The sequence below is a fragment of the Nocardioides sp. genome (assembly GCF_030150155.1).
GTDB lineage: Bacteria > Actinomycetota > Actinomycetes > Propionibacteriales > Nocardioidaceae > Nocardioides.
Map to the genome: position 1 here is coordinate 171783 of NZ_JASLGR010000034.1, position 57671 is coordinate 229453.

55 protein-coding genes (2 of these 55 cut by a window edge) are annotated in these 57671 nt (G+C 68.1%); 21 read left to right on the forward strand and 34 right to left on the reverse strand.

Annotated features, from left to right (window positions below):
* From Q1V88_RS10960 to Q1V88_RS10970, 3 genes are all read right to left on the reverse strand, one after another.
* A protein-coding gene (locus tag Q1V88_RS10960; RefSeq protein ID WP_300681227.1) for a hypothetical protein crosses the window boundary here: on the reverse strand, window positions 1–228 show its beginning. The gene continues 402 nt to the left of window position 1, outside the view; only the first 228 of its 630 coding nucleotides appear in the window; its start codon is at window positions 226–228; the stop codon falls past the left edge of the window.
* Window positions 225–1085, reverse strand: a complete 861-nt coding sequence (folP, locus tag Q1V88_RS10965; protein ID WP_300681228.1) for a dihydropteroate synthase — start codon at window positions 1083–1085, stop codon at window positions 225–227. Before folP ends, Q1V88_RS10960 begins: the two co-directional genes overlap by 4 nt.
* Window positions 1086–1211: 126 nt before the next feature.
* Window positions 1212–2156: a glucosyl-3-phosphoglycerate synthase gene (locus tag Q1V88_RS10970; RefSeq protein WP_300681229.1), complete on the reverse strand. Its 945-nt coding sequence runs from the start codon at window positions 2154–2156 to the stop codon at window positions 1212–1214.
* A 26-nt stretch (window positions 2157–2182) separates the two neighbouring features.
* On the opposite strand from Q1V88_RS10970, the gene galE reads away from it, so the two are divergent.
* Window positions 2183–3154, forward strand: coding sequence for a UDP-glucose 4-epimerase GalE (gene galE / locus Q1V88_RS10975; RefSeq protein ID WP_300681230.1), 972 nt, complete (start codon window positions 2183–2185; stop codon window positions 3152–3154).
* A gap of 423 nt (window positions 3155–3577) precedes the next feature.
* Window positions 3578–5035 (forward strand): sugar transferase, encoded by a 1458-nt coding sequence (locus tag Q1V88_RS10980; protein WP_300681231.1) that lies wholly within the window; start codon window positions 3578–3580, stop codon window positions 5033–5035.
* A gap of 44 nt (window positions 5036–5079) precedes the next feature.
* On the opposite strand, the gene Q1V88_RS10985 is transcribed toward Q1V88_RS10980, so the two are convergent.
* A complete protein-coding gene (locus Q1V88_RS10985; RefSeq protein WP_300681232.1) occupies window positions 5080–6477 on the reverse strand; it encodes a bifunctional dTDP-4-dehydrorhamnose 3,5-epimerase family protein/NAD(P)-dependent oxidoreductase in 1398 nt (465 codons plus the stop codon).
* A gap of 4 nt (window positions 6478–6481) precedes the next feature.
* On the reverse strand, window positions 6482–7492 hold the full coding sequence (gene rfbB, locus Q1V88_RS10990; RefSeq protein ID WP_300681233.1) for a dTDP-glucose 4,6-dehydratase: 1011 nt from the start codon (window positions 7490–7492) through the stop codon (window positions 6482–6484).
* Window positions 7493–7544: 52 nt separating this feature from the next.
* Between rfbB and rfbA the strand changes: the two genes are divergently transcribed.
* Complete coding sequence (gene rfbA / locus Q1V88_RS10995) at window positions 7545–8423, forward strand: glucose-1-phosphate thymidylyltransferase RfbA (protein ID WP_300681234.1); 879 nt, start codon at window positions 7545–7547, stop codon at window positions 8421–8423.
* A gap of 18 nt (window positions 8424–8441) precedes the next feature.
* Here rfbA and Q1V88_RS11000 read toward each other — a convergent pair whose 3' ends face one another.
* The 3 genes from Q1V88_RS11000 to Q1V88_RS11010 are packed head-to-tail and all read right to left on the reverse strand — an operon-like array spanning window position 8442 to window position 10064.
* Window positions 8442–8816 (reverse strand): phosphomannose isomerase type II C-terminal cupin domain, encoded by a 375-nt coding sequence (locus Q1V88_RS11000; protein WP_300681235.1) that lies wholly within the window; start codon window positions 8814–8816, stop codon window positions 8442–8444.
* A gap of 17 nt (window positions 8817–8833) precedes the next feature.
* Window positions 8834–9115 carry a DUF2516 family protein gene (locus tag Q1V88_RS11005; protein WP_300681236.1) on the reverse strand — a complete coding sequence of 94 codons (282 nt, stop codon included), beginning with the start codon at window positions 9113–9115 and terminating at the stop codon, window positions 8834–8836.
* 16 nt (window positions 9116–9131) lie between these two features.
* A complete protein-coding gene (locus Q1V88_RS11010; RefSeq protein WP_300681237.1) occupies window positions 9132–10064 on the reverse strand; it encodes an asparaginase in 933 nt (310 codons plus the stop codon).
* A 23-nt stretch (window positions 10065–10087) separates the two neighbouring features.
* Here Q1V88_RS11010 and cysC point away from each other — a divergent pair, with 23 nt between their 5' ends.
* The 4 genes from cysC (at window position 10088) to Q1V88_RS11030 (ending at window position 15518) form a co-directional block, all read left to right on the forward strand.
* On the forward strand, window positions 10088–11524 hold the full coding sequence (gene cysC, locus Q1V88_RS11015) for an adenylyl-sulfate kinase (RefSeq protein WP_300681238.1): 1437 nt from the start codon (window positions 10088–10090) through the stop codon (window positions 11522–11524).
* A gap of 475 nt (window positions 11525–11999) precedes the next feature.
* Complete coding sequence (locus tag Q1V88_RS11020) at window positions 12000–12770, forward strand: 3'(2'),5'-bisphosphate nucleotidase CysQ (protein WP_300681239.1); 771 nt, start codon at window positions 12000–12002, stop codon at window positions 12768–12770.
* A gap of 25 nt (window positions 12771–12795) precedes the next feature.
* Window positions 12796–13962, forward strand: coding sequence for a nucleotide sugar dehydrogenase (locus tag Q1V88_RS11025; RefSeq protein WP_300681240.1), 1167 nt, complete (start codon window positions 12796–12798; stop codon window positions 13960–13962).
* A gap of 146 nt (window positions 13963–14108) precedes the next feature.
* A complete protein-coding gene (locus tag Q1V88_RS11030) occupies window positions 14109–15518 on the forward strand; it encodes an ATP-binding protein (protein WP_300681241.1) in 1410 nt (469 codons plus the stop codon).
* 50 nt (window positions 15519–15568) lie between these two features.
* On the opposite strand, the gene Q1V88_RS11035 is transcribed toward Q1V88_RS11030, so the two are convergent.
* Window positions 15569–16201: a hypothetical protein gene (locus tag Q1V88_RS11035; protein WP_300681242.1), complete on the reverse strand. Its 633-nt coding sequence runs from the start codon at window positions 16199–16201 to the stop codon at window positions 15569–15571.
* 88 nt (window positions 16202–16289) lie between these two features.
* Between Q1V88_RS11035 and cysD the strand changes: the two genes are divergently transcribed.
* Window positions 16290–17204, forward strand: a complete 915-nt coding sequence (cysD, locus tag Q1V88_RS11040; RefSeq protein ID WP_300681243.1) for a sulfate adenylyltransferase subunit CysD — start codon at window positions 16290–16292, stop codon at window positions 17202–17204.
* Window positions 17204–18475, forward strand: coding sequence for a GTP-binding protein (locus Q1V88_RS11045; protein WP_300681244.1), 1272 nt, complete (start codon window positions 17204–17206; stop codon window positions 18473–18475). Before cysD ends, Q1V88_RS11045 begins: the two co-directional genes overlap by 1 nt.
* Window positions 18476–18567: 92 nt before the next feature.
* Here Q1V88_RS11045 and Q1V88_RS11050 read toward each other — a convergent pair whose 3' ends face one another.
* Both Q1V88_RS11050 and Q1V88_RS11055 read right to left on the reverse strand, forming a co-directional pair.
* On the reverse strand, window positions 18568–18969 hold the full coding sequence (locus Q1V88_RS11050) for a PIN domain-containing protein (protein WP_300681245.1): 402 nt from the start codon (window positions 18967–18969) through the stop codon (window positions 18568–18570).
* Window positions 18950–19228: a hypothetical protein gene (locus Q1V88_RS11055; RefSeq protein WP_300681246.1), complete on the reverse strand. Its 279-nt coding sequence runs from the start codon at window positions 19226–19228 to the stop codon at window positions 18950–18952. Before Q1V88_RS11055 ends, Q1V88_RS11050 begins: the two co-directional genes overlap by 20 nt.
* A gap of 310 nt (window positions 19229–19538) precedes the next feature.
* On the opposite strand from Q1V88_RS11055, the gene Q1V88_RS11060 reads away from it, so the two are divergent.
* Window positions 19539–20489, forward strand: coding sequence for a sulfite exporter TauE/SafE family protein (locus Q1V88_RS11060; RefSeq protein ID WP_300681247.1), 951 nt, complete (start codon window positions 19539–19541; stop codon window positions 20487–20489).
* 110 nt (window positions 20490–20599) lie between these two features.
* A complete protein-coding gene (locus Q1V88_RS11065) occupies window positions 20600–21109 on the forward strand; it encodes a hypothetical protein (RefSeq protein WP_300681248.1) in 510 nt (169 codons plus the stop codon).
* Window positions 21110–21357: 248 nt separating this feature from the next.
* Here Q1V88_RS11065 and Q1V88_RS11070 read toward each other — a convergent pair whose 3' ends face one another.
* The 17 genes from Q1V88_RS11070 to Q1V88_RS11150 all read right to left on the reverse strand — a co-directional run bounded on the left by Q1V88_RS11070 (window position 21358) and on the right by Q1V88_RS11150 (window position 39680).
* Window positions 21358–22563: a helix-turn-helix domain-containing protein gene (locus Q1V88_RS11070; RefSeq protein ID WP_300681249.1), complete on the reverse strand. Its 1206-nt coding sequence runs from the start codon at window positions 22561–22563 to the stop codon at window positions 21358–21360.
* Window positions 22564–22831: 268 nt separating this feature from the next.
* Window positions 22832–23146, reverse strand: a complete 315-nt coding sequence (locus Q1V88_RS11075) for a hypothetical protein (RefSeq protein WP_300681250.1) — start codon at window positions 23144–23146, stop codon at window positions 22832–22834.
* Between the two features lie 176 nt (window positions 23147–23322).
* Window positions 23323–24483, reverse strand: coding sequence for a Fic family protein (locus tag Q1V88_RS11080; protein WP_300681251.1), 1161 nt, complete (start codon window positions 24481–24483; stop codon window positions 23323–23325).
* A gap of 1337 nt (window positions 24484–25820) precedes the next feature.
* Window positions 25821–26849, reverse strand: a complete 1029-nt coding sequence (locus Q1V88_RS11085) for a hypothetical protein (RefSeq protein ID WP_300681252.1) — start codon at window positions 26847–26849, stop codon at window positions 25821–25823.
* 253 nt (window positions 26850–27102) lie between these two features.
* The gene (locus Q1V88_RS11090; protein ID WP_300681253.1) at window positions 27103–28236 is read right to left on the reverse strand and encodes a polysaccharide pyruvyl transferase family protein; all 1134 of its coding nucleotides are present in this window, start codon (window positions 28234–28236) and stop codon (window positions 27103–27105) included.
* Entirely contained in the window at window positions 28233–29282 is a 1050-nt protein-coding gene (locus tag Q1V88_RS11095; RefSeq protein WP_300681254.1) for an O-antigen ligase family protein, read from the reverse strand. The genes Q1V88_RS11090 and Q1V88_RS11095 overlap by 4 nt, the downstream gene beginning before the upstream one ends.
* Window positions 29283–29577: 295 nt before the next feature.
* Window positions 29578–30519, reverse strand: coding sequence for a glycosyltransferase family 2 protein (locus tag Q1V88_RS11100; protein ID WP_366914081.1), 942 nt, complete (start codon window positions 30517–30519; stop codon window positions 29578–29580).
* On the reverse strand, window positions 30510–31298 hold the full coding sequence (locus Q1V88_RS11105; RefSeq protein WP_300681256.1) for a glycosyltransferase family 2 protein: 789 nt from the start codon (window positions 31296–31298) through the stop codon (window positions 30510–30512). The genes Q1V88_RS11100 and Q1V88_RS11105 overlap by 10 nt, the downstream gene beginning before the upstream one ends.
* Window positions 31295–32380 carry a glycosyltransferase gene (locus tag Q1V88_RS11110; protein WP_300681257.1) on the reverse strand — a complete coding sequence of 362 codons (1086 nt, stop codon included), beginning with the start codon at window positions 32378–32380 and terminating at the stop codon, window positions 31295–31297. The genes Q1V88_RS11105 and Q1V88_RS11110 overlap by 4 nt, the downstream gene beginning before the upstream one ends.
* Window positions 32337–33701, reverse strand: coding sequence for a polysaccharide biosynthesis tyrosine autokinase (locus Q1V88_RS11115; protein ID WP_300681258.1), 1365 nt, complete (start codon window positions 33699–33701; stop codon window positions 32337–32339). The genes Q1V88_RS11110 and Q1V88_RS11115 overlap by 44 nt, the downstream gene beginning before the upstream one ends.
* Window positions 33702–33712: 11 nt before the next feature.
* On the reverse strand, window positions 33713–35470 hold the full coding sequence (locus tag Q1V88_RS11120; RefSeq protein WP_300681259.1) for a DUF4012 domain-containing protein: 1758 nt from the start codon (window positions 35468–35470) through the stop codon (window positions 33713–33715).
* Window positions 35471–35617: 147 nt separating this feature from the next.
* Complete coding sequence (locus Q1V88_RS11125) at window positions 35618–36058, reverse strand: hypothetical protein (protein ID WP_300681260.1); 441 nt, start codon at window positions 36056–36058, stop codon at window positions 35618–35620.
* Between the two features lie 405 nt (window positions 36059–36463).
* Window positions 36464–36763, reverse strand: a complete 300-nt coding sequence (locus Q1V88_RS11130; RefSeq protein WP_300681261.1) for a DUF1416 domain-containing protein — start codon at window positions 36761–36763, stop codon at window positions 36464–36466.
* A gap of 1 nt (window position 36764) precedes the next feature.
* Entirely contained in the window at window positions 36765–37613 is an 849-nt protein-coding gene (locus Q1V88_RS11135; protein ID WP_300681262.1) for a sulfurtransferase, read from the reverse strand.
* Window positions 37614–37656: 43 nt separating this feature from the next.
* The gene (locus Q1V88_RS11140) at window positions 37657–38127 is read right to left on the reverse strand and encodes a DUF4395 domain-containing protein (protein WP_300681263.1); all 471 of its coding nucleotides are present in this window, start codon (window positions 38125–38127) and stop codon (window positions 37657–37659) included.
* 268 nt (window positions 38128–38395) lie between these two features.
* Entirely contained in the window at window positions 38396–38866 is a 471-nt protein-coding gene (locus tag Q1V88_RS11145; protein WP_300681264.1) for a thioredoxin family protein, read from the reverse strand.
* Window positions 38867–38930: 64 nt separating this feature from the next.
* Window positions 38931–39680, reverse strand: coding sequence for a hypothetical protein (locus Q1V88_RS11150; protein WP_300681265.1), 750 nt, complete (start codon window positions 39678–39680; stop codon window positions 38931–38933).
* A gap of 290 nt (window positions 39681–39970) precedes the next feature.
* Here Q1V88_RS11150 and Q1V88_RS11155 point away from each other — a divergent pair, with 290 nt between their 5' ends.
* The 9 genes from Q1V88_RS11155 to Q1V88_RS11195 all read left to right on the forward strand — a co-directional run bounded on the left by Q1V88_RS11155 (window position 39971) and on the right by Q1V88_RS11195 (window position 50462).
* Window positions 39971–40714, forward strand: coding sequence for a response regulator transcription factor (locus tag Q1V88_RS11155; protein WP_300681266.1), 744 nt, complete (start codon window positions 39971–39973; stop codon window positions 40712–40714).
* A gap of 320 nt (window positions 40715–41034) precedes the next feature.
* Window positions 41035–41892: a mycothiol synthase gene (gene mshD / locus Q1V88_RS11160; protein WP_300681267.1), complete on the forward strand. Its 858-nt coding sequence runs from the start codon at window positions 41035–41037 to the stop codon at window positions 41890–41892.
* Between the two features lie 81 nt (window positions 41893–41973).
* Complete coding sequence (locus Q1V88_RS11165; protein ID WP_300681268.1) at window positions 41974–42327, forward strand: hypothetical protein; 354 nt, start codon at window positions 41974–41976, stop codon at window positions 42325–42327.
* A 55-nt stretch (window positions 42328–42382) separates the two neighbouring features.
* On the forward strand, window positions 42383–42895 hold the full coding sequence (locus Q1V88_RS11170; RefSeq protein WP_300681269.1) for an FABP family protein: 513 nt from the start codon (window positions 42383–42385) through the stop codon (window positions 42893–42895).
* Window position 42896: 1 nt separating this feature from the next.
* Window positions 42897–43346, forward strand: a complete 450-nt coding sequence (locus Q1V88_RS11175) for a Fur family transcriptional regulator (protein WP_300681270.1) — start codon at window positions 42897–42899, stop codon at window positions 43344–43346.
* Window positions 43327–44292 (forward strand): folate-binding protein, encoded by a 966-nt coding sequence (locus Q1V88_RS11180; protein ID WP_300681271.1) that lies wholly within the window; start codon window positions 43327–43329, stop codon window positions 44290–44292. The genes Q1V88_RS11175 and Q1V88_RS11180 overlap by 20 nt, the downstream gene beginning before the upstream one ends.
* A gap of 8 nt (window positions 44293–44300) precedes the next feature.
* Complete coding sequence (locus tag Q1V88_RS11185) at window positions 44301–44510, forward strand: hypothetical protein (RefSeq protein WP_300681272.1); 210 nt, start codon at window positions 44301–44303, stop codon at window positions 44508–44510.
* Between the two features lie 70 nt (window positions 44511–44580).
* Window positions 44581–48810 (forward strand): hypothetical protein, encoded by a 4230-nt coding sequence (locus tag Q1V88_RS11190; protein ID WP_300681273.1) that lies wholly within the window; start codon window positions 44581–44583, stop codon window positions 48808–48810.
* A 131-nt stretch (window positions 48811–48941) separates the two neighbouring features.
* A complete protein-coding gene (locus Q1V88_RS11195) occupies window positions 48942–50462 on the forward strand; it encodes an FAD-dependent oxidoreductase (protein WP_300681274.1) in 1521 nt (506 codons plus the stop codon).
* A gap of 24 nt (window positions 50463–50486) precedes the next feature.
* Here Q1V88_RS11195 and Q1V88_RS11200 read toward each other — a convergent pair whose 3' ends face one another.
* Window positions 50487–52634, reverse strand: coding sequence for an RNA degradosome polyphosphate kinase (locus Q1V88_RS11200; protein WP_300681275.1), 2148 nt, complete (start codon window positions 52632–52634; stop codon window positions 50487–50489).
* Window positions 52635–52721: 87 nt separating this feature from the next.
* Between Q1V88_RS11200 and Q1V88_RS11205 the strand changes: the two genes are divergently transcribed.
* Window positions 52722–53798 carry an alpha/beta hydrolase gene (locus tag Q1V88_RS11205; protein ID WP_300681276.1) on the forward strand — a complete coding sequence of 359 codons (1077 nt, stop codon included), beginning with the start codon at window positions 52722–52724 and terminating at the stop codon, window positions 53796–53798.
* 91 nt (window positions 53799–53889) lie between these two features.
* On the opposite strand, the gene Q1V88_RS11210 is transcribed toward Q1V88_RS11205, so the two are convergent.
* From Q1V88_RS11210 to pstC, 5 genes are all read right to left on the reverse strand, one after another.
* On the reverse strand, window positions 53890–54900 hold the full coding sequence (locus Q1V88_RS11210) for an inorganic phosphate transporter (RefSeq protein WP_300681277.1): 1011 nt from the start codon (window positions 54898–54900) through the stop codon (window positions 53890–53892).
* Window positions 54901–54911: 11 nt separating this feature from the next.
* Entirely contained in the window at window positions 54912–55529 is a 618-nt protein-coding gene (locus tag Q1V88_RS11215; protein ID WP_300681278.1) for a DUF47 family protein, read from the reverse strand.
* Window positions 55530–55679: 150 nt separating this feature from the next.
* Entirely contained in the window at window positions 55680–56459 is a 780-nt protein-coding gene (gene pstB, locus Q1V88_RS11220; protein WP_300681279.1) for a phosphate ABC transporter ATP-binding protein PstB, read from the reverse strand.
* Between the two features lie 36 nt (window positions 56460–56495).
* A complete protein-coding gene (gene pstA, locus Q1V88_RS11225; RefSeq protein WP_300681280.1) occupies window positions 56496–57572 on the reverse strand; it encodes a phosphate ABC transporter permease PstA in 1077 nt (358 codons plus the stop codon).
* Window positions 57569–57671, reverse strand: partial view of a phosphate ABC transporter permease subunit PstC gene (gene pstC / locus Q1V88_RS11230; protein WP_300681281.1) — the final stretch only. 845 nt of this gene lie beyond the right edge of the window; the window shows 103 of its 948 coding nt (coding positions 846–948); its start codon lies beyond the right edge, outside the window — the gene reads right to left on this strand; the stop codon is at window positions 57569–57571. Before pstC ends, pstA begins: the two co-directional genes overlap by 4 nt.

Here is a 57671-nt window from a genome sequence, read left to right on the forward strand (position 1 = left end):
ACGCCCCGGGGCAGCGGAGGCAGCATCGCCCTCCCCCGTCGAGCCCGCGGCACGCTCGGCGAGGAGGCCCGCGATCACCCCGTGGCCGTCACCGACGACCCGAGGATCGGGCCCGACCCAGTCGAGCGCCGCGGTGACCGCCGTACGGAGGTCGGCGACGGGGTCCTCGAGGGAGCCGTAGCGCGAGGAGAGCGCCAGCACACCTGGCACGAGTGCGATCCGTGTCACTGGAGCCCCCTGATCGCTCGGGCGGGACTGCGTCGTCCCGCGATCGTCCACACCATGTCGACAGTCTGCCTCGTCGGGGCTACCTGGTGGACGCGGTAGATCTGCGCACCGGCCAGCGCACACACCGCGGTCGCCGCGAGGGTGCCGGTGAGCCGCTCGCCGACCGGAGCGTCCAGGGTCTCGCCGACGAAGTCCTTGTTCGACAGCGACACCAGCACCGGGTAGCCGAGCCCGACCATCTCCCCCAGGCGCCGGGTCACCTCCAGGGAGTGGAAGGTGTTCTTGCCGAAATCGTGCGCCGGGTCGATCACGATCGACTCCGCGGCCACCCCGGCCGCCAAGGCCCGCTCCGCGTAGCCGAGGCAGTCGGCGACCACCGACGCCATCACGTCGTCGTACTCACGCCGGAACGGCCGCGTCCTGACCACCGCACCGCCGGTGTGGGTGCACACGATCGCGGCGTCGTGCTCGGCGGCGACGTCGACCAGCTCCGGATCGGCCCCACCCCACGCATCGTTGATCACGTCGGCACCGGCGGCACAGACCGCGTCGGCCACCGAGGCCCGCCAGGTGTCGACCGAGATCACCAGGTCGGGGAACTCCGCGCGGACCCCGGCGACGAAGTCGACGACCCGGGCCCGCTCCTCGGCCTCCCCGATCTCGACCCCGGGAGCAGCCTTGATCCCGCCGATGTCGACCATCTCGGCGCCCTCGGCGACCACGGCACGGACCCGCTCGTACGCCGCCGACTCGTCCCAGGTCGCGCCCTTGTCGAAGAACGAGTCAGGTGTGCGGTTGACGATCGCCATCATCAGGGTGGCGTCGTCGTCGAAGCGGTGCCGCCCGAGTCGCATCATGCCTCGACCCTACTGAGCCCGCGAACGGCGTCGTGCACGTCCTCGCCCTCCGGGCCGCCGCACCGCCCGCCGCACCGCCCCTGCCGGACGCCGACCCGTCACTGCGCCGATGTCACTCCGCCCGTGTCACTCCACCGGCGGGATCGCGAACGCCGGCGGGCGCTCCAGCGTCAGCACCTCCCGCTCGACCGGCTCGATCCGGCCCGAGGTCGCGCGGCCCCACTGGGTGAGCGTCACCGCCGACGTGGGTGCCGCCTCGTGCTCGGCGTACGACTGACGCCGCCGCACCGAGGAGAGCAGCTGGGTCGCCATCAGGCCGAGGTCGAGCAACGGCTGGTGCCGGTGCCCGCGTACGCCGAGGTCGACCTGGGCGATCGCGTCGATCCCACGCAGGGAGACGGTGTCGATCAGGGCCGCGATCTCGACCGCGTAGCCGACCGGCACCGCCAGGGTGGAGAAGAGCGAACGTCGGATCGCCCACTCCCCCGCCAGTGGCTGGATCACGCCGGAGAGCTCGGGCCAGCTCAGCGCCAGCACCGGGCGGGCGACCAGCTCGGTGACGCGACCGCCGTCGAGCGGTCCGGCCTCGCCGGGCCGCTCGTAGAACCCCTTGACCAGCTCGACCTCGGGGAAGGCCAGCAGCGGGCCGAGCAGACCCGGCACGAAGTGGGTGTCCCACTCGACCAGATCGGCGTCGATGAAGACGATCACGTCGCCGGTGGTGACGAAGAGCGACTTCCACATCGCCTCGCCCTTGCCCGGGTAGGAGCCCAGCTCGGGGCGGATCGATGCGGAGGCGAAGACCGAGGCACCTGCCGCAGCGGCGACGTCGGCGGTGGCATCGGTCGAGTCGGAGTCGATCACCACGATCTCGTCGACCAGCGCGACCGTCTCCATCAGCGCCGAGCGCAGCCGACTGACCACACCGCCGACAGTGGCAGCCTCGTTGCGCGCCGGCACCACCAGGGAGACCCGGGTCTCGCCCTTGAGGGCTACCAGCTCCTCCAGCGTCCACTCCAACCACCGGTGGGTCCGCACCCCCGAGCCGCCTGCCACTGCCTCACCCGCCATGACACTCAACCTATAGAGTCCTTGAAATGACCTGGCTTGTGACTGGCGGCGCTGGATACATCGGCTCTCATGTGGTGAAGGCCCTCGTCGAGGCGAGCGCGACCGACCCGACGCTCAGCCCGGTCGTGATCGACGACCTCAGCTCGGGCCTGGCCGAGTTCGTCCCCGACGGCGTGCCGTTCGTCGAGGGCAGCATCCTCAACCAGCCGCTGCTGGAGAACACGATGCTGCAGTACGGCGTCACCGGCGTGATCCACCTGGCCGGGTTCAAGTACGCCGGGGTCTCAGTCACCAAGCCGCTGCACACGTACACCCAGAACGTCCAGGGCACCTCGCTGCTGCTCAAGGCGATGCTGGCCACCGGCGTCGAGCAGCTGGTCTTCTCCAGCAGCGCCGCCACCTTCGGCACCCCCGATGTCGACCTGGTCACCGAGGAGACGCCGACGCAGCCCGAGTCGCCGTACGGCGAGTCCAAGCTGATCGGGGAATGGCTGATCCGCGACGTGGGCCGGGCCCACGATCTGCGTCACACCTCGCTGCGCTACTTCAACGTCGTGGGCTCCGGGGCCGACCACCTCTACGACTCCAGCCCGCACAACCTCTTCCCGCTGGTCTTCAAGGCGCTGGCCGAGGGCGCGACGCCGCGGATCAACGGCGACGACTACGACACCCCGGACGGCACCTGCGTGCGCGACTACGTCCACGTCGCCGACCTGGCGCACAGCCACGTCGTGGCGGCCCAGGCGCTGGCCGCGGGCAAGGAGCTGGAACGGGTCTACAACCTCGGCTCCGGCGACGGTGCCAGCGTCCGCCAGATCATGGACGCGGTCGCCGACGTGACCGGGATCGACTTCACCCCCGAGGTCGCCCCGCGTCGTGCGGGCGACCCGGCCCGGATCGTCGCCACCGGCGAGCTCGCCCGTCGCGACCTGGACTGGGAGATGCGGCACTCGCTGCGCGACATGGTCGCCTCGGCCTGGGCCTCGGCCCCGCGCTGAGCCCCGAGCGCTGAGCCCAGCGCCCACCACGTGGAGCCGACCCGATCGGCCACCGAACCCTAGGGGTCCTAGTGCGACAGTACTAGGACCCCTAGGTCGTCTATCCCATTTATCCGGGACCATCGCCAGGAAATGTCTAGTCATTCTCCGCGGCCTCGTCACCCTGTTTTGTCAAGATCGTTATAAGCCCTCGTGAGCGGGCGCGACGACTTCCTCGATAACGCTTCCGCGCACCGCAGGATATGGACATGATGGGCGCCGTACGCCCGTGTGGTAAGCGCAACGAGGCGCGGGAGATTTCTCGATTCCCCAGCACGGACGACGCGCGCTGTTTAGAGTAAAGAACCGCTTTCAGACCGCTCGTGGCGCGTAGGGAATGCGAACCCTTGCCCCCCCCTTTTTCCGGTCGTCCCTGGGAGAACTGTGACCACCCTGTCTGAGCGCGGGAGCCGACTGATCGTCGGCAGCCCGTCACGCGCGCTCCAGGCACTCCCTTACACGGCCTTCGTGATCGACACCGTCGCGATCGTGGTCGCCACCGTGGCCGCCGTCATCGGCCGCGCCCAGCTCGACTTCTTCCACGACTCCGCCGACGTCAGCTCGATGGCCAACGACGTCGCGCCCTACCTCGGCCTCGGCTGGATCGCGATGATCTTCCTGATGGGCGGCTACCGCTCGGCCGTCTTCGGCGAGGGGCCCGACGAGTACAAGCTGATCACCCGGGCGAGCTTCTACGCGATCGCGCTGGTCGGCGTCTCCTGCTTCCTGCTCAAGTTCCAGCTCTCCCGGGGCTTCTTCGTGCTGGTGGCGCTCATCGGGACCGTCCTCCTGCTGCTCGGCCGTTGGGGCCTGCGCCGGGCGCTGCACGCCGCTCGCAGTCGCGGGTCGCTGCTCCAGCGCGCCGTGATCGCCGGCGGCGAGGCCCAGATCGACGACATCGCCGCCGTGCTGCGGCGCGAGACGTGGCTCGGCTACCACCTGGTCGGCGCGCTCGCCCCCGGCGGCGTGGCCGGCACTGAGACCGCCTCAGGCATCCCGATCCTGGGCGACGCGAACAGCCACGTCGACCTGACCTCGCTCGAGGGCGTCGAGGTGCTCTTCTTCACCGGTGGCACCCAGCGCACCGCCGCCGACCTGCGCCGGGTGGTCTGGGACCTGGAGCGCCATGACATCCAGCTCGTGATGGCACCCGCGATGACTGGCTTCTCCGCCGAGCGCGTCCGCACCCGCCCGGTCGGCGGGCTGCCGCTGATCCACATGGAGTCGCCGCGCTACGAGTTCGCCGGACGCTGGCTGAAGCGGAGCTTCGACGTCGCCGGCTCCGCGCTGCTGATCCTGGCCTGCGCCCCGCTGCTGGCCCTGGCCGCGCTCCAGGTGAAGCTGCACGACCGCGGCCCGGTCTTCTTCCGCCAGACCCGGGTGGGCAAGGACGGCGCGGAGTTCGGCTGCTTCAAGTTCCGCACGATGGTGGTCGACGCCGAGGCGATGGTCGCCCAGCTCCAGGCCGAGCAGGGCGTGGACGCGCTGCTGTTCAAGATGAAGGACGACCCGCGGATCACCCGGCCCGGTCGCTGGCTGCGACGCTTCTCCGTCGACGAGCTGCCCCAGCTGTTCAACGTCCTCTTCGGCGACATGAGCCTGGTCGGGCCCCGGCCCCAGGTCCCCCGCGAGGTCGCGCTGTACGACGACGCGCTGCGCCGCCGGCTCCACGTCCGCCCCGGCATGACCGGGCTGTGGCAGGTCTCGGGCCGCAACGACCTCTCGGTCGAGGAGTCGGCGCGGCTGGACCTGTACTACATCGACAACTGGTCGATGACGCAGGACCTGACCATCCTGGGACGCACCCTGGGCGCCGTACTCGGTTCGCGCGGCGCCTACTAGGTACTAGGCGCCGCCGCCCTCCCCAACCGGCAGTCGGCCGACTCTCAGGCCAGGTACGCCCGCAACGCCTCGAGCTGGTCCCCCGGCACGAACCCGGCGGCCTCCAGCTTGTCCAGGCCCATCACGGAGTTCAGCGGGCGCGGGCTGATCGGCTTGCCCGACTCCAGCGCCCCGGCGAAGTACGCCTCCGTCGTCGTCCCGGCCACGTCCTCGCGCGTGCGACCCGACAGCGCGAAGACCTCCGCGGCGATCTGCTGCCACGACAGCGGGTCACCGGAGTTGGTCACGTTGTAGGTGCCGTACGCCGACCCGGAGCCGACCAGGTGCGCGATCGCCTCGGCCAGCGTGGCGGTGAAGGTCAGACGGCCGATCTGGTCGTCGACCACGGACGGCGAGACGCCCTTGGCCGCCAGCGAGGCCATCGTGCGGACGAAGTTGTTGCCCTCGCCGATCACCCAGGAGGTGCGCACGATGTAGTGCCGCGGGGCGCCAGCGACCGCGAGGTCACCGGCCGCCTTCGACTGGCCGTAGACGCCCAGCGGGGAGAACGCCTCGTCCTCGGTGTGCACCGTGGCGGTGCCGTCGAAGACGTAGTCGGAGGAGACGTGGACCAGGGTGAGCCGGTGCTCGGCGGCGACCCGGGCCAGCAGCGCTGGGGCGAGGGCGTTGGCGGCCCAGCAGGCCACCCGTCCCTCGGGCGTCTCGGCGAGGTCCACGGCGGTGTACGCGGCCGCGTTCAGCACGACGGCGTACTCGCTCCAGGGCCACGCCGCCACGGCGGCGGGCGAGGTGATGTCGAGCTCGTCGAGGTCCACCTGGTCGGCCTCGGGGAAGACCGCGGCCAGGGCGCGGCCGAGCTGGCCGCGGGCTCCGACGATGAGGGTCTTCTTGGGCTTCATCGCGACGACGTCGCCCAGTCGCGGGTTGCGCTGGTCCTTCTCGGAGATCTCCACCTCGGGCGAGTCCAGCGGGATCGGCCACGGAATCGCGGCCGTCTCGTCGCCCAGGTACAGCGCCGGGTAGGTCTTCCCGGCGACGAAGTGGTCGTTGACCAGGTAGGAGTAGACGGTGCCGTCCTCCAGCGCCTGATACGAGTTCCCGACACCGCGCGGCACGAAGACCGCCACGTCGGGGCCGATCTCGATCGAGAAGGTCGCGCCGAACGAGTCACCCTCACGCATGTCGACCCAGGCGGCGAAGACCCGCCCGGTCGCCACCGAGACGAACTTGTCCCACGGCTCGGTGTGGATGCCGCGGGTGGCGCCGCGGGCGGCGTTGAAGCTCATGTTGTTCTGCACCGGCCCGAAGTCGGGCAGGCCCAGCGCGGTCATCTTCTCGCGCTGCCAGTTCTCCTTGAACCAGCCGCGGGCATCGCCGTGCACCGGCAGGGTGACGACGAGGAGCCCGGGGATGTCGGTGCTCTGGACGCTCAGCTCGGTCATCGGCTCAGTGCCCCTGGGCCGCGTACTTGGCCTCGGTCTCGGCCTTGATCGGCTTCCACCAGTCCTCGTGCTCGCGGTACCAGGTGATCGTGTCGAGGATGCCCTTGTCGAAGTCCTGGTACGCCGGCGTCCAGCCGAGCTCGGTGCGCAGCTTGCCCGACTCGATCGCGTAGCGGCGGTCGTGGCCGGCGCGGTCGGTGACCCACTCGATGTCGTCCTCGTCGCGGCCGAAGGCGCGCAGGATGGCACGCACGACGTCGACGTTGGACTTCTCGCCGTCGGCCCCGATCAGGTAGGTCTCGCCGATCCGACCGCGCTCCAGGATCGCCAGGACGGCCGAGGAGTGGTCCTCGGTGTGGATCCAGTCACGGACGTTGAGTCCGTCGCCGTACAGCCGCGGCCGACGGCCGTCGATGATCTCGGTGATCTGGCGCGGGATGAACTTCTCGATGTGCTGCCATGGACCGTAGTTGTTGGAGCAGTTCGAGATCGTGGCGCGCACGCCGAAGGAGCGCACCCAGGCGCGGACGAGGTGGTCCGAGCCGGCCTTGGAGGCCGAGTACGGCGACGAGGGCTGGTACGGGGTGTCCTCGGTGAACCGCTTGGGGTCGTCGAGCTCCAGGTCGCCGTAGACCTCGTCGGTGGAGACGTGGTGGAACCGCACGTCGTGCTTGCGCACGGCCTCGAGCAGCACGAACGTGCCCATGATGTTGGTCTGGATGAACGGCGCCGGGTCGGACAGCGAGTTGTCGTTGTGCGACTCCGCGGCGTAGTGCACGACGGCGTCGTCGGGGCCGGTCAGCTCGGCCACCAGCGGGTCGACCACGGCGGCGTCGGCGATGTCGCCCACGACCAGCCGTACCCGGTCGGCGGGCAGCCCGGCGAGGGACGCCTCGGTGCTCGCGTAGGTGAGCTTGTCGAGCACGATCACCTGTGCGTCGGTGGTCCGCACGAGATGGTGGACGAAGTTGGAGCCGATGAACCCGGCGCCGCCGGTCACGAGAATCTTGCGCACGGTCGACCATCTTACGGGGGCCGTCCGCCACCCGGGCCTAAGATGGCCCGCTGTGAAGGGAATCATCCTCGCCGGTGGCACCGGCTCTCGACTGCACCCGATCACCCTCGCGGTGAGCAAGCAGCTGATGCCGGTCTACGACAAGCCGATGATCTACTACCCGCTGTCCACCCTGATGCTGGCCGGGATCCGCGACATCCTGATCATCACGACGCCCACCGACGCCGAGGCGTTCGAGCGGCTGCTCGGCGACGGCTCGCAGTTCGGGGTCCGGCTGACCTACGCCCAGCAGCCCTCCCCCGACGGCCTGGCGCAGGCGTTCACCATCGCCGCCGAGGTCGGCCACCTCACCGAGGGCAGCGACGAGCGCGTCGGTCTGGTGCTGGGCGACAACATCTTCTACGGCTCCGGGCTGGGCACCCAGCTGCGTCGGTTCGAGGACCTCGACGGCGCTGCCGTCTTCGGCTACCGGGTCTCGGACCCGACGGCGTACGGCGTGGTCGAGTTCGACGACGACTTCCGGGCCGTCTCCCTGGAGGAGAAGCCGGCCGTGCCGAAGTCGAACTACGCGGTGCCGGGGCTCTACTTCTACGACAACTCCGTGATCGAGCACGCCCGCAACCTGAAGCCCTCGGCGCGCGGCGAGCTGGAGATCACCGACCTCAACCGGATCTACCTGGAGGCCGGGACGCTCTCGGTCGAGGTGCTGCCGCGTGGCTCGGCCTGGCTCGACACCGGCACGGTCGAGGACCTCAACGAGGCGGCGAACTACCTGCGGGCGATCGAGCACCGCCAGGGCACCAAGGTCGGCGCGCCGGAGGAGATCGCCTGGCGGATGGGCTGGCTCACCGACGGCGAGCTCGAGGCCCTGGCCACGCCGCTGGTCAAGAGCGGCTACGGCACCTACCTGCTCGACCTGCTCAAGGACTGAGCGCTCGGGCGGGCTGCCTCAGCAGCAGTCGGCGTCGGCGCGACCGAAGTCGTCCTCGAGGCGGACGATGTCGTCCTCGCCGACGTAGGAGCCGCGCATCACCTCGACGATGATCAGCTCCTCGTCGTGGGCGTTGCCGATCCGATGCGGAATCCCGATCGGTACGTCGACACAGCCGCCGGTGCCGGCGACGACCGTCTCGCCGTCCACGACGCAGGTCGCGGTCCCGGCGGCGACCACCCAGTGCTCCCCGCGGAAGGCGTGGGTCTGGTACGACAGCCGCGAGTGCGGCTTCACCCGGATCTGCTTGACCTTGTAGCCCTCACCGATGGCAAGGACCTCCCAGCTGCCCCACGGGCGCTCGGCCGCGTCCCCGATCTCATCTCCCAGCACGGCGAAACCCTAAGGGATCAACGCCGCCGCAGGGACGCCATTGCCGGACGAACATCCGCCAAGTAGACGAACGCTGCGATGGTGAGCGCAAGATTGACGAGTCCGGGCACGACCGGGAAGACCTGGAGCAGGGCCGCGATGCCGGTCACGGCGACCCAGCCGCCCTTCGACCACTTGTCCGCAGCGCGGTAGTGCTCCTCGGACCACAGCAGCGAGTTGATGAAGGCGAACAGCTTCACCGCCAGCAGCACGAAGTAGACGACCAGCGCGACGTAGTGCGGCAGCCCCAGGAGATCCATAGCGGCGATCCTACGGTCAGATCGTGGCGCGGATCTCGCCTACCGGCACACCGCCGCCGGTGAGGACGTGGCGGCCGAGCTCGTCGACCGTCTCGTCGTCCACGCCGAGGGAGCGCAGCAGCGCCGACATCACGATCGGGCGGGCCCGGTCGGCGCCGTCGTCGATCTTGAGGGCGGCGGTCCGGCCGTCGGGCAGCGCCACCACGTAGACCGCTTCGGCGCCGAACTTCCCGATCGCTCCAGGCAGGGCGGTGAGCAACCGGAGCTCGTCGCGCCGGGTGCCCGAGACCAGCTCGGGATGGCGCCGGATGGCCTCACCGATTCGGGCGGCGTCGCCCTCGGTGGCCAGCGCGATCGTGCGGTAGGCCCGGGCCAGGGCGACCAGCGAGACCGAGAACAGCGGGGCGCCGCAGCCGTCGATGGTGACCTGGGCCTGCTCGCCGGTGAACGCCTCGAAGCCCCGCAGGAGGCCGAGCTGGAGCGGGTGGTCGGTCTCGAAGTAGCCCGACAGCTGCCAGTCCCGGGCGACGCAGGTCGCCAGCATCGCGGCGTGCTTGCCCGAGCAGTTCTGCGCGATCCGGCTGGGCTCGCGGCCCTCGCGCACCCACGCGTCACGCTCGGCCGGGTCGTAGGGCCAGTCGGTGATGTTGCCGAGCGCCTGCTCGGAGAGCCCGGCGCTGCCGAGGAGCTCGCGGACCCCGGCGAGGTGGATCTCCTCCCCCGAGTGCGAGGCGCACGCCAGGGCGAGCAGGTGCGGCGGCAGGTCGAGGCCGAGCCCGAGCATCGCCAGCGCCTGGAGCGGCTTGTTCGCCGAGCGCGGCAGGAACGGTGCCGTCGGGTCTCCGACGGAGCGCTCGACCTCGCCCGCAGCGTTCAACGTCACCGCCGAGCCGTAGTGGTGACCCTCGACGAACCCCGACCTGATGATCTCTGCGACAACCTCACTCACCGCTCCACCCTAAGATCTGGGGCGTGAATCAGATCCATCCGGACCAGGCCACCATCGATGACCTCACCCTGGCGGCCGCCGGACTGATCCCTGGACCGGTGCCCGGCACCGAGGGGGTCGAGCTGGTCGACGAGGAGGGCGCACCGCTGGTGCTCGACGTCCTCCCGGCCGCTCCCGCCCGGGTGGCGCTGGTCGGGCACCTGCGTGACCGCAAGGCGACGCTGGCCGCGCTGGCCGCGCTTGCCGACGGGACCACGGCGCTGCCGATCCGGGCCGACGACCCGCGTCTGGCGGCCGTGCTCGCTCAGCTGGGCTCGCCCGAGGTGGTGACCGCGTCGCCGAAGCCGAGCGGCGGCCTGGTGGTCTTCTTCACCGGCCTGTCCGGCTCGGGCAAGTCGACGATCGCCCGGTCCCTGATGGCCTCCTACGACGCCGAGGGGGCGCTCTACACCTCCCTGGACGGCGATGTCGTACGCCGCAACCTCTCCGCCGGGCTGACCTTCAGCCGCGAGGACCGGGAGACCAACATCCGCCGGATCGGCTGGGTCGCCGCCGAGATCGCCCGCAACGGCGGCACCGCGATCTGCTCCCCGATCGCACCGTTCGACGAGACCCGCCGCGACGTCCGCCGGATGGCCGAGGAGGCCGGTGCCCGCTTCGTGCTGGTCCACGTCGCCACCCCGCTGGCCGAGTGCGAGCGCCGCGACCGCAAGGGCCTGTACGCCAAGGCCCGCGCCGGGCAGATCCCCGAGTTCACCGGGATCTCCTCGCCCTACGAGGAGCCGACCGACGCCGACCTGGTGATCAACACGGTCGACGTCCCCGTCGACGACGCCGTCGCGCAGGTGCGGGCCCTGATCGCTGCCACGCCAGTGGTCGGTACGTCGGCCACGGAGGGCTCCGGGGCGGTGTCCGGCTCCACCGGGCCGCTGAAGGTGCTCTTCGTCTGCACCGCCAACATCTGCCGCAGCCCGTTCATGGAGCTGACCGCCCGAGCGATGGCGACCCGGGCCGCCGGGGCCTCTGAGGCCGCCCCGATCGTGTTCGACTCCGCCGGCACGCTCGGCTTCGAGGCCCACGAGATGGACCCCACGATGGCCGCCACCCTCGACGGCATCAGCGCCGGCGACTTCCGCAGCAAGCCGCTCACCCGCGCGCTGCTGGAGGAGGCCGACCTGGTGCTGACCGCCGAGGCCGGCCACCGCACCCGGATCCTCGACGACCACCCCACCCTGTTCCGCAAGGTGCTGAGCCTGGGTCAGGCTGCCGATGGCGTGGAGCGGCTCGAGCCGGGGCTGGGCCGTGACGACGTACTCGCACAGCTGGCGCGGCATCGGGGCGCGGCGGGCAGCGAGAACGACATCGCGGACCCGTATCGGCGCGGTCCGGAGGCGGCACGGGCGTGCGCCGCGGAGATCACCCGCCGGCTCGGCGTGGTGATCCCGGCGCTGCTGCGCTGAGCAACCTCCGCGCACCTCGACGCGCGCTCGCTGAGGCTGGGCGCAGCCCTAGCTGGGCCGGGGCGAGTGCCGCTCCAGGTGCGGGCAGGCAGTCCCGTACTTCCGTCGACAGTCGGCCTTGCGGCGCCACTTCCGATACCAACGCATGCGTCAGAGTCTGGGCGTCGAAAGTGACGCGTGGGTGTCGACTTGTATTCGACGCCTTTGCTGTTACTCGATTGTGGATTTGAGGGTCCTGGGACGCTGCTCCGCCACCAGCGTTCGGTCTAGCCCACCCCGGGGCTCTGGACCAGCCAACGTCCTGCCGCAGAGCAGTCCGATGACAGCAGCAGTGCAGCACCACAGTCCGAGCCCCACGAGGGCTACCGCGATGATCACCATGACGGCACCTTCGGCCCGACGTCGCGACAGGTGAGCCGATCACCGCAGATCACGCCACCGGTCTATGCCACCCGATGTCGGTAGGGTGACGCCCGTGCCTGACTCAGTGCCCGACTTCGCCTCCGACCACGACCTCGCCGCCTGGCTCGCCACGCAGGCCGGCGAGAGGCTGCTCTCCGTGCGTGCCGACTCCGGCCTGGAGGGCAAGGAGCTCAAGGACGCCGGCGACCAGGCCGCCCAGGTCGTCCTGGCCGACCTGCTGGCCGCGTTCGCACCCGAGGACGCCGTGCTCTCCGAGGAGGCCGCCGACTCCCCCGCCCGGCTCAGTGCCGAGCGGGTCTGGATCATCGACCCGGTCGACGGCACCCGCGAGTTCTCCGAGCCGCCGCGCGAGGACTGGGCGGTGCACGTCGCACTGTGGCAGTCCGGCGAGCTGGTCGCGGGCGCGGTGGCCCAGCCCGCCCTGGGCGAGGTCTTCACCACCGGCCCCGGCGCCCCGGTCGTCCCGGCCCGCACCGAGGGCCCGATCCGGATCGCCGTCTCCCGCTCGCGGCCGCCGGCCTTCGTCGCGCCGCTGGTCGAGGCACTCGGCGCCGAGGTGGTCCCGATGGGCTCGGCCGGGATCAAGGCCCTCTCCGTGGTCCGCGACGTCACCGACGTCTACGTGCACGCCGGCGGCCAGTACGAGTGGGACTCGGCCGCCCCGGTGGCCGTGGCTCGCGCCGCGGGGCTGCACACCAGCCGGGTGGACGGGTCGGAGCTGATCTACAACCAGTCCTCGCCGTACCTCCCCGACTTGCTGGTCTGCCGCCCGGAGTTCGCCGAGCGGGTCTTGGGCATCCTCGCCGGGCTCGACCTGCCCTGACGGCCCGGCGTCCTAGACTCCCAGCGTGAAGATCGCGATCGCCGGAACCGGCTACGTAGGCCTGAGCAACGCCGTCATCCTCGCCCAGCACCACGAGGTCTGGGCCCTGGACCTCTCCGCGGAGAAGGTGGCGACGATCAACGACCGGCGCTCGCCGATCGAGGACGCCGAGCTCGACGAGTACCTCGCCACCCGAGACCTCACCCTGACCGCGACCCTGGACAAGGAGGCGGCCTACACCGGCGCGTCGTTCGTCGTGATCGCGACGCCGACGGACTACGACGAGCGCACCAACTACTTCAACACCGCCTCGGTGGAGTCGGTGATCGCCGACGTCCTCACGATCGCCCCCGACGCGACGATGATCATCAAGTCCACCGTCCCGGTCGGCTTCACCGAGCGGATGCGCACCGAGCACCCGGACGCCTCGATCATCTTCAGCCCGGAGTTCCTGCGCGAGGGCCGGGCGCTCTACGACAACCTGCACCCGAGCCGGATCGTGGTCGGCTCGCTCAGCCCCGAGGGCAAGCAGTTCGCCGACCTGCTACTCGAGGGCGCGATCGACGACGACGTCCCGGTGCTGTTCACGAACCCCACCGAGGCCGAGGCGATCAAGCTGTTCGCCAACACCTACCTCGCACTCCGGGTCGCCTACTTCAACGAGCTCGACACGTACGCCGCCCTGCACGGGCTCGACAGTGCGCAGATCATCGAGGGCGTCGGCCTCGACCCCCGGATCGGGTCGCACTACAACAACCCGTCGTTCGGGTACGGCGGCTACTGCCTGCCCAAGGACACCAAGCAGCTCCAGGCGAACTACCGCAACGTGCCGCAGAACCTGATCAGCGCGATCGTGGAGGCGAACACCACCCGCAAGGACTTCATCGCCGAGGACATCCTGCGCCGCAAGCCCGCCGTGGTCGGGGTCTACCGGCTGATCATGAAGGCCGGCTCGGACAACTTCCGGATGAGCTCCATCCAGGGCGTGATGAAGCGGATCAAGGCCAAGGGCGTCGAGGTCGTGATCTACGAACCGGCGATGACCGAGGACACCTTCTTCCACTCCGAGGTGATCCGCGACCTCGACGAGTTCAAGGCCCGCGCCGACGTGATCATCGCCAACCGCCGCACCGACGTGCTCGACGACGTGGCCGAGAAGGTCTACACCCGGGACATCTACGGCCGCGACTGACCGACTTCCGGGTTCACCACGCGCGAGATCCGGGTTCACCACCGCCGACTTCCGGGTTCACCACGCGCGAGATCCGGGTTCCGCACCGTCGAGATCCCACGTCGCAACGTCCCCTGCTCGCTCTCTAAAAATGTTAGAGTAGTTCGATGTACGGCGCCGAGGTCGACCAACTGATCGCCAGCCACCCTGCCGATTTGATCAGCGCCTTGGCGGCACTCCCCGAGGGCCAATGGTTCGAGCGAAAGTCGGGACGGATCAAGCCTCGCGACCTCGCCAAGGTCGAGGTCGCGATGGCCAATGCCGAAGGCGGCTGCATCGTCATCGGAGTCCATGACGGAAGATTCGACCCTGCCACCGCACCTCAGATCAACGACCTGCGCCAAGCCGCCATCGAGTTCACACGACCGCCCGTCCGCGCCCGCCTCGAGCAGATCGACCTCGACCAGGAAGACGCTCACGGCAGCCTGCTCATCGTCCGAGTCGACCCCGGCGACCACGTTCACGAGTTGGATAATGGAGATGCGTTCCTGCGCGTCGGGGACGAATCGAAGCGCCTGGGGTTCACACTGCGCCAGGAACTCGAGTTCGATCGGGGCGCTGCGCCGTTTGACGGCACACCCGTGTCGGCGATTCTCGCCGATGTCGACACCGCCCCAGCGAGGGCGTACCAGGAGCAGCTCGGCTCGTCCTCCGTCCCCGACATGCTCGCCGCCCGCGGACTGACTGGACTCAACGGGGAGTTGACTGTAGCCGCGTATCTGCTTTTCGCGGATCATCCGCAGCGAAAGTACCCCCACGCCCTGGTCCGCGTGCTGCGATATCACGACATCGAACGAGGGTCCGGTCGCGGCCAGAACCTCGATGACGCCTCGGACATCCGGTGCGAAGGCTCTATCCCCCAACAGATCGAGCAAGCACGCGAGGTAATCGCCCGCCTCGTCCCCACGCGCCGCGCCCTCGGCGATCAAGGACGCTTCGCTGGTCACCCGATCATCCCCGAGGATGCCTGGCTGGAGGGCCTGGTCAACGCCGTCATCCACCGGTCCTACAGCGCCGCCGGTGATCACATCCGGGTTGAGATCTTTCCCAATCGGATCGAAATCTCGAGCCCGGGCCGGTTCCCAGGCTTGGGAAACCCAGATAGTCCACTCGAAATCCGGCGCTATGCCCGCAACCCCCGGATCGCCCGTGTCTGCGCGGATCTCGGCTTCGCTCAAGAGCTGGGCGAGGGAATCCGTCGCATCTTCGACGAGATGCAAAGCCGAGGGCTGGTCGACCCGATCTACACCCAGACCCAGACATCGGTGCGCCTCGTTCTCTCGGCTACCGATGCCATCCCCCAGGCCCTCCGCGACGAGCTGGCACCGGGGGCGTTACGTTTGCTGGACACCATTCGCCCCGTCGGCCGCCCCCTCGGAACAGGACAGATCGAGGAGTTGTCCGGGCTGACGCGGCCTACCGTGATCCGCCACCTCAATGCCTTACGAGAGGCCGGTCTCGTTCGATGGGAGGGCCAATCCTCCCGTGACCCGAGGGCAGTCTGGGAGGTCCTCTAACTACTCTCAATTACTCTAACACTAAAATTTTTAGAGTAGTTGAGAGTAGTTCAGTCCCACCCGAGCGGTGCCGACCCGACCTGCACCAGCCGAGCCAATGCCTCGATCTGATCGGGCCCGAGCCGGTCTCGATGGAAGCCTGCCGAGGCGAGCAGCGTCGAGGCCTTGTGCGCCTGCCCGACCGAGACCTCGGCGACCGCTGCGAGCGCCCGCAGTGAGCCGTCGCGCACCGACGGATCGGCGATCAACGCCTCGATCACCCGCGCATTGGCAGGGGTCAGCAAGCTGACCGACCGGACCGGCGGCCCCACCTGGGCGGGGGCGGCAGGACGAGGTCTGCCCGAGACCTCGAGGAGCACCATGCCGAAGCGGATCGCCATGTTCCCGACCGAGTCCGCCCAGGCAACGCCCGCCTCGGAGAGCCGGCGCCCCATCGTCGTACTGATCCAGGGCGCCACCACCATGCCGCCACGGTCCGCGCGCGCTGCCAGGACCCGCTCCATCCGCACCCGTTCCATGACGTGTACGGCGAACCGCTGGCGGGATCCTCCCCAGCGCAGGGCGATGGTGGCGTCGGCGTCGGCGGCCGAGAGCGGGGAGTTCTCCAGGCGGACCGAGCACTCCGGCCCGGCGCTCTCGATGTGTCGGCGGACGGCCTCCATCAGGTCGTTCACATCAACCATGTGTTCATAATATCTGAACAAATCAGACCCGTGAACAAAGTGGCCCCACACGTCGTCTGGCACAGGTCAGGCCGCTAGGGTCGGGCTCATGTCCGCGACCCACTCCGACTATCGGCTGAGCCAGCTCGACCAGCTCGAGGCCGAGTCGATCCACATCTTCCGCGAGGTGGCCGCCGAGTTCGAGCGGCCCGTCCTCATGTTCAGCGGCGGCAAGGACAGCATCGTGATGATGCGTCTGGCCGAGAAGGCGTTCTACCCCGCGAAGATCCCGTTCCCCGTCCTCCAGGTCGACACCGGCTACGACTTCGACGAGGTCCTCGCGACCCGTGACGCCTGGGTCGACCGCCTCGGCGCGAAGCTCATCGTCGCCAGCGTCGAGGAGGCGATCAAGAACGGCATCGTCGTCGACGACGGCAAGACGCCGCGCAACCGCCTCCAGATCGGCACGCTGCTCAACGCCCTGGAGGAGGGCCAGTTCACGGCCGCCTTCGGTGGCGGTCGCCGCGACGAGGAGAAGGCCCGCGCCAAGGAGCGGGTCTACTCCCACCGCGACGAGTTCGGCCAGTGGGACCCGAAGAACCAGCGCCCCGAGCTCTGGTCGCTCTACAACGGGCGGCTGCACGAGGGCGAGCACATGCGGATCTTCCCGATCAGCAACTGGACCGAGCTCGACATCTGGGACTACATCGGTCGCGAGGGCATCGAGATCCCGAGCATCTACTACTCCCACCAGCGCCGGGTGTTCGAGCGCGACGGGATGCTGCTCTCGGAGACGCCGTACAACCCCTGCCGCCCCGGCGAGGTCGTCGAGGAGCGCACCGTCCGCTTCCGCACCGTCGGCGACATCACCCTCACCGGCTGCGTCGAGAGCACCGCCGGCACCATCGACGAGATCATCGACGAGGTCGCCACCGCCCGGGTGACCGAGCGCGGCGCGACCCGCGGTGACGACAAGTTCAGCGAGGCGGCTATGGAAGACCGCAAGAAGGAGGGCTACTTCTGATGGCCACCACCATCGCGTCAGGCGGCATGGACCTGCTTCGCTTCGCCACCGCCGGCTCCGTCGACGACGGCAAGTCGACCCTGATCGGGCGCCTGCTGCTCGACTCCAAGGCGATCTTCGACGACCAGCTCGAGGCGGTCGAGCGCACCAGCGAGGCCAAGGGCCACGACTACACCGACCTGTCACTGCTGACCGACGGCCTGCGCTCCGAGCGCGAGCAGGGCATCACCATCGACGTCGCCTACCGCTACTTCGCGACACCGAAGCGCAAGTTCATCATCGCCGACACCCCCGGGCACGTGCAGTACACCCGGAACATGGTCACCGGTGCCTCCACCGCCGACCTCGGCCTCGTCCTGGTCGACGCCCGCCACGGGCTGACCGAGCAGTCCCGCCGGCACGCCGTGCTGCTCTCCCTGCTGCGGGTCCCCCACCTGGTGCTGTGCATCAACAAGATGGACCTGGTCGACTACGACCAGGAGGTCTACGACCGGATCCAGGCCGAGTTCACCGCCTTCACCACGAAGCTCAACGTCCCCGACCTCGAGGTCATTCCGATCTCGGCACTCCAGGGCGACAACGTGGTCGAGCGGTCGAAGAACATGGACTGGTACTCCGGTCCGACGCTGATGCACCACCTGGAGAACGTCCACGTCGCCTCCGACCGTGACCTGGTCGACGTACGGTTCCCGGTGCAGTACGTCGTGCGGCCCCACTCCGACGAGTTCCACGACTACCGCGGCTACGCCGGACAGGTGGCCGGCGGCGTGCTCAAGGCCGGCGACGAGGTGATCGTGCTGCCCAGCGGCATGACGTCGACGATCGAGGGCATCGACCTGTTCGACTCCGAGGTCGCCCAGGCGTTCCCGCCGATGAGCGTCACGATCCGCCTGACCGACGACGTGGACGTGAGCCGAGGCGACATGATCGCCCGGATCAAGAACGCCCCGGAGCCGACCCAGGATATCGACGCGATGGTCTGCTGGATGACCAACGCCCCGCTCAAGCCGCGCCAGAAGCTGGCGATCAAGCACACCACCCGCAGCGCCCGCGCGCTGATCAAGGACGTGCAGTACCGGCTCGACGTCAACACCCTGCACCGCGACCAGGACACCCACGAGCTCGGGCTCAACGAGATCGGCCGCGTCCAGCTGCGCACCACCGCGCCACTGCTGGCCGACCCCTACTCGAAGAACCGCACCACCGGCTCCTTCATCCTGATCGACGAGGCGACCGGCGTCACCGTCGGCGCCGGCATGATCAACGGCTGATCACCCTCCGGCGGCGCGCTGCCGCAGCGAGACCGACGAGAACGGCCCTTTTCCGCGAGGTGAAGGGCCGTTCTCGTCGTTCTCGAGACGGCTCAGATCGCCTCGACGATGACGTGGTCGATCTGGGCCGTGAGACGACGCAGGTCGTCAGGGTCACCGGTCAGCACCACCGAGGGACCCTCCGTCACGGCCACCGCTGCGACGGTCGCGGCGACGTGGTGCTCCGACCCCATCCCGGCCGCGGCCGCGAGGTGTCCGATCCGGCGCGCGAGGATGCGGTCGGTGTCGACGATGCGGATTCGGTCGGCTCTGCTCAGGTAGGAGTCGATCACCTGCTCTTGGTGACGGCCGCGATAGAGCTCGGCGAGCACTGCCGCAGGGACCATGACATCGACGCCCGAGTCGCACGCGGCGACGAGGTAGGCCTGAACATGGGCCGCCTTTCCGCGAGCGACCGACGACAGTGCCTCGGCGTCAAGGACGAGCGAGACCACGGAAGACTTCCTTCGCCCGCTCGACCTCCGCAGGGTCCGGCGGCCCGAACTTCTCCTCCAGCTCGTCGAGCCACTCACGCAGGGCCCGGCGCCGGTTCCGTCGCTCGACCTCTGCTCGCAGCACGTCATTCACGGCCGCCGACAGCGCTCGCGCGTCTCCCCCGAACGCCTCGACGACCTCGGGATCAAGCGTCAGTGTCTTGCGCACCTTCGACTCAGCCACACGGGAATCATACTCCAGTACTACTGCATCGCTCATGGCGCGGAGCGTGCCACATTTCCGTCGTACGTGCGCTGAGTTATCCACAGGCGCCCATCAGGCCCGCCGCGGCACCTCCCCGGTGCGCAGCTGGCATCCCATGCTGCACCTGACGCCGACCACCTCCCACCCGACCGGTCCGTCGTGGCCGGCGCGCTCGAGGGGGCGATCGTGGATGGTGAGGGTGCCGCCGCACCCCCGTGGACACGCAGCCGTGCGAACCTCGGTCGTCATTCCTGGAGCCTAGGTCGGTGTCCACGGACTCGCTAGAGCCACGCAGTAGTCCAGAAACCTGGGAGACTAGATCATTGTGGACAGCCTTTCAGTGCTCCTGATCAGCTTCGGCGTCGGCATCGTCGTGGGCTTGACCGGCATGGGCGGCGGCGCGTTGATGACGCCGGCACTGATCTTCGTCGGCGTGAACCCCGCCGCCGCGGTCGCCAACGACCTGGTCGCAGCGTCGATCAACAAGTCGGTCGGCGCTGCAGTGCACTGGAAGCAGGGCTCGCCGAACCTGCGGCTGGCCGGCTGGCTGATCGCCGGATCGGTGCCGTTCGCGTTCGTCGGCGGGTTCATCGTGAAGGCGTTCGACCCGGCACGCACCGACGACATCCTGATGACCGCGATCGGCGTAGCGCTGCTCTTCGCGGCGGCGTCGTACACCTTGCGGATCCTGCTCCAGCAACGCCTGCTGGCCTCCGGCAACGTGACCTCGAACGAGATCACCCTCCGGCCGGGGTGGACGTTCCTGGTCGGCGCGGTCGGCGGCCTCCTGGTCGGGATCACCAGCGTCGGCTCGGGCTCGCTCATCATGGTCGCGCTGCTGATGCTGTACCCGACCCTCAGCGCGGTGAAGCTGGTCGGCACCGACCTGGTGCAGGCGGTGCCGCTGGTGCTGGCCGCGGCAGTCGGTCACGTGCTCAACATGGGAGTGGACTGGTCCGTCCTGATCCCGCTGATCATCGGCGGTACTCCCGGCACCTACCTGGGCGCGCGGATCTCCTCGTGGATCAACCAGAGTGTGATCCGACGCGGCATCGTGATCGTGCTGACCCTGACCGGCCTCAAGATGCTCGGGGTCTCCCCCACCTGGATCGGCATCCTCGGCGCCGGCATGCTGCTGCTCGGCCCGCTGGCCTGGGGCGCGGTCCGGCACGTCGTCGGGCTGCCCGCGTTCGACGACAACCGCTCCGCCTGGCGCTCGGCCGACCAGTCGACGACGGCCGAGCAGCCGGACCGCGGCCGATCGCCCCTCACCTGAGAATCGCTCCGGCCTGCCTCGCCGCAAGGCGAGGCATCCACACGCCCACACAGCCACGCCACCTGCCGCAATGCTGCCCGCGTACGACGCTGTCGTGGCACAGTTCGGGCATGTCCACGAACCGGTTCCTCGGCGGCGCCCCTTCCCGACTGCTCCGTATCAGCTACGCCGTGTTCGGGGTGGCGACGCTCGCGTTCGTCGTGGAGATGGTGCCGGGAGACCCGATGCTGGCGGTCTCCCAGACGTGGGCGACCCGGGCCGACCTGGTCGGATCAGCAGTCGTCGGCGCCGTCGCTCTGGTGCAGGCCGTCGCGCCGCTGCGGTTCTTCTGGCCGGGGTGGATCCTCGCGGCGCACGTCGTCTTCAACATCTCGTTCGGCTCCCTCACGACGTTGTCCGTGCTCCCCCACCTGAGAGTCAACGGCCTCAGCCTGCTCAACCATCACGTCCTGCTCTACTGGGGCGCCCCGCTTCTCGCCACTCTCGGCCTCTTCGTCGCCTTCCTGGCCTGGGAGGTCCCGGTGAAGCAGCGCAGCAAGCCCACGCCGCCGACCGAGACCGCCAACGCCATGCCGGATCTGGGCGGCCCGATGGCCAACACCTGGACGACGTCGACCTGAGCCTCAGAGCTCCAGAGCACCGGAGCCCACCAGCACACACCAACGGCGGCCCCGAATTCACGTAGGGCCGCCGTCAGTGAATTGAAGTCGCGCCATCTCATGCGTCGCTATGCGTCGCTAGCACTCACTGATGCCGACGCTAACCCCACGGTGGCGCTTGTGACTAGTGACACAGGCGACGGGACCAGAGACTTGTCACCTCCGTGACAAAAGTCCCTGATGCCCGCCCGAGAGTCGCGCGGGGATCGTCAGCGCCCACGCCAGTGAGCGAGCTCCTCGTCCGCGCCGGCGTTCCACCGGGGCACGCTGGACTGGAGCACCATCCACAGCTGCATCAGGGTGCCGGGGTCCTGCATGTCGGCCCCGAACAGCTCGCTGATCCGTCGCCACCGGTAGCGCACCGTCTGCGGATGGATGCCGAGCCGCCGGGCAAGCTCGGGCGCCGACTCGCGGGTGACCAGCCAGGTGAGCAGGGTCTGGGTGAGGGCCGTCTGCGAGGCACGTCCTTCGGTGCTCAGCGGAGCAAGGCGTAGCCGAACGAGCTCGCGGCGCAGTACCGGCTCTCCTTGCAGCCACAGCTGGGTGGTCTCGACGTCGGCGTCGAGCACCGGCCGCTGGGGGATGACGCCGAGATCGGCGAGGTCGAAGAGCCGGGTGGCCCAGTGCCGGGCGTGACCGACGTCGAGGAGGGGTACGTCGAGCGAGCGCGCGATCTGGAGGGCGGGGTCGAGCCCGCGCAGCTCGGCGGCGAGGTCGTCAGCCTTGTCGGGTGCCACCAGGAAGATGGCGTGCTCGGCGGTGAGGTCGCAGGCGAAGGAGGAGAGCCCGCTGGCGGGCCAGGCGATGGACCCGCCGGGGCGAGCGAGCAGGACGACGGCGCGGTCGGGCAGGCTCCAGCCGTGGTGCTCGGCCTGTCGGGCGATCGCCTCCTCGTCCTCGGCGAACAGCGACCGGATCAGGGTCCGTTGCGAGCGGTCCGGCAGCGGCGAGGCGTAGTTGAGGTCGGCGCCGGTCTGGATCTCCTCGCGGAGGTAGCCGATGAACGCGGCGAGGTCATGGGCGATCAGCACCAGGCTGCCCCGCGGCAGGAGTCCGCGGTCGGCGGACTCGATCAGGTACTGGAGTGCGGCGACGTGGGCGAGGGTGATCGCCTCCTCGAGGTCGACCAGGCTCTTGCCCTCGTCGACCTCGCCCCAGGCCATCCGGCGGTAGAGGTCGCTGACCCCGGCGTTGCTCGGGTGCCCCTCGGCCTCGATGGTGTGCAGGAAGTGGCTCATCGCCGACTTCACCGCGAGGTGGATCAACCGGTGCCGAGCGCCCCCGTCAGGGCCGGCGTACGCCGAGATCCGCGCTTTGATCGAGTGGGTGGTGCGGTCGGCGAAGGCCGATAGCCCGTCGTGCAGGCGCTGCCGCTTCTCGGCCGTCAACTGCACCATCGCTTCCCCAGTCGTCACAGAGGGGTAGTCCAAGCGCAGTCTGGTACCCAAGCAAGCGTTTCGGTGGGGTACGTGTCACATCGGTTGAGTGTTGTCATGCGGATAACAAATTGCACTCACGGGCTCCACTGACAGCCAGTCACTCCACGTTCGATGTCGTCGTTCGGCAACAGGTCTAGCTTGTCGTCGTTCGACGACATTGAAGTTGTGTCGTCGTACGAATGGCGAGGTCCGCCACTGCGCCGGCATCCTGACCCGCTTGGGTTGAGCTCCGCCGGACCGAGCCTCAGGGCTCGAGCGGATCCTCGGGCGTCCGCCCCTGGAAGAACGCCTCCCAGAAGGCAGCCTCTCGCAGGTCCCGCTCGGCCTCGCTCAGGCCGGGGACGTCGTCGATCCAGGGAATGTCGAAGTTCTCGTACGCCAGCAGCGGCCGGCAGTCAGCGATCGCGAAGTACTCCGGTGGGGTACGGGCGAAGCGGTCGACGCGCAGCACATCATGGAGACCGTCGGCTTGGTTCGGGAAGAAGCACTTCCCCCGACCACGCTGCTCCGGGGGCACATGGGCGTACTCCCAGGTCTCATCACTCGGGACGGAATACATGCCAGGCCCCCTTCCAGGACTGAACCACAACGGCGTCTCCCCCATGCCTTCCACCTTGATCACAGGTTAGGGAGCGGGCAACCCCGGGAACCAGAGCGGCCAGCCAAGTTCCGCAGAACTTGTCACGCGCCTGATAACCAAGGCACCTGATGCGCGTCGCCGAGCGCTCGCCAGGCTCAGCGCGGTTCCAGCAGGTCGAGGATCTCCGTGGCTTGGTAGAGGTTCGACCGCTTCAGCTTGCCGCCGGCCGGGCGCACGATCTCGGCCTGGAGGAGGGCGTCCAACGTGGTGTGGGCCGCCATCTTCGTCACCCCCAGCTGCTCCTGGAGATAGGCCGCCGTCACGACCGGCTGCTCGACCAGCACCGCGAAGGCAGCCCGATGCACCGATGAGTCACTGCGCCGCCCCGACAGGGCGTCCCGCCAACGGGACTCGATCCGTTCGACGTCGTCGGCGAACTGCTCGGTGAGCACGATGCTCCGCTCGACGTACTCGACGAATCGGAGGGCGAAGCGTGACACTGCGGCGCGGCGAACGTCAGGATCGTCGCCGTCGTGGCGGTACGCCGTCAGTGCCTGCACATAGCCGGGCACGTCGTCCTTCAGCGCGACCGAGAGCGGCAGCACGCCGCCGGTGACGACATGCGCGCGGCTGAGGGCAGCATGGAACAAGGCCCGTCCGACGCGTCCGTTCCCGTCGGGAAACGGGTGCACCGTCTCGAACTGCGCGTGCACCAAGGCACCCAGGGCCAGCGGGTTGTCCCCGCTGGTGTTGGCGTAGCGAAGCAGGTCGTCCATCGAGGCGAGCACTGACGCCGCGGGCGGAGCGGCGTACTGCGCCGACAGCGGCGAGCGGCCCCCGATCCACACCTGCCCGGTGCGATACCCACGGTCGAGCCGAGGCACGAGCGCATGGTGCACGTCCCACAGATCGTCGTGCGACCAGGCTCGACCCAGCGTGCCGCCGACAGCAGTCCGCATGATCTCGACGTTGCGGGCGACCTCGCGAGCCGGTGGCGACACCTGATCGTCGCCAAGCCTCGCCGCCATGATGTTGCGCGGCGTCTCCCGCTCTCCCTCGATCCATGACGACGAGATCGCCTCCGACCGGACCAAGGTGGCATACAGGAGCGGCAACGGCCGCGCCCGTAGCCTCTCCCCCAACGCCCGAAGCGCCGCGTGTACGTCGTAGACGTACTCCAACGCCTCCAGCGTCAGGACCTCGCCAGCGCGGGCCATCGGATCCGGGTGGTAACGCTGATACGAGCCACCACGGCGCTCGGCACTGGTGACCCCGGTGAAGCTCGGGGCGACCGTCACACGTTCCCAGTGCGCCACGCGGACACCTCCGGACGAAAGTATAGGCTATCTTCCCACCCTATACTTAGGATGCAGTTCGGGCCGCGTGGACGGCTGGCGCGTCGGTCGCGGGCAGGCGGCGCGGTCGACCTCAGATGCCCTGACCTGACCAAGCCCACCCGCCTTGACGAACTCGGACTTGAGGTTGTCGGACAGCCCATTGACGAGCGCTCCACCGGGCTGAATTGCCGAATCGACGACAGACGCCTGATTCTGTCATTGCGGGGCCGAGCGCGTGCTTCGTGACCCGTTACCCGTCGACACGACCAGAACCTGCGGCCGCGCCGCCGAGCCTCGTACGACGTTGACCCACGGCGTTCTGCATCGGGCACTCGAATGCACCGCGGCAAGGTCGCGGGGAGAGTGCTGCGGCGTCCTGACCTCAGGCCGAGCCCGCCAAGCACCCGGGCCACGGCCCCCTTCGATATCGGTTCGGACAGCCAGGCCAAGACCAACCGGGGGAACCCAGTGACTTCGACATCGGAATGCGTGGGGCCGAGATGCTCCACAACGACGTTGCGGCGGGCCGCCTTGCGGGCGATCTAGCCGGCGGCGCCCGAGGCCGTCTTCACGTTCCCTATACCACCAGTAAGACCTAGCCACCTAGTGGCTCACTCGCCTACCTCGCAGACCGCTGACCTACAGCGATGTCGCGGTTGGCCCGAGAACCAGGCCCACCCTCTGAAAGACAGGCGACACCGCCGCGGACGCCGGCCTAGCGACCACGCCAGTCCGACCCCGGAATCTCGACATTCTCTCCCCCACGCGGCGGAACAAAATCCTGGCGCCAAGCCCTCAACTCGAAGCCGGCGAAGGACCCAACCGCGCCTCAGGCTGAGTCCTACACCCAATCCGACCGATACCACACCAAGCATCTGAAGACCGATCCGCGACCTCGGCCTCGAGTTGACCTCCCAGGCCGCTGGCTCGCTTCGACGCGCCAACCAACCCGGTCGTCATAGCTTCCAAAAGCCAGCGTTTCCAGGCCCCAAACTAGCCCGGAAACCTACTCCCTACGCGCGGCCTCGGTAATCGTCATCCTCCCCCCACCCCCCGCCGGCTCGACCCCTCTACCGGTCCCCCAGAGAACGGGGCCGCTAACCATAGATGAGATTCACCCTCAGGACCGACACAACGGCACCGAGCGAAGTCGAGTTGCAGACGGACAACCCCAAAAAGAGGCGTCCCATCGAAGCTCATTCCAACAAACTCACCGCTACCACTAAGGAGTATCCTCATATGCCCTACAGCCACCTGGTCAGCCGTTCAGGGAAAAACCAGGGCACGGACTCCTCAACCACGTCCATCTCCTAAGCTCAACGGGAAACGTGAACCGGTCGACCGAATAGCCAGCGGACCGCGATAACGACACCCGAAATCGTAGGAAAGAAGCAAGACCACGGCACCTTAGGAAGCGAACATACGGCAAAAACCGCCGTCACCAAATAGCCCAGGACACCCGCAATGGCGAAACCAAGAGCACCCATTCTCGGGCCAGAGAAGAAAATGCAAACTAGACTCACTACAAGACCGGACACCTGCGCGGACGTCATTCGCCAGGGGAGGCCTAAAGCAGTCAGCGCACCACACGCCACGTACGCGATCATCAAGAAAACTGCGCCCCCCAGACCCACCATCGCCGGAAATATTGCACCAGAGAATCCGGGGCCAAACAGCACTGGCACAACTAGTGGGCAAAGTAGTGCACCTACAAGCCCAACGAGAAATCCGATCGCCGTAGTCGCCCGAAAGAGGAGCGTCAGACGGAGCGATTGATCCCTCCCTGAAGACGAGAGTAGTCCCGCAAACGATCGCGAAAGAAGCGCTTGAGCAAATCCTAGGGGAACGAGCGCGATGGTGGCTGAAACCGAATAAAGACCAGCCTGGGTGGCACCTGCAAGCGAAACCGACAACGCCTGATCTAGGCGATACGATGCAGCCTCGGAGAGCTGACCTCCCACATATCGGGAGGAATCCGACAGAATGTCACCCAAAGGCAGGCCAGAACCACGAAATGAAACGCGAACAAGGACGGTCGATGTACACACACACAGAAAAGCAGTAAAGGTGTACAGATAAATATACGTCTCAAGCGAAAGCCAGTCGACACAGACAAGGAAAAGAAGAAAAACAAAATTCGACAAGGGCTGAACCAGATTCAACGTAGCAAACGCAAGGTGACGACCATTGGCCAACAGGACATTCGCATCGGTGACCCAACAAATACAGCATGAGACCGATACTGCGCCCGACAATAGGGCAACGAAAACCCCATGGGACAGTCCGCTAAACAAGAAACGATAAGACACCATGATAGCGGAAGCGGAAATCGCAACGAGAGGCACGCAGATACGCCTGACAGACCGAATGTACCGTGCCATCCGAACAGGATCAGCAACATGCCGGCGGACCCCAATAGGTGCGCCAAGGCCAAGAAGAACCGGAAGCAAGGACAGAAAGGCCACCATAGCGGCCGCCAAACCGCGATCGGATGGTCCGAGCGACCGCGCCAACAAAGGCGCACCAACTAACCCTAGGAGAACCGCTGAAAACCTCCCCAAAACAACGACCGCAGGAATGTCGAACCTGGTAGCGACCCTAATCAAGATGCGCCGCTATCGCGTCAAAGTTATTCATAGCCATTTGACCGAGTTCGCGCGAATGCGAATCAAGCAAAACGCGAGGAACGGACAAGACAGACCGGCACGCGCTAGTCAGATCACCCACGTCTCGCGGACGCCCAGAAGACGAAGCGCCCCAATCAGACATGTAAGCATCCAACTTCGCAATACCAGGAAGACAAACATTGGGCACGCCGTACGCCATCGCTGTAATGGCACCATGCAAGCTTGTGCCAATGAAAAGCCTGCTCGTCGCGATCTCACGCGCTATCTCCGACACGCATCTCGGCTCGGCTTGCGAACTCGGAACCGACTTCGGCAGTCCCCGCAAAACACGAGCATTTCCCTGCACATCCGAATGCCCACCCGCCAAGCCGATCGGGACAAACCGCACCGCAAGCCCAAACTCCGCTGAGATCCGAGCCAACGCAGGCGAAAGGCTTGACGCATGACGACGCGACCATGCATTCGATACTTGCACCGTGACGTGGTCATTTTGACCGTCCGGAAACTTCAATACAGTCGAAATCAATGCAGCGGAATCAGGGGACAAATGAACGTCCGTGACTCCGGACTCCTCCAGAAGGAGACGTCCCACTGAATCACGCGTACTCACGTATCTGAACTCTTTCAGGGAGGACACCGCAAATTCCCTTCCCGTGGCTCCGAGCTGTGCGAGTGAGCTCGCGCCAATAGCATTCGCGGCGGACGGAATGCGTGAGGAATACTCACGGCCGGGAAGATAAGGAAGATAAGAGATGCCGCCCAGGATACGTCGACCGATAGCGTCCAGAAGGCCATCGGGAAAGACCTTACCGGCCGCCAACAGAGGAAGGTCAGAGGGCGACCTTGCCAAATACGTCAGCGCCGGATACCACCGGGCGCCTATGACCTCCCCGCCACCAATGAGCAACCGCGACGCGCTACCAAGGAGGTCAGCAGAACGAACCACTCTATGACCGCCAACCTCGGACAGATCACGTGCTGTTGTGGCGCCGTGATGCCAACCGTTCCCGTCCTTGATCGGAAGGAACCGATCAATAAGATGCGGGAACAGCAGATCACCGTAGTTGAAACGATCGTAGGCACCGATCGACAGTGCACTCGTCATCTAGAAACCACCTCATCCACATGCGTGAACACACCTTTGGGACCAGAGAATGGCGCGCTTACGCCCGCGGACGCGTTGATCAGGTGCGACGGGGAGGTATTCAGCGCCGAACAAATAAATCCGAAGGCAATCCAAATAGAGGTTGACGTCCACATGGATTGGGAACCGACCACTAGTGCCATGAAAACGACGGCGCATACCAATCCAGCGTCATATCGAGCAACTGACTTGGCCAAGACTACCGCGATGAACCCTGCAAACAGGGCCAACGCGACATAGCCGTGTTCAGCCGCGACCTGGCCATAACCGTTTTCGACCGTTACAAGGGCTCTCGTTGGAATACTCGGATCGACCGAATAGAGGTCAATTCTGTTCGCAAAGCGGCCTGCGCCGACACCAAACGCAGGATGGTCATTCGCCAGCCCGAACGCGAGAGAAGTCTTCTGACTGCGAATATCCAGTGACTGACCCGCCCACGATATCTCACTCGAGATGAAACCAAGTTTTGCGAGCTGGTAGTTGAATAACTTCGCCAGGACAACGCTGCGGCTTGCCGCATACAGAGCCCCCCCACCGAAAATTCCGATGCCGATCCTTCCCAACGACCGTCGGGAAAAGATTAGAACGATAGCTAGCGATACGGCTAGTCCGACTAGGGCCGCTGTAGAGATCGAATATCCGACACAGAGTAGGCTACATCCGCCCAAGAAGCGCCGTCTTGCGCGAAGTAGCAGGATTCCGAGAGATCCGGCAACGAGCCCCAATTCCTGGCCGTTCGGGAACGTCCCGGCACGCCCAATTCGTCCAAATATTCCCGGGAGACCAATTCCTGCCGTACGGGTCGTAAATCCCAATGATTCAAGCACGCCCGATTGGCCCAAGATCATGAGCGTTGCCTGTATCAAGACACCCGAAATGAGGCAGACCGACGCGTACTGAAGCGCCTTTAGAAAATAGTCCTCCGGAAGCGATGAAAGAACTCGCCAAAATGTCAGGACGATCACGACACGCGCCGTGAACCAAAGCACGTCTAAGGTCGGGCTCACAAAGTATGGTCTAAAGAGCGTGGACCCATCCGTTCCAAACGAGGCCGCCATTCCACTCACCACGACGACCAGGAGGAGTGCGAAGACTATTCGCCCCCCAACGGGCTTTGTCCTGCTGGCCTTTGGACTCAAGAGATATGTAGCGAGCGACGCGATCATCAGAAGATCCGAAGGCAGCCGTACCGGAAAGGCACTCGGAAGCTGCAATGCTTGTTGAAAGGGAGAGACCGTGACGGAAAGGAATGCAAGGGCCATCCACGCCGGCGTGCGGGCTCCGACAGCTCCGGGCATTCCCCTACGCCCCCCTCGTCTTCACCGCGGACAGGCCTCCCCGAGCGATGGCCAGCGTGCGAGCCAATCGGCCCCGCCCTTCCTTCAGGATAGAATAGGCAAGCAGTCTTAAGAAGGCATTTGATCCGCGACCAAATATGAGCGAAAGACCGCGATCTCCCTCTTCTCGACATACCAAAATTCGATTCCGACTCATATAGAAGTACGCGCTCGCTCGGATCCCAGGGGTTCCTTTGGAGGCAGCTCCTTCCTGGTGCAACAGTTCGGCGCGGGTTACAACCCGTAGGGGAATCCCCAGGGCCTCAGCCCGGATTGACATATCGACGTCCTCCCAATAGAGGAATAGGCTCTCGTTAAATCCTCCCAAACGATCGAAGGTGGATCGTGTCATAAATGGCGCAGCGCCGGTGACGAAGCATGTGGGAATTACTGCGGATGTACCGATATCCTGACGGTCGTTGACCACCCCTCGTAGACGATCAATCGAGCCACCGCTAAACCAGAGCACTCGACCGTCGACTGTTGGCTTATAGATCACCGGCGAATAGATGGCCTCGCCATCGCGATCGGCCTCTTCTATCAGCCTATCAAGCGTCGAACCTTCGCAAACAGTGTCAGGATTAAGCAGCCAGATGTAGTCCGAGGGGTCCGCATCCGAACAGCGGTTAATCAGATTGTGGCCGCCTCCGAAACCTAGGTTGACCTCGGAACGAATTAGGGAAACCCTATCTATGTCATGGGTAATCCGTCGGAGGTCATCCATCTGGCTAGGTTCGGATCCGTTGTCTAAGATCTCGATATGCATCCCGCGGCGTCGCGGTAGAGAATTGAGCAACTGCTCAACCTCCGCGGCAGTACGAAAGTTGACGATTCTGACGTATAGCCCGTTTCGGGCATTTACTGACTTCTGCATGTGAGATTGTGGTTCCGATCGCGTCACACACATAATTCTCCTACTTCCTTGAATCTGCGCGGGGCGATTCTTGGATGAAGGAGTAGCGGGGGGTATCGGCCGTAGAACTTCAATGCGGAGGAGACCTCACGCCGCCAAGCGGCGAGATTCAGGGATCGTCGCGTCTCTCTTTTCCAGCCATGGTGCCACCTCACATCACCCACGAGGTAGGTTGGGATTCCCATGCGTGATGCCCGCAGGCAGATATCTGAGTCTTCGTAGTAAAGGAAGAACCGATCGTCCCACCCGCCAATCTTGCGGAATAGATCTGCCGGGATCGCGATGGCGGCGCCGATAGCCCAGGTCGCCGGGACGATCTCGCCTAAGCCCGCAAAGACCTCATACTGGGTCCGGCTACCCTTCATGTTGAAAAAGTGAAGGATTTTTCGATACAAATATGGCATTCGCCTGCCGTTTTCCTGCATAGATCCGTCGTGGTTTAGCAACTGGGGAGCGGCGATGCACTGGCGATGGACCGCCTCCTCCGCTAAGCGTTGAAGCCCATCGGCATCTAGGGTGATGTCAGGATTCACGAAAACGAGACAATCGGCATCTGAGGCGACTGTCGCTCCGATATTGTTGGCGCCGGAGAATCCTATATTTTCGGACAATTCTACTACTTCTGCACCAAGACTCCGCGCGGTCTGTGCGGTTCCGTCGCGCGACGCGTTATCGATGACTATCCACGAAAATTTTGGATTAGTACACGGTTTCCAATGTCTAGTCAGCGTATCCGCACTATTGAATGTCACCGTTATTGCCGCGATCTTCATCCGATCTCCGTCATGATGCGTTCGATCCACGCTTGCCACGTCCATGATCTAATTTCCAGCGCGCCCGCGATCCGTCGTTCTGGACTCATGGTGACAGCCTTCTCAATTGCTTCCACATCATCCGTCCAGTGCTTTCCTTGCGCGACAGTCGCTCGCCTGCGCGCCGTTTCGCTAAGGACTGGAAGAGCACTTATAACGGTCGGGACTCCCATTGCTATTGCCTCCGCGACCGGTAACCCGTAACCTTCATAGGTCGAAAGCATGCAAAAGACGTCAGCCTTGCAGTACTCGTCCGAAAGCTCTTGGTCCGAAATGCCGGCCAGGAGGTGAACCCGGTCCGTGATCCCGTGACTTTCGGCCGCTGCCTTCCAGGTTTTTTCCCAGACATGCTCGGGCGCGACTAGTTTCAGTGTCCATCCCGGACGGTGTGATAACACTTCAAAAAGCCGGTCGACGCCCTTATTTGTTGCGTGCCCAAAGGACAGCAACGTCAGGGCCTCTATTCCAACGCTGAAACTTACGGACTTGATCTCAGCGCGAGCGAATTCACTGACCGGCAGTGGAAGGACTTGGACTGACTTGGATGCCCGAGGCATCAACCGGTATATTTCTCGCGCGGTTTGCGTGCTATTCGCGACAATTAAGTCAACGCGGCGCAGGCTCCATGCGTGCAGCAGCCTGCGGTAGGCGACCTGCCGTCTTGAGATGCCATGGATATCGGGGTGAAGGAAGTTGAGGTCGTGAACGACGACAACCCTCTTTCGTGCCTTGGTTCGCAGGCGGAACGCGGGCGCAGAGTCAATCCGAATTCCTACCTGAAGACGCCTTCTCGCGCTCCAGGCGTCACTAAGAAACGACCGGAGTCTGGATTCTGACTGTCTTGAGAGGATGACTGAGTTGGGGACGTCCCACTGGTCACGTGGCGCACTTGCGACGAAGAGCTGGCCATGTGCCGCGAGTCCGCTGCAGATCTCGTTATGGACCCGGACGATGCCCCCATGAACGGCTCCGAAGCCGTTCACCAGGAAGGTGGGCGGGTCACTGAACGTCGGGGGCATATCCGTATCCGTACCCATAGCCATACCCGTAGCCCCGCCCCTTCATCGGGACCATGTTCATCACCACACCGACGAGCTGAGCGTCGACGTGCTCCAGGCGGTCCTGGGAGAGCCGGGCCTGGTCCTTGGTGATCTTCCCGTGCCGGACGACGAGGATCGCGCCGTCGGCGTGGCGGGCCAGGAGGGCGGCGTCGGTGACGGGGAGGAGGGGCGGTGCGTCGATGAGGACGACGTCGTACTCGGTGCGGACCTTCTCCAGGAGGTCCTGCATCGCCTTGCTCTGGAGCAGCTCGGCGGGGTTCGGCGGGACCGGGCCCGAGGCGAGGAAGTCGAGGCCGGCCTCGGCGTCGCGCTGGAGGGCGTCGTCCAGGCTGACCTTGCCGACCAGGACGCTGGTCAGTCCGACAGCGCCGTCGAGGCCGAGCCGGATCGCGGCCCGCGGGCGGCGCAGGTCGGCCTCGATCAGGAGGGTGCGGATACCTGCCTGGGCCATGCTCAGCGCCAGGTTGATCGACGTCGAGGTCTTGCCCTCCTCCGGCACAGCCGAGCTGAGCACGAAGATCTTGTGCGAAGAGTCGACGTCGACGAACTGGAGGTTGGTCCGCAACACCCGGAACGCCTCGGCGCGCGGCGCGTGCGACGGAATCGCCGTGATCAGCGGGGTGCTCTTCGCATCGGGGTCCAGGCCGATCGTGCCCAGCACCGGCTTGTCGATCACCTCCGCAAGGTCGGCGGGGCTGTTGATCCGGGTGTCGAGCACCTGACGCAGCACCGCGATACCGAAGCCGAGCATCAGACCGAGGATCAGGCCAAGGGCGACGTTGCGGACCGGCCGCGGCGCCACCGGTACGTCGTCGTAGCTGGCCTGATCGACGACGGTGGCCTTCACCGGCGCCACGGTCTGGCCCGGCGGGGTCTCGAGCTGGCGGACCAGGTCGACCATGTTGGTCGCGTACGACTGCGCGATCTGCTGCGCCTGGTGAGCGTCCGGGTCGGTAGCGGTGATCGTCAGGTTGACCGTGTTCGTCGCGACCTTGGCCGAGACCTCCTGGCGCAGCTCATCCACCGTGAGATCGAGCTTGAGGTCGGCGATGACAGTGCTGGCCAGCTCGCGGCTGGAGATCAGGTCGGCGTACGACTGCACACGGGCGATCGAGAACTGGCCGCCCTGGTTGAGGCTGCTGGCGTCGTCGGTCGTCGTCGAGACGAAGAGGCGGGCACTGGAGGCGTACTTCTTCGTCTGGGTCAGCGTGAGGGCCAGCGCGGCCGCGGTACACAACACCGCGATCACGACGATCGACACCCACCGGCGTCGAACGATCTTCAGATAGTCGGACAGTTCCACGAGATCTCCCTCTAACACGCACTTCTGATCACGGCAGCGTCGCTGCCGGCGGCCACACCGGGGGTCGCCGCGAGCGCGGCAGCCCCCGTCTGGCCAGGACCGGACGTCATCGTCCAGGTCACGTCTTGGGTTTCGCCCGGCTTCAGGCTGAGCCAGAGCTGCTTGATCGGCCGACGCTCGTCGGTGATGTCGGCCGCGAACGCATCCGGTGCGTCAGCGACCCGCAGGCCCGTCACAGCACCGTCGATGGGCCCGTAGATCTGCACCACCGGCGCCGTGACCCCGGGCGCGTTGTCCTCGCCGGTGCCCTTCACATACGCGGGCAGACGCTTCACCTCGGCCGCGGTGGCGGTGTTCCGCACGGTCCGGTGAGCGGCGTACGTCTGCACTCCGCCGGCACACGACGTCGCCGTCACCCGCAGCTTCGTGCGCAGGTAGAACGACATCTTCGAGCTCGACCCCTCGTTGAGGTAGACGCCGATCTGGGGCTGGCGAGGCGCAGCAGCGTCCGTCTCCCCCAACCCGAGTACGTCGCCACTGATCGCCTGACCGGCGAGCTCGCGCTGCACTCCGGTGTCGAAGCTGTGCACCAGCACCCGGCGCTCGTCGACGCCGTGGCGCAGGGCGGGCAGCAGGGTGCGAGCCGAGGCGCCCTCGCCGGTGAACCGGGCGAAGATCGCTGCCGCGACCTTGCGGAAGTAGGCGTCCTGGTCGGCGGGGTCGGGCAGGTCGACGTACACGTCATGCAACAGGCGACGCACGACGTTCTCCGCGCTCAGCTGGGTGCCGTCGACGGTGACCGGGCCGGTCACCTTGAGGATGTAGGACAGGGCTACCGGGTCGAGGCTCAGGACGCCGTCGATCCGCTCATCGTAGACCTGCTTCCAGCGCGCGGCCATCAGCGCACTGGCGCGACCCCAGTCCGGCTGGAGGTTGGCGTCGGTGAAGAAGGTGCCGACCAGGTCGCCGTACGCGTTGACCTCGGCGTTGGTCAGCGGAAGGACCGGCGAGGAGGCGACACCCAGGTCGCCACCGGCGACCTGACGCACCATCGAGAGCCTGCCGTGGTCGGCGCGGATCACGCTGACGGCCCCGGGCAGTCCCCCGGTGGCGCGGATCTCGGCGTTGTTCTGCACCACGAGCAGGTAGTTCTGCGGTCGCGAGCCGCCCAGCATCGTCGGCATCACGTCGACGGCGCGGCTGGCCGCGGCGAGGCCGTCGGCGGCGCTGGTGATCTGGCGCTGGAGGTCGCGGTACTTGAGCTTGAGGGCGTCGACGAAGTGGCTCGGGTCCTCGGTGTCGAGCTCGGCCTTGGCCTCGCTCAGCTCGCGCGACGCCGCGCGGACCGGGTCCCGCAGGTCGGCGACGACGGACAGGTCGATGCCCCCGCCCTGGGGCGTGAGCGCGTCGAGCTCGTCGACCCGGCCCGCGATGTCGGTCAGCGCACCGGTGCCCAGCCCGGCAGCGACCCGGCTCACCACCCGGATCCCGTGCGCGTCGTCGCCCAGGACCGGCAGGTGGGTGAACAGGCCCCACATCGGGGAGTCGGTGCGGCGGCGAGCCAGATCGGCCTCCTCGGCGAACTCGTCGAGCCGACGGCTGACCGCGGTGGTGTTTCCGACATCGACGGCGAGGGTCAAGGCATGGGCGGCATCGGCGGCCGCCGACAGGTGCTTGTTGACCTGCCAGACCAGCCATCCGGCGTACGCACCGCAGAGCACCACGACAGCGGCGACGGCGCCGATGACCCAGCGCCAGGGGCGTTTCATCCGCACGGTCGAGCCTCGTCATTCAGGGGCGCCCGCGGTGCGCGCGGGCGGAAGGGAAGGTTCTCAGGGCTGGCAGGGGAAGAGGCCCCGTGAGCATCGCCACGGGGCCTCTTCACGCAACGTCCGGCGCGACTGTGCGCCGGCAGATCACGCGACCTTGATGTAGTACGTCAGGGTCTTGGCCGTGCCACCCTTGGGGGTGATCGTGACCGTGATCGTGTAGACGCCCTTCTTCTTCAGCTTGGGCGTCGTGTACTTGACCTTCGCGCCCGCCTTGACGTTCTTGTACGTCTTCGTGCTCGTGGCCTTCTTGCCCTTGAGGCCGACCTTCACCACGACCGTGGCCGTGGTGCCCTTCGGCGCCGAGTAGGCCAGGGTGACCGACTTGGCCTTGCCCTTCTTGACCTTGGTCGCGCTCTTGACGCTGGTGCCGACGCCCGCGGGCTTCGGCACCGAGATCGTCACGCACGCGTTGGGGTTGTACTTCGTCGCGGTGCAGGCGGCCTGGGCAGGGGCGCCGCCGGAGACGGTCATCAGACCTGCCGTCGCCACAAGGGCCGCGATGAGGCCAGCGATGATCTTCTTCATGGGGGTTTTCCTCCTGCGATCGGCCCACCCGCGGGCCAACCTCGTGCTCAGTGAGCCCCTATCTCACCAGATTTGGGGAGAGCGCGGGAGAGGAATGGCAAAATCCTGACCGTGGAAACCCAGAAGTGACGGACTGGTCTAGACGGATGCGGAATTTTACGAACCGGGCCAGGGTCCCAGGCGCGGTTTTGATACAGGTTGTCTCACATTTTGAGCAGCGTCTGCCATAAATTCATCGCCCCTTTCGGACCATTCCCGGGCCATTCCTGACGCCGTTCCCGGGCCATTCCCAGCGGCCCGGAAGGCCTCACGACGGCCGCGAAATGCAGTAGGACCCCGCCATCTCGGCGGGGTCCTACTGGGTTGGTCACAGAGGCTGCGAGGTCTGCGAGGACCTCACGCCACTCAGGCCAGGGCGATCTCGAGCTCGGCGATCTGGCCGGTCTGGGCGACGACCTGGCGGTCGGTCACCTCAGCCTTGGGGGCCAGGGTGCGCAGCGTCCACGAGCCGTCGCCGGCGAAGAACCGGAAGTGGCCGGTCGCGCTGGTGGGGACCTCAGCAGTGAACTCGCCGGACTTGTCGAGCAGTCGGACGTAGGCACCGCCGACGGGCTCGCCGCCGCGGGTCACCTGGCCCTGGATGATGGCTTCCTTGGCCACGTCGATGCCGGCCAGGGAGAGGCCGCCGGTGGTAGCGCCGCACATGTCAGGCCTCCCCGGGCTCGTCGCCCAGAGCGATCGGAACACCGACGAGGGAGCCGTACTCGGTCCACGAGCCGTCGTAGTTCTTCACGTTCTTCTTGCCGAGCAGCTCGCTCAGGACGAACCAGGTCAGCGACGAGCGCTCACCGATGCGGCACAGCGCGATGGTGTCCTTGTTCTCGTCGAAGCCGACCTCGTTGTAGAGCGCGGCCAGGTCGGCGTCGGACTTGAAGGTGCCGTCGTCGTTGGCGTTCTTGGACCACGGCACGTTGACCGAGGTCGGGATGTGGCCGGCACGCTGCGACTGCTCCTGCGGCAGGTGGGCCGGGGCGAGCAGGCGACCGGCGTACTCGTCGGGGCTGCGCACGTCGACGAGGTTCTGGGTGCCGATCGCGGCGACGACATCGTCACGGAAGGCGCGGATCGAGTGGTCCTGCTCCGTGGCGACGTACGTCGTCGCGGGGCGCTCGACCGGCTCGTCGGTCAGCTCGCGGGAGTCGAGCTCCCACTTCTTGCGGCCACCGTCGAGGAGCTTGACGTCGGTGTGGCCGTAGAGCTTGAAGTACCAGAACGCGTAGGCGGCGAACCAGTTGTTGTTGCCGCCGTACAGCACGACGGTGTCGTCGTTGGCGACACCCTTGGCCGAGAGAAGCGCCTCGAACTGAGCCTTGTTCAGGAAGTCGCGACGGACCTGGTCCTGGAGGTCGGTGGTCCAGTCGAGCTTGATCGCGCCCTTGATGTGGCCCTTGTCGTAGGCGGCGGTGTCCTCGTCGACCTCGATCAGGACGAGCTTGTCGGCGCCGAGGTTCTCTTCCACCCACTGGGCGGAGACGAGCGAGTTCTCGCGGGTCATGTTGTTTCTCTTTCTTGGGGAGGCTGGTGTGGGTGAAGCAGAGTCAGTTGCCGGCCGGAGCCAGACGACGGAGCAGCAGGTAGACCTCGCAGCCGAGGCAGAACCTGAAGAACGCGTTGAGCGTGGCCGCGACGACGGCGAAACCGAGTGCGATCACAGCGAGCGTGGGTACGTCGGCCAGCAGGCCGATCAGGGCCACCGCGGTGAAGATCGCGCCGACCGCCTGGGCGAAGCGCGGCGGGGCCGGGTCCTCCAGGTGGTCCGGGGCGCTCAGCCGCGGCCGGATGAACCGGCGGAAGACGGCCGCGTGCGGGGTCTTGGTGACCCCGGCGACCGCGCCGTACGCGAAGAGCGCGAACTGGATCGCCGTCAGGACGATCGCGATCGGCGAGCCCACCGTGATCAGCGCCAGCACCAGGACGACCAGCGTCACCGCAGCGTTGAACTGCGGTGCGCGCGGGTCGATACCCGTGCCGACGGCGCCGGTGGGCGCGGCCTGAGTGGCAGTGGACATGAGCTTCCTTCTGACATCGGTGACTGAGGGGCTGGGTCGCGTCACGCCCTGATCGTTGGATCAACGGATCGTCGGGGCGCGGGACCGGCGGGGGCCGTCAGGCCGACATTCGACACAGTGCCGAGCGCGTGCGGCAGTGGTCCACTGCGCGGCGCTTGGTCAGCATGGTCGAGGGCATGGCACAACGGTAGGGCGGCACGACCAGCGCACCAAACCAGGATCTCAGAATGTGAAACAGGGTCCGAAATGTGAGATAGGCGGGGCCGGCTCAGAGCTCGGCCAGCGCCGCCAGCACCTGGTCCTTACGCGGGGCGCCCGACGCGCGGGCGATCTCGCGGCCCGTACCGTCGAGGATGATCGTGGTCGGCGTACGGAGGATGTTGAGCTCACGCACCAGGGCGAGCTCGGCCTCGGCATCGACGTCGTGGTGCACGACGCCCGGTTCCGTGGTGGCGACGTCGCCGAGGATGACCCGCGTCGTACGGCACGGCGCACAGAACGCCGAGGAGAACTGCACCAGCGTCGCCCGCTCCCCCAGCTCCAGGCCGTGCCAGGTCCCGGGAACAGCGACGGCCGAGGCCTCCGAAGAGACCTCGGCCATCATCGCCGCGCGCGGCGCGTCGGGCGTCGTGTCGGGTGACGTCGTGGCGCGGGTGCGGAACCGCCCGTCGGTGACCTTCCGGTACAGACCGAAGGCCACTCCGACGACGACGGCGCCTACGGCGACCCACACACCCATCACGTGGAGGTCAACGCAGACGCCGCCGTCAGGATTCCGTCACCGAACCCTCACTCCGCTCCGTTCAGAGCAGGCCACCACCGAGAAGACCGGTGAAGAGGCTGATCACCGTGGTCGGGTTGAGCACGCTGGACAGGTCGCTGGTGCCGAAGACCGCGACCAGCTGGCTCGGGTTGAGCAGGCTGGTGAGCAGCGCGATGACCTGGCTCACCAGACCGGTGAGCGTGGAGGTCAGCGTCGCCGGGTTGAGCAGGCTGGTCAGGGTCGCCGGGTTCAGCAGGCTGGTCAGCGTGGTCGGGCTGAGCAGCGCCGTCAGCGAGGACAGACCCGAGCCGCCGAGGAGGTTGGTCAGGGTGGTGAGGTCGAAGCCGCTCGTGTTCGTCGTCGTGGTCGTGGTGGTCGTCGTCGTGGTCGCGGGCTTGATCGAGGCCTGGCAGGCGGCGGCGTTGCGGGCCGCGGTGGCCGACGCGGCGGCAGCACGGTTGGCGGCACGACGGGCGGCCGACGCCTTGCGCTTCGCCTTGGAGAGCTTCGACTTGTTCGCCTTGGTGTGGTGCTTCGTGTACGCCCGCTTGGCCTTGGTGACCTTGCCGGTGGCGACCTTGAGCGCCCGGCTCTTCTGGAGGTCGGCGGTGTGGGCGGCCTGCGCCGTACGCACCTGGGCGGTGCAACTGGTCGTGGCGGCCTCGGCCGTGCCGGCCGTCGCCGTGGCCATCGCGCCGGTGGCGAGGACGACCCCGACCACTCCGCCGACGATGCGCTTCCACGCCCCCGAGGTGGGGCTGACCTGCTGGATTCCGGTGTTTCCGTTCATGACTGTGCTCCCTCTGACTGACACTTCGGATGGTGGGGTGTTGCTGATGTCAGTCCCAACGAGGGCTCGCCACGGCGGGTTCTGGGGCTTAGGTCCCGATTCGGTCCCGACTGGGGTCCCGTTTCTGTCCCCCTGCTTCGAGCGGTGTAACAAGTCTGTTTCCAGGGCGTCACATGCCGTCGAAGGCCTTCCCTTGTGACCACGGTGTTTCGCTACAGTGGCTGAAAGATCACCACACCGAGGCCCAGCGTTGCGTCTTGGTGCTCCTCAATGGCACTGGAGGTAACGCCATGAGCACCCTGCTTCTGCTGACCAGCGCACTACAGCCCTCGGCCGAGGTGCTGCCCGGTCTGGCGCTGCTCGGGCACACGGTCCGGATCCTCCCCGCCGAGGGCTCGGCACTCCTCGAGGCACCCGACTCCGACCTCCTCCTGGTCGACGGTCGACAGGACCTCGCGCACGCTCGCGACCTGTGTCGCCTCATCCGTACGACGGGCACGGACGTCCCCGTCATCCTGATCGCCACCGAGGGCGGGCTCTCCGTCGTCACCCACGACTGGGGCATGGACGACGTCGTGCTCCACACCTGCGGCCCGGCCGAGCTCGAGGCCCGGATCAAGCTCGCGATCGGCCGGCTCGCCGCCGAGCGCGAGGCCGCCGATCCCGAGGCCCACGTGATCCGCTCGGGGGAGGTCGTCGTCGACGACGCCACCTACACCGCCAAGGTCGGCGGTCGGCCCCTCGACCTGACGTTCAAGGAGTTCGAGCTCCTCAAGTTCCTGGCCCAGCACCCCGGCCGCGTCTTCTCCCGCCAGCAGCTGCTCCAGGAGGTCTGGGGCTACGACTACTTCGGCGGCACCCGCACCGTCGACGTCCACGTCCGCCGCCTGCGCGCCAAGCTCGGCCCCGAGAACGAGACCCTGATCGGCACCGTCCGCAACGTCGGCTACCGCTTCGTGCTGCCGACGAAGGGCGCCGAGGCCGCCGCTGATGCGGCCCGGGTGGCCTCGCCGCGGGAGAACGAGTCGGTCTAGCCGACTTCCGGGTTCACCACCGCCGAGATCCGGGTTCACCACCGGCGAGATCCGGGTTCGCCACCGGCGAGATCCGGGTTCGCCACCGGCGAGATCCGGGTTCACCACTAGCCAGTCCGTTCCTGCGCGCTTGAGCAGCAACACGCCGACTCCACCGGCGTGTCCCCCAGATCGAGCGCTGGAACCGGATCGGCCCGCGGCCCGACGTACGACTGTGGTGAACCCGGAACTCGACCGTGGCGAACCCGGAACTCGCCGGTGGCGAACCCGGAACTCGAGCGTGGTGAACCCGGAAGTCGGCGGGTGGGGACAATGGGGGCATGAGCCTCAGCCCGGAGACCTCCGCTGCCCTGCTCGCCCTCGCCGACGCCGCCGCGACGGCCGACGGCGTGGCGCCGCTCGACGAGGCGACCGTGCTGGCCGTCCAGCACCGCCCCGACACGCTGTGGGCCGACGTACGCCCTCAGGGGTTCGCGCTGCGCAACGGCGCCGAGCTCTCCGTCGTCGTGGCCCCCGAGGCACGCGGCAACGGGCTCGGCAGCATGCTGATGGCCTCGGCCCTGGAGCAGGCGGCGATCGCCGGGATCACCGACCTGACCGCCTGGATGCACGGGGACTCCCCCGCCGCCCGGGCGCTGGCGGCCCGCGCCGGGTTCGGCGCCGAGCGGGAGCTGTGGGTGATGCGCCGCGACACCGCGGCCGCCGGGGCGCTCCCGGTGGTCGACGTACCGGCTGAGATCGCGCTGCGAGGGTTCCGGCCCGGCGATGAGGACGAGCTGCTCCGGGTCAACGCCGCGGCGTTCTCATGGCACCCCGAGCAGGGGGCGATGGACGCCGAGAACCTGCGCGAGCGGATGGCGCAGCCCTGGTTCACCCCGGCGGACCTGATCGAGGCGTGGGAGGGCGAGCGGCTGCTCGGCTTCCACTGGACCAAGCAGCACAGCGCGACGCTCGGCGAGATCTACGTGGTCGGGGTCGACCCGGCGGCCCAGGGGCGCGGGCTGGGCAGGCTGCTCACCATCGCCGGGCTGCGGCACATGGCGGACCTGCCCGAGGTCCACCTGTACGTCGAGAGCGACAACGCTCCAGCAGTGGGACTCTACGAATCCCTCGGGTTCACGCACACCGCGATGGACACCCACGTCCAGTTCGCACGTTATCCACAGGCTGCGTCGTAGGGGCCGACGCGGAGCGTCGATCGCGGGTACCTTCGCCGCAGTGATGGCGGGGGCTTTACGCCCATACGAAGGTGAGGCACGATGAGTGACGTGATGAGCTGGCTGCAGCTGGCGGTGATGGCGGCGGCCATCTCCGGCGTGACGATCGCGTCGGTGGTGGGCGCTCTGGTCGCGCTCGCCCGCCGGGCCTGGCGGCGGATCGACGCCGAGCTGGACGAGCGGATCGAGGGCGTCGCCGTGCGCGTCGTCGAACGCGTGACGGGTCCGCGCTTCGACGCGATCGACACCCGCTTCGACGTGATCGAGACCCGGCTCGACCGCGTCGAGAACCGACTCGACGGCGTGGAGTCGCGCCTGGACCGCGTCGACCCGCGTCTGGACCACCTCGAAGGCGACATGACGATCGTGAAGAAGCGCTTGCTCGGCGTCGCCTGAGCCCCCACCCGCGCGCGAAGTCCCGCACCGACGAGCACCGCCCTAGAATCACGACGTGGCTTTCCAGATCCCCGACAACCTTCACCCCGACTGCGGCCCCGTTGCGTGGCTGCTGGGCACGTGGCGCGGCAACGGCCACGGGGACTACCCGACGATCTCGCCCTTCGAGTACGGCGAGGAGCTGATCTTCACCCACGACGGTCGGCCGTTCTTCCACTACATGTCGCGGACGTGGATCGTCGATCCCGAGACCAAGGAGAAGGTCCGCGAGGCGCACCTCGAGACCGGCTTCCTGCGCTGCTCGCCGGGCAAGGAGGCGGGCACGTCGGCCGTCGAGCTGGTCCTGACGCACAACACCGGCATCATCGAGATCTGGTACGGCCTGGCGGCCGGCGGCAAGCTCGAGCTGCACACCGCCGGCGTCGCCCACACCGAGACCGCCAAGGAGGTCGTCTCCGGCAAGCGGATCTACGGCAACGTCGAGGGCGACCTGCTCTACGCCTACGACATGGAGGCCGCCGGCCAGCCGCTCCAGCCCCACCTGTGGGCCAGGCTGAAGCGCGCCTGACATGACGTCCGGGGACTGGCGCGAAGAACTGCGTGCGAAGGGGTATCGGCTCACGCCTCAGCGTGAGCTGATCCTCGCCGCCGTCGACCGGCTCGGTCACGGCACGCCCGACGAGATCTTCGCCGAGGTCTCCACCACCGCGTCGGCGATCAACATCTCCACGGTCTACCGGACCTTGGAGGTGCTCGAGGAGCTGGGCCTGGTGCGCCACCTGCACCTGAGCGACCGGGCGCCGACGTACCACTCGGTGACCGGCGGCCCGGTCCACTTCCACCTGCTGTGCCGGAATTGCGGGCAGGTGATCTCCGTTGATGCCGAGAAGGCCGCCGAGTTCGCCGCGATGCTGAGCGAGGGGTTCGGGTTCACCGCCGACGTGGCGCACCTGACCATCTTCGGCGCCCACGACCACTGCCCCGAGGAGTCGCACGATCATGGCCACCACCATCACTAGCCCGCTGCTGAGCCTGCCCGGCGCCGTCGCCGCGGACGGGGTCGACGCCGCGGTCGCCGCGCACTACGGCTCGTTCAACACCGAGCAGCGCACGCTGGTCGCCGGCGAGGGCTTCGTGGACCTGTCCCACCGCGACGTCTTCACCGTCGCCGGTCCCGACCGGCTCACCTGGCTGCACTCCCTCACCTCGCAGGCCTTCGAGGGCCTGGAGCCGGGCGTGTGGACGGCCGCCCTGATCCTCTCCCCCACCGGCCACGTGGAGCACTTCTTCTCCGGCGTCGACGACGGCGAGTCGTTCACCGCCTGGACCGAGCCCGGCCGGGGCGAGGCACTGACCACGTTCCTGGAGCGGATGAAGTTCTGGAGCGACGTCACGATCACCGCCGCCCCGGAGACCGCCGTGGTGTGGCGAGCCGACGGCAGCACGCTGTTCGTGCCCCGCGCCGACCTGACCTCGCTGCCGGCCGCCCTCGGGCCGGCTGCCGGCCTGTGGGCGTACGACGCTCTCCGGATCGAACGGGGCGAGCCGCGCTTCGGCGTCGACACCGATGACAAGACGATTCCGAACGAGGTGGGCTGGCTGCCCGGCGGCCCCGTCACGGCCGTGCACCTGGACAAGGGCTGCTACCGGGGCCAGGAGACCGTCTCCCGGGTACACACCCTGGGTCGGCCGCCGCGCCGCCTGACGCTGCTCCACCTCGACGGCACCGAGAACCGGCTCCCCGCCGCAGGCTCGCCGATCACGCCGGCCGGTGCCGACGCGGACGCCCGGCCCGTCGGGATGGTGGGCTCCTCGGCCCGCCACCACGAGCTCGGACCGATCGCACTGGCCCTGGTCAAGCGCAACGTCGACCCCGGCGCCGCCCTCCAGGTCGACGGCATGCCGGCGGCCCAGGAGGTTATCGTCGACCCCGAGGTCGGGCTGCACGTCCGGCCGCTGCGCTGACGAGGCCGATGCGGCCCCGCTGGGTGTCGAGCGCCGTCCTGGCGCTCGCCGTCACCCTGCTCTGGTTCTTCGCCATCGCCGGCAGCTCCCGCTTCTCCGGCCCTGTGCTGTGGGAGTTCGGCTCCAGCAGCCACGGCGTGCACCGCGACGATCTGCTCGTCACGGCGGTCTGGCTGGGGTGCCTCTGGTACTGCCTGAGCACCGCGCGACGCCGCTGAGCTGACCGGGTTCCGCTGCCTGGCCGAGGAGGTCCGGTGAGGACAGCGGAGCCGATAGAATCGCACCGCTATGTCTGACTCCTCCTCGTCCCGTGATCGCCGCTGGTTCCGCCGAGCCGGGGCCGATGGCTCCGACGGTCTCGAGACGGGCAGCGAGACCCCCGCCGAGTCGAGCGCTCCGGCGGCCCCGAGCGTGCCGGGGACCGGCGTACCGACGACGGCGCGGGAGGCATCGGGACGGCCCAGCGAGCCCGACACGGCTGCTGCTGCGGCGCACCAGCTGCGTGCGCTGGCCGAGCAGGCCGCCGCCGCGCAGGCGATGGAGCGCGCCGACGCCGAGGAGGCCGCCGCCCGGGCCCTGACGGCGGCGACGGAGTCCCACGAGCGGGCTACCACTCACGCCGAGAAGGCCGCTGCCGCGCACGCCGCGCGGGAGCAGGCCGAGGAGGCGCTCGCGATCGTGCTGCGCCGTCACTCCGACGCGCAGGCTGCGGCCGAGGAAGCGGAGAAGGCACGCAGTGAGGCCGAGCAGCGCGCTGCGCAGCAGTACGTCGCCACCGCGGAGGCCGCACGTCGGCACCAGGAGGCGGTCGAGGCCGCCGAGTCCCGCGAGGGGGCCCTCCAGCAGAGCCTCACCGAGCTCGCCGAGGCGCGTCGCAGCGCCGAGGAGTCGGCCCTCGGCATGGCCGAGGCGGTCCGGGCGGCCCGCGAGGCCCGCACCGAGGCCGAGGCCCTCGCCGCCGAGCATGCTGCTGCTGCCGCGGCGGCCAACGCCGCCCGGGTCGAGGCCGAGCAGGTCGCCCACACCACGACGACCGAGGCGTTCGCCCGGGTCCAGACCGCTGCGGCCGAGGCCGAGCACGCCCATCGCGCCCGCGTCACCGCCGAACAGGCCGCCGCGGCAGCGAACGAGGCCGGCTCCGAGCGGCTTCAGGCAGCGCTGGACCAGACCGATGCCCGCCTCGCCGCCGCCGCGGAGCAGACCGAGCAGCGCCTCAGCGCCGCCGCCGAGGCAGCCGAGGCCGCCCACCAGTCCCGGATCGCCGCCGAAGGTGCCGTCGCCGCCGCCCGCCGCGAGGCCGAGCAGCAGATCGCGTTGGCCCACGCCGAGACCGAGCGCCAGCTCGCCGAGATCAAGGCCGAGTCCGAGGAGACCGCGGCCCGGATCCGCACCGACTCCGAGAACGCCGCCGCACAGACCCGTACCGCCGCGATGGGCGAGGCCCAGCAGCTCCACGACAGCACCCGCGCCCTGCTGGAGCAGGCCCAGACCGAGACCGCCTCGGTGCACGAGTCGCAGCGCGCCAGCCTCGCCTCCACGCACGAGGCGCACCGCAACGAGTTCACCCAGTGGGCGACCGCGGCGAGCACCGCGCACCAGGAGCGCACCACCGCCCTCAACGACGCCCACGCCGAGCACCTGGCCGCGCTCACCGCGTTGGTCGAGAAGACGGTCGCCGCCCAGGAGGCGCAGCGTGCCGAGCTCGCCCGGGTGCAGAACGAGCTGCTCGCTACCCTCGCCGCCCGCGCCGAGGAGGCCCAGAGCCTGCACGAGAGCCGGCTCGCGGCGCTGGACGAGGCGCACGAGTCGCATCAGTCCGCGCTGCGTCAGCTCGCCGAGGAGACCGCCGCGACGCACGCGACGCTGCGCGAGGAGACGGCCGAACAGCACGCGACGATCCGTCGGGAGACGGCCGAACAGGCCGCGGCGGTCCTCCGCGAGACCGCCGAACAGCACGAGGCCGTCCGACGCGAGACCGCCGAACAGCACGAGACGCTGCGCGCCGAGACCCGCGCCGAGCACGAGACGCTGCGCGCCGAGACCGCCGCCTCCCACGCCGACGTCCGCGCCGAGGCCGCCGAGGCGATGGCCCGGATGGCCGCCGACACCCAGGCCCGCCACGACGGGCTGCGGGCCGATACCGCCGACGCCCACCTCGCCCTGCGCGCCGAGACCGCCGCCCAGCACGAGGCGCTGCGCACCGAGCTGGCCGAGCAGGCCGACGCGATCGGGGCCGCCACCGCCGCCACCCACGAGCAGTTCCGTGCCGAGATCGCCGAGCAGCACGAGGCAGTCCGACGCGAGGTCGCCGAGCAGGCCGAGACCCTGCGTGCCGAGACCCTGGCCCAGCACGAGGAGCTCCGCGCCGCCACGCACGAGCAGCACAGCGCCGTACGCGAGGAGGCGACGGCCACCCTCGACCGCGCTACTGCGCTGGCGACCTCCGCGGCTGCAGCGAGCCAGGCCGCGCATGCCGAGTCGGACCGCAAGCTGGCCGACTTCCTCGAGGTGCGTACCCAGCTGGAGCAGGCCGCCGCCACCCAGCTCGAGGCCGCGACGACCGCGCACGAGGCCCGTCTGGAGGCCGAGCAGGCCGCCCGCGGCAAGGCGGTCGAGGCGGACGACGCCCATCAGGCCCGGACCGCAGCCGAGCAGAAGTACGCCACGTTCGTCGCCGAAGCCGAGGAACGGATCAGACTCCGCACCGAAGAGGCCGCGGCCGCCCAGCAGGCCCGCGCCGCGGCCGAGGAAGAGGCTCGCTCCCAGAGCGAGGCCGCCGCCGAGGCACACACCGCCCGGATCACCGCCGAGGAGCTCGCCGCCCAGTCGGTCAGCGAGCGTGAGCGTGCCGTGGCCGCCGCTGCGGCCGAGCGCGACGAGGCGTACGCCGCCTCCGCCGCAGCCCGCCTCGAAGCCGAGGGCCAGGTCACCCAGCACGCCGCCGCCCGCGCCGAACGGGAGCGGGAGGCGGCCGCCGCCCTCAGCGCTGTGCAGCAGGCCCACGAGGCCCGGCTCGCCGCCGAGTCGTCGGCAGCTGAACGGGCCGCCGAGGCCGAAGCCGCCCAGCAGGCCCGCGCCGTGGCCGAGGAGTCGGCCCGCCAGCAGGCCGACCGTGCCGCCCAGGCACAGGCCAACCGCGAGGCCGCCGAGCGGATCGCCTACGAGCGCGCCGAGCAGGTCCGCCTCGCCCAGGATGCCCGCACCCTGGCGGAGAAGGCGGCCAGCGAGGCGATCACGCTGCGCACCGCGGCCGAGTCCACCGCGGCCGAGGCGCTCGTGTCCCGCCAGGAGGCCGAGGAGGCCGCCCGCAAGCAGGCCAACGCCGCCCACGCCGCGCATGAGCTCCGCGCTCGCGCCGAGGCGATGGCGCGTACGGCGGCAGCGGCCGCCAAGTCCGCGCACAATGCTCGCAGCGAGGCCGAACAGGCAGCGCAGCAGCAGGCCCTGATCACCCAGGCCGCCCACGAGGAGACCAAGAGCGCCCTGGGCAAGGTCGAGGAGGCAGCCGACGTCGCCCGCGCCGCGCACCTCGCCGCCGAGGAGGCGCACCAGGCCCGCACCACCGCCGTCAACGAGGCCAAGACCGCCAGCGGCAAGGTGATGGAGGCCCTCACCGCCCGACTCGAGGCCGAGGAGGCGGCGATGATCGCCCAGGCCTCCCGCGAGGCCGCCGAGCAGGCCGCCAAGGCCCGTGCCGAGGAGGCGATGGCGACCGTGGTGGCCCGCGAGGAGGCCGAGTCCCGTACCGCCGACGCCCTGGCCAAGGTCGACGAGGCCGCCGCGATCGCCGCCGAGGCACACCGGCTCCGGGCCGAGGCCGAGGACAAGGCCGCCCAGGTCGCGATCGACCGGCAGGCCGTCGAGTCCTCCATCCGGCACCACACCGAGCTGGTCGAGACCGCCCTGTCCGAGCGGGTCGCGGCCGAGCAGAAGGCCGCCGCCCTGGCCCAGGAGCTGGTCGCCCTGCGCGCCTCCGTCGTCGACGTGCTCAAGGACAAGGGCGGCAAGCGCTCCGTCGCCGCCCTGCATGACCTGGTCGACCGGCCCTCGGTGCTGACCACTCCCGCGATCTCGGAGACCATCGACGTGATGGAGCACACCGGCGCGATCCCGGTGGTCTCCGCCTTCGCCGCGCCGCAGGTCGACGCCGCGCCGCCGGGGATCGGCTCCGCGCAGGAGCGCTGGATCCAGTCCGAGTTCGACAAGAAGGCCCGTGCCACCGAGCCGTCACCGGCAGCGAACGACGCCACCGCCGGGGCGCGCCGTGCCGACGTACAGTCGCGGGCGATCGGTTCGGTGCGGGTCTCCGAGGACGGCATGCTGACGCTGCCCGACGGACGCGACTTCGACCTCTACGACATGCGCACGGCGATCAAGATGCACGGTCGGCCCGGGCAGCGCCGCTGGCGCGTCGAGCTGGCCGATGCTCGTGGCACCGGCACGATCGACGCCAAGCTGACCGACCCCGACGAGTTCGTCCGGGAGCTGGTCCGCTGGCGGCCCGAGCTGGCCGGCTGAGCGGGCTGGCCGGGCTGACCCGGTTCCGCTCAGTAGGAGCCTTCTCGATGTGACCCAGGTCACGCGTCCTACGCTCGCCGCCCCGGCACCGGTTCGCGGTGTCCAGCAGTGGGACGGAAGGACCAGCGCCGATGAGCACGGAGTCGTCTGAGCAGCCGAACTGGGAGATCGAGTACGACGTCGTCGTCCTCGGCATGGGAGCAGCCGGCTCGGCCGCCGCGATCGAGGCGCACGACGCGGGGTGCCGCGTCGCGATCCTGGAGAAGCTCGACGGCGGCCTGGAGGGCGGCAACACCCGCGCCTCGGGTGGCTCCTGGTGGATCAACCAGGACCCGGAGCGGGCGGCGACCTACCTGAAGAGCCTCTGCGGCGGCTTCGAGGTCCCCCCGGCCGTGATCGCCACCTGGGCCGAGGAGACCAGCAGGAACACCGCCTGGGTGAGCGACACGGTCGGCGCGGCCGTCGCCCCGGTCGGCGGCGCCATCGGCGGCACCGGCCCCGGCATGCCGCCGGAGTTCCCCGAGCTCGACGGCAGCGACGTCTACCTCGGCCAGATGGCGGTCGGTGGGGTGCTCGGCGGTCAGCGACTGATCACGGCACTGCATGCCGCCCTCGAGGCCCGCGGCATCGACGTCCGCCGCGGCACCCCGGCCCGACGGCTGGTCCAGGACCCCGTCACCGGGCGGATCACCGGCGTGGTCGCGACCACGCCGACCGGGCAGACCCTGCGCGTGCGTGCCGAACGCGGTGTCGTCCTCGCCACCGGAGGGTTCGAGGCCGACGACGCGATGGTCCGCGACTACCTGCGCTTCACCCAGGCGCGGCCGTGGGGTTCGCCGCACAACCGCGGCGACGGCCACCGGATGGCGCAGAAGGTCGGCGCCGACCTGTGGCACATGGACAACATGATGGCGATCGACGGCCTCCAGGTCCCCGGCTACGACGCCGACTTCTACCTCCGGTTCTCCTTCCGCAAGGGCTTCATCTACGTCGACGCCGACGGGCGGCGGGTCACCAACGAGCTGCCCCAGTGGGGTCACGGCCAGAGCCACCAGCACGGCGGCTACGAGCTCACCCCGGTCCGCGGCCATCACGCGATCTTCGACGAGGCGACCCGACTCTCCGGCCCGATCTCGCCGAACAAGCGGATGCTGGAGATCGGCTGGAACGTCCTGATCGACGGCTACGACTGGAGCGACGACAACAGCGTCGAGGTCGACAAGGGCTGGATCCTCCGCGGCGACACCCTGGAGGAGCTGGCCGAGTGGCTCGGCGTGCAGGCGAGCGAGCTCACCCGCTCGGTGGAGCTCTACAACCAGGCCTGCGCCGCCGGGTACGACGAGCAGCATCGCCGTCCGGCCGCCACCCTCGACCCGATCGGCGCCGGCCCGTACTACGCGGTGACGTCCAGTCCGATGACCGCCTGGAGCAACGGCGGCCCCCGCCGGGACGAGCACTGCCAGGTGCTCGACCCGTTCGGCGACGTGATCGCCGGCCTCTACGCCGCCGGTAGCGTCAGCTCGACCTACAGCTGGGGCAAGGACGGCGGCTTCCACATCGCCGACGCGCTCGCCTTCGGCCGGGTCGCGGGCCGGTCCGCGGCAGCGGCAGCGGCCGCTCCGGACCTTCCCGGGGCGACCCGATCGGCCTGAGCCTCCGACTCCCTCGCGGACCGATCAGCGCTTGCGGCGCTGGTCGTCGATCAGCTTCGCCTGCAGGTCGACCGCACCGGAGTTGAGGGTCCACTCCCCCGCCGCGTCGAGCACCCACGCCTTGGTGTTGGCATCGAAGGCGCAGTCCAGCAGCTCCCCGAGCACGGCGACGTGGTCGGCCAGCGGGATCCGCACCAGCACCTCGACCCGACGGTCGAGGTTGCGGTGCATCATGTCTGCCGACCCGATCCAGGCGGTCGGCTCGCCACCGTTCTCGAAGGCGAAGACCCGGGAGTGCTCCAGGAACCGGCCGAGGATCGAACGCACCTCGATCGTCTCCGACAGACCCGGTACGCCGGGCCGCAGCGCGCAGATGCCACGCACCAGCATCTGCACCGGGACGCCGGCCTGCGAGGCGAGGTAGAGGGCATCGATCACCGCCTCGTCGACGACCGAGTTGGCCTTGAGCCGGATCCGTGCCGGGCGACCGGCACGGTGGTGGGCGATCTCGGCGTGGATCTGGTCGACCAGGCCCGAACGGACCGAGTCCGGGGCGACCAGGAGCTCGGCGTACTCGGTCTGACGCGACCATCCCGAGAGGTTGTTGAACAGGTGAGCGACGTCCTCGCCGATGGCGTCGTTGGTGGTGATCAGCCCGAAGTCCTCGTAGATCCGTGAGGTCTTGGGGTTGTAGTTGCCGGTGCCGATGTGGGTGTAGCGGCGGATCCCGCCGCCGTAGTGACCCTCGTCGCGGACGACCATCGCGAGCTTGCAGTGCGTCTTGAGACCGACCAGGCCGTAGACGACGTGGCAGCCAGCGCGTTCGAGCTTGCGCGCCCACCGGATGTTGGCGGACTCGTCGAAGCGCGCCTTGATCTCGACCAGGACCAGCACCTGCTTGCCCGCCTCGGCAGCGTCGATCAGGGCGTCGATGATCGGGCTGTCGCCGCTGGTCCGGTACAGGGTCTGCTTGATCGCGAGCACGTGCGGGTCGGCGGCGGCCTGCTCGATGAAGCGCTGCACGGAGGTCGCGAAGCTGTCGTAGGGGTGGTGCAGCAGCACGTCGCGGCGGCGCGCGGCCTTGAACACGTCGACCGGGGCGGCCGACTCCACCTCGGCGAGGCGGTGGTGGGTGGTCGGGACGAAGGCCGGGTACTGCAGCTCGGCCCGGTCGAGGTCGGCGATGCCGTGCAGTCCGCGCAGGTCCAGCGGCCCGGGCAGCAGGAAGACCTCGGCCTCGGAGATGCCGAGCTCGGAGACCAGCAGGGAGAGCACCGAGGCGGAGATCGACTCCTCCACCTCCAGGCGCACCGGCGGACCGAACCGGCGTCGCAGCAGCTCCTTCTCCAGGGCGGCGAGGATCGACTCGGCGTCGTCCTCCTCGACCTCCAGGTCCTCGTTGCGGGTCACCCGGAAGGTGTGCACCTCGAGGATCTGCATCCCGGGGAAGAGCTTCTTGAGGTGCTCACCGATGACGTCCTCGAGCGGCACGAACCGGTCGTTGCCCAGCGGCACGAAGCGGGTGAAGTTCGACGGCACCTTGACCCGGGCGAAGTGCTCCTTGTCGGTGCGCGGGTCGCGGATCAGGACCGCCAGGTTGAGACTCAGCCCGGAGATGTAGGGGAACGGGTGCGCCGGGTCGACCGCGAGCGGCGTCAGCACCGGGAAGATCCGCTCCTTGAAGAGCTTCTTGCACGACTTCTGCTCGGCCTCGCTCAGCTCGCTCCAGCGCAGCAGCTCGATGCCCTCCTCGGCCAGGGCCGGGAGCAGCTGGCCGGTGAAGACGGCCGACTGCCGCTCCGAGAGCGCCCGGGCGCCGGCCCAGATCTGCTCCAGCACGTCACGCGGGAGCAGGCCGCTGGCGGCACGGACGGCGAGGCCGGCGGCGATCCGGCGCTTGAGACCGGCGACGCGGACCATGAAGAACTCGTCGAGGTTGGAGGTGAAGATCGCCAGGAACCGGACCCGCTCCAGCAGCGGAAGGCGCTCGTCCTCGGCCAGCTCCAGCACCCGCTGGTTGAACTTCAGCCAGGAGAGCTCGCGGTCCAGGAACCGGTCATCGAACTGCTCGACGGCGGCCAGCTCGACATGGTCGGGCACGTACGGCGGCTCGACGTCGTACGAGCCGACCTCGGGCACCACGGGGTCGATGTCAGGAACGTCGAGCGTCATGGCCCGAGTCTGCCACCACGAGATGAACAGCAGGCGACTTCCTTCACCCCATGTCCCAACTCACATTCCGACGGTATGTTCCCTTCCATGAGTATCTTCGCGAAGGCAGCCGGCCGCGCCGGTGCGGCCGCAGGTGCTGCGGCCACCAAGGTCACCGGCAACGCTGAGAAGGTGGCGTTCTCCGCCACGATGGCCCTCCCCGACGCCGCGCTGCGCCGGATCGCCGGGCCCCCGGTCGTGCTCGACGGACAGACCCTCGCCGTCGACACCCAGGCGATGCTCAAGCTCGCCGGCGTCTCCGGTCCCGCCGTCGAGACCCTCCCGATCATGCAGGGCCGCAAGGGCCTGCTGCGCCAGTCGACGCTGGCCGGCGGGCGCCAGCAGGTGGGCTCCTCGCGCGACCTCCAGGTCGCCGGCATGGGCGCCCGGCTCTACCGCCCCAGCGTCCCCGCCGACCCGGGTGCGGCCGGGCCGCTGCTGGTCTTCTACCACGGCGGCGGCTTCATCTACGGCGACCTCGACTCCCACGACGCCCCGGCACGCTTCCTCTGCGAGCAGTCCGGGATCCCGGTGCTCTCGATCGACTACCGGCTCGCCCCGGAGGCCTCCTTCCCGGCGGCGTACGACGACGCCCTGGCCGCGTTCGCCTGGGCACGGGAGAACGCCGCGACCCTGGGCGTCGACCCGGCCCGGATCGGGGTGGGCGGGGACTCGGCCGGCGGCAACCTCGCCGCCGGGGTCGCGCTCGCCGTCGGTGGGCAGTGCGCGTTCCAGCTCCTGATCTACCCCGTGACCGAGACCGACGAGAACCCGACGGCCAGCCGGTCGATGTTCGGGGAGGGCTTCTTCCTCACGACCCGCTTCATCGACCTTGCGGTGGCGACGTACGTGCCGGCGGGGATCGACCCGCGGGACCCGCGGCTGGCGCCGCTGTACGCCGAGGTGCCGGCCGACATCGCTCCGGCGTTCGTGGCCACCGCCGGATTCGACCCGCTCCGCGACGAGGGCGAGGCCTACGCCACCAAGCTGGAGAAGGCGGGCGGCAGAGTCGTCCAGCGCCGGTACCCCGACCAGATCCACGGGTTCCTCAACGTGCTGCTCGCCCGTTCCTCACGTGCAGCGACAGCCGACATGGCGGCCGAGCTGCGGCGCGGGCTGGCCTGAGTCGGCCCCGGGGCGAACCCGGATCTCGACCGTGGTGAACCCGGAAGTCGGCGGTGGTAAACCCGGATCTCGGCGGTGGTGAACCCGGATCTCAGAGCAGGATCGGCTTGAGCACCCAGTAGAGCAGACCTGCCACCAGACCGGCGGCGGGGAAGGTCGAGACCCAGGCGAAGACGATGTTGCCCGCGACCGACCAGCGCACGGCGTTGAGCCGCTTCGAGGCACCGGCACCCATGATCGCCGAGGTGATCGTGTGGGTGGTGGAGATCGGGGCGTGCCAGACGAACGCGGTGGTGTAGAGCACCGAGGCGCCGACCAGCTCGGCGGAGAAGCCGCGGGCCGGGTCGAGGTCGATGATCTTGCGACCGAGGGTGCGCATGATCCGCCAGCCGCCGGAGTACGTGCCCAGCGAGATCGCGCTCGCCGCGCCGATGATCACCCACAGCGGGAGGTCGTCGCCGGCGGTGGCGTGGCCCGAGGCGACCAGCGCCAGGAAGATGACACCCATCGTCTTCTGGGCGTCCTGCAGGCCGTGGCCCAGCGCCAGCGCGGCAGCGGAGACCGTCTGGAGCAGACGGAAGCCGCGCAGCACGCGGGTCGCGGGGTGGTTGCGGAAGATCCACATGATCGCCAGCATCACCGCGAACGCGGCACAGAAGCCGACGATCGGCGAGGCCACCATCGGGATCAGCACCTTGTCCACGATCGTCTGCCAGTGCACGTCGGCCACCGTCGGGCCGGCCACCAGCGCGGCTCCGACGAGTCCGCCGATCAAAGCGTGCGAGGACGAGGACGGGAGCCCGAAGTACCAGGTGATCAGGTTCCAGGTGATCGCGCCGAGCAGCGCGGCCATGATGATCACCAGCGCGTGCTTGGCGTCAGCAGCGCTCAGGTCGAGGGTGTCGGCCACCGTGTGGGCGACCTTCTGACCCAGGAGCGCACCGATGAAGTTCATCACCGCCGCGAGGATCAGAGCGACCTTCGGGGTGAGTGCCCGCGTCGACACCGAGGTGGCGATGGCGTTGGCAGCGTCGTGGAAGCCGTTCGTGTAATCGAATGCCAGGGCAATGATCACAACCGCGATGACGATCGCGAGAGTCATGCAGACAACCCTTACGACTCTTTGAGAGCGATCTGCTCGATGGTGTTCGCGACCCGCTCGAAGCCGTCGATCGCGGACTCGAGCTTCTCGACGATGTCCTTGAGCTTGAGCACCTCGACGGCCTTGTACTCCCCGGAGAAGATCTGGGCCAGGATCCGGCGGTGGTTCTTGTCGCCGGTGTTCTCGAGCCGGTTGATCTCGATCCAGTAGGCCTCGAGGGACTTCATCGACTGCAGCTTCGGCATCGCCTCGGCGGTCAGCTCGGCGCAGCGCTGGAGGACGGCGACCTGGTCGCCGAGCTCGGGCGGCAGCACCTTGACGCCGTAGACCAGGACCATGTCGACGACCTCGTCCATCTCGTCCATGACGTCGTCGAGCCCGGAGCCGAGCGCGTAGATGTCATCGCGGTCGAACGGCGTCACGAAGACGGAGTTCACCCGCTTCACGATGGCGTGAGTGGTCTCATCGGCCTGGTGCTCGGCCTCGCGCATGCGCTTGGCGACGTCCTCCCGATCGGAAGTGTCGCTGAGCATCTCGGCGAGGAGATCAGCCCCGACCACCAAATGCTTGGCGGACTCGGTGAACAGATCGTAGAAGGACGTATCGACCGGACGGATACGGAACCGCACGAAGGACCCCTGTGGTTTGGGTGACGAACGCCCTCACTTTAGGGGACCCCCCGGCGGTTGTCGTAACCCTGACCAGCGGTTTCTTAACCTTCAAAGCACCTGTTCACCAAGTGTTCATCTACGCCCTCTCGCGCCGGTTGGATCGTTCACTCAGCCGAAGCGGCCGGAGATGTACTGCTCGGTAGCCTCGTTGTCGGGGTTGGTGAACATCTTCTTGGTCGGGTTGAACTCGACCAGGTGCCCCGGCTGCCCGGCGGCCTTCAGGTTGAAGAAGCCGGTCTCGTCGGAGACCCGCGCCGCCTGCTGCATGTTGTGGGTCACGATCACGATCGTGAACTGGTCCTTGAGCTCGTGGATCAGGTCCTCGACCGCAGCGGTCGAGATCGGGTCCAGGGCCGAGCACGGCTCGTCCATCAGCAGGACCTCCGGCTCCACCGCGATCGCGCGGGCGATGCACAGCCGCTGCTGCTGACCACCCGACAGGCCCATGCCGGGCTTGCTCAGCCGGTCCTTGACCTCGTTCCAGAGGTTCGCGCCGCGCAGCGAGCGCTCCACGATCGCGTCGGCCTCGGCCTTCGGGATCCGCTTGGAGTTGAGGCGGTTGCCGGCCAGCACGTTCTCGTAGATCGACATCGTCGGGAACGGGTTGGGCCGCTGGAAGACCATGCCGATCATCCGGCGCACTGCCACCGGGTCGACCTCAGGCGCATAGAGGTCCTGGCCGCCGACGGCGATCTTGCCCTCGACGCGGGCTCCGGGGATCACCTCGTGCATCCGGTTGAGGGTGCGGAGGAAGGTCGACTTGCCGCAGCCCGAGGGGCCGATGAACGCCGTCACCGAGCGGGCCTTGATCGTCATGTCGACGCCCTCGACGGCCTTGAAGTCGCCGTAGTAGATGTTGACGTCGCTGACGTCGATGCTCTTGGCCACCGGAGTGTTTTCCTTTCGAGCGCTGTCTGCGCCTGCTCAGCGCTTGGTTTTCGGAGCGAAGATCTTGCTGATCGCACGCGCGACCAGGTTGAGCACCATCACCAGCACGATCAGGATCAGTGCCGCCGACCAGGCGTTGGAGAAGCCCTGCGGGGTGGCGGTGTTGTACTGGGTCATGATGTAGACCGGCAAGGTCATCATCCGCCCGCTGAAGAGGTTGTAGTTCACCGACTCGAAGGTGCCGACCGCGACCAGCAGTGGCGCGGTCTCACCGATCACACGGCTGATGGCGAGCACCACACCGGTGACGATGCCGGCGAACGCGGTCGGGATGACCACCTTGACGATGGTCCGCCACTTGGGCACACCGAGCGCGTACGACGCCTCCCGCAGGTCGGCGGGGACGAGCCGCATCATCTCCTCGGCCGAGCGCACCACCGTCGGGATCATCAGCAGCGACAGCGCGATGGAGCCCATCACACCCATCCGGGTGCCGACCCCGAAGATCAGGGTGAACAGCGCCAGCGCGAACAGACCCGCGACGATCGAGGGGATGCCGGTCATGACGTCGACCAGGAACGTGATCGTCCGGCCGATCTTGTTCTTGCCGGCGTACTCGGTCAGGTAGATCGCGGTGAAGATGCCGATCGGGACCGAGATGATGATCGCGCCGAGGGTGATCATCATGGTGCCGATCAGGGCGTGCTTGAGGCCGGCGCCGACGATCAGCTTGCCGGTAGCGGGGTCCAGGGTCTGGACCTGGTCGTGGGTGAGCAGGTCCCAGTTGATCCCCGGCACGCCCTCCTTGAGGACGACCCAGATCAGCCAGACCAGCGGCACCAGGGCGACCGCGAAGAGCGCCCACACGATCGCGGTGACGAACCTGTCGGTCGCGGCACGGCGGTTCTCCACCACCAGGGACCAGACCGGGATGCCGACGATGGTGAGCAGCCCGCCGATGATCACGAACGGGACGATGCCCATCCCGAGCAGCAGCGCGAGCAGCCCCGACAGGGCGAAGCTCAGGACGAAGACCAGCCATCCGGCGTACGCCGGCAGACGGGCCGAGTCCAGGGTCGGCATGGTCGAGGGGGTGAGCTGCTGAGTGGTCACGCGAGCTTCCTCTGCGAGCGGCCGGAGACGTACCGGGCGATGAAGTTCACCGCGAAGGTGAAGACGAAGAGCACCAGGCCCGTGGCCAGCAGCACCGTC

Excerpts from the sequence above, each read along its gene's own strand:
- Q1V88_RS11190 (WP_300681273.1), top strand. The coding sequence starts at position 44,581 with ATGTCTGACTCCTCCTCGTCCCGTGATCGCCGCTGGTTCCGCCGAGCC.
- Q1V88_RS11090 (WP_300681253.1), bottom strand. The coding sequence starts at position 28,236 with ATGACGAGTGCACTGTCGATCGGTGCCTACGATCGTTTCAACTACGGT.
- folP (WP_300681228.1), bottom strand. The coding sequence starts at position 1,085 with ATGATGCGACTCGGGCGGCACCGCTTCGACGACGACGCCACCCTGATG.
- Q1V88_RS11140 (WP_300681263.1), bottom strand. The coding sequence starts at position 38,127 with ATGTCCACTGCCACTCAGGCCGCGCCCACCGGCGCCGTCGGCACGGGT.
- Q1V88_RS11200 (WP_300681275.1), bottom strand. The coding sequence starts at position 52,634 with ATGACGCTCGACGTTCCTGACATCGACCCCGTGGTGCCCGAGGTCGGC.
- mshD (WP_300681267.1), top strand. The coding sequence starts at position 41,035 with ATGAGCCTCAGCCCGGAGACCTCCGCTGCCCTGCTCGCCCTCGCCGAC.
- Q1V88_RS11005 (WP_300681236.1), bottom strand. The coding sequence starts at position 9,115 with ATGGATCTCCTGGGGCTGCCGCACTACGTCGCGCTGGTCGTCTACTTC.
- Q1V88_RS11130 (WP_300681261.1), bottom strand. The coding sequence starts at position 36,763 with ATGTGCGGCGCTACCACCGGCGGCCTCTCCCTGGCCGGCATCGACGTG.
- Q1V88_RS11120 (WP_300681259.1), bottom strand. The coding sequence starts at position 35,470 with ATGAAACGCCCCTGGCGCTGGGTCATCGGCGCCGTCGCCGCTGTCGTG.
- Q1V88_RS11045 (WP_300681244.1), top strand. The coding sequence starts at position 17,204 with ATGGCCACCACCATCGCGTCAGGCGGCATGGACCTGCTTCGCTTCGCC.
- galE (WP_300681230.1), top strand. The coding sequence starts at position 2,183 with ATGACCTGGCTTGTGACTGGCGGCGCTGGATACATCGGCTCTCATGTG.
- Q1V88_RS10985 (WP_300681232.1), bottom strand. The coding sequence starts at position 6,477 with ATGACCGAGCTGAGCGTCCAGAGCACCGACATCCCCGGGCTCCTCGTC.
- Q1V88_RS11155 (WP_300681266.1), top strand. The coding sequence starts at position 39,971 with ATGAGCACCCTGCTTCTGCTGACCAGCGCACTACAGCCCTCGGCCGAG.
- Q1V88_RS11210 (WP_300681277.1), bottom strand. The coding sequence starts at position 54,900 with ATGACTCTCGCGATCGTCATCGCGGTTGTGATCATTGCCCTGGCATTC.
- Q1V88_RS11065 (WP_300681248.1), top strand. The coding sequence starts at position 20,600 with ATGTCCACGAACCGGTTCCTCGGCGGCGCCCCTTCCCGACTGCTCCGT.
- Q1V88_RS11175 (WP_300681270.1), top strand. The coding sequence starts at position 42,897 with ATGACGTCCGGGGACTGGCGCGAAGAACTGCGTGCGAAGGGGTATCGG.
- Q1V88_RS11185 (WP_300681272.1), top strand. The coding sequence starts at position 44,301 with ATGCGGCCCCGCTGGGTGTCGAGCGCCGTCCTGGCGCTCGCCGTCACC.
- Q1V88_RS11055 (WP_300681246.1), bottom strand. The coding sequence starts at position 19,228 with ATGAGCGATGCAGTAGTACTGGAGTATGATTCCCGTGTGGCTGAGTCG.
- Q1V88_RS11125 (WP_300681260.1), bottom strand. The coding sequence starts at position 36,058 with ATGAAGAAGATCATCGCTGGCCTCATCGCGGCCCTTGTGGCGACGGCA.
- Q1V88_RS11105 (WP_300681256.1), bottom strand. The coding sequence starts at position 31,298 with ATGAAGATCGCGGCAATAACGGTGACATTCAATAGTGCGGATACGCTG.
- Q1V88_RS11035 (WP_300681242.1), bottom strand. The coding sequence starts at position 16,201 with ATGGTTGATGTGAACGACCTGATGGAGGCCGTCCGCCGACACATCGAG.
- Q1V88_RS11145 (WP_300681264.1), bottom strand. The coding sequence starts at position 38,866 with ATGGGTGTGTGGGTCGCCGTAGGCGCCGTCGTCGTCGGAGTGGCCTTC.
- Q1V88_RS11110 (WP_300681257.1), bottom strand. The coding sequence starts at position 32,380 with ATGGCTATGGGTACGGATACGGATATGCCCCCGACGTTCAGTGACCCG.
- Q1V88_RS11030 (WP_300681241.1), top strand. The coding sequence starts at position 14,109 with ATGTACGGCGCCGAGGTCGACCAACTGATCGCCAGCCACCCTGCCGAT.
- Q1V88_RS11150 (WP_300681265.1), bottom strand. The coding sequence starts at position 39,680 with ATGAACGGAAACACCGGAATCCAGCAGGTCAGCCCCACCTCGGGGGCG.
- Q1V88_RS11135 (WP_300681262.1), bottom strand. The coding sequence starts at position 37,613 with ATGACCCGCGAGAACTCGCTCGTCTCCGCCCAGTGGGTGGAAGAGAAC.
- Q1V88_RS10970 (WP_300681229.1), bottom strand. The coding sequence starts at position 2,156 with ATGGCGGGTGAGGCAGTGGCAGGCGGCTCGGGGGTGCGGACCCACCGG.
- cysD (WP_300681243.1), top strand. The coding sequence starts at position 16,290 with ATGTCCGCGACCCACTCCGACTATCGGCTGAGCCAGCTCGACCAGCTC.
- Q1V88_RS11165 (WP_300681268.1), top strand. The coding sequence starts at position 41,974 with ATGAGTGACGTGATGAGCTGGCTGCAGCTGGCGGTGATGGCGGCGGCC.
- Q1V88_RS11180 (WP_300681271.1), top strand. The coding sequence starts at position 43,327 with ATGGCCACCACCATCACTAGCCCGCTGCTGAGCCTGCCCGGCGCCGTC.
- Q1V88_RS11205 (WP_300681276.1), top strand. The coding sequence starts at position 52,722 with ATGAGTATCTTCGCGAAGGCAGCCGGCCGCGCCGGTGCGGCCGCAGGT.
- Q1V88_RS11195 (WP_300681274.1), top strand. The coding sequence starts at position 48,942 with ATGAGCACGGAGTCGTCTGAGCAGCCGAACTGGGAGATCGAGTACGAC.
- Q1V88_RS11075 (WP_300681250.1), bottom strand. The coding sequence starts at position 23,146 with ATGTATTCCGTCCCGAGTGATGAGACCTGGGAGTACGCCCATGTGCCC.
- Q1V88_RS11100 (WP_366914081.1), bottom strand. The coding sequence starts at position 30,519 with ATGTGTGTGACGCGATCGGAACCACAATCTCACATGCAGAAGTCAGTA.